The organism is Lysobacter panacisoli (genome assembly GCF_009765165.1).
GTDB lineage: Bacteria > Pseudomonadota > Gammaproteobacteria > Xanthomonadales > Xanthomonadaceae > Lysobacter_J > Lysobacter_J panacisoli.
Map to the genome: position 1 here is coordinate 3402494 of NZ_VLNU01000001.1, position 56969 is coordinate 3459462.

General features: G+C 67.3%; 52 protein-coding genes and 2 tRNA genes (2 of these 54 running past the window's edge). 31 read left to right on the forward strand and 23 right to left on the reverse strand.

What is annotated here, in order from left to right; translation table 11 throughout:
* The 7 genes from FOF45_RS15935 to FOF45_RS18540 form a co-directional block, all read left to right on the forward strand.
* Nucleotides 1-462, forward strand: the 3' portion of a protein-coding gene (locus FOF45_RS15935) for an HvfC family RiPP maturation protein (protein ID WP_158986568.1). The gene continues 294 nt to the left of window position 1, outside the view; only the last 462 of its 756 coding nucleotides appear in the window; the start codon falls outside the window, past its left edge; the stop codon is at nucleotides 460-462.
* Between the two features lie 115 nt (nucleotides 463-577).
* Nucleotides 578-994, forward strand: coding sequence for an organic hydroperoxide resistance protein (locus FOF45_RS15940; protein WP_158986570.1), 417 nt, complete (start codon nucleotides 578-580; stop codon nucleotides 992-994).
* 10 nt (nucleotides 995-1004) lie between these two features.
* A complete protein-coding gene (locus FOF45_RS15945) occupies nucleotides 1005-1787 on the forward strand; it encodes an alpha/beta fold hydrolase (RefSeq protein WP_158986572.1) in 783 nt (260 codons plus the stop codon).
* A 3-nt stretch (nucleotides 1788-1790) separates the two neighbouring features.
* Nucleotides 1791-2312: a redoxin family protein gene (locus FOF45_RS15950; RefSeq protein ID WP_158986574.1), complete on the forward strand. Its 522-nt coding sequence runs from the start codon at nucleotides 1791-1793 to the stop codon at nucleotides 2310-2312.
* A 64-nt stretch (nucleotides 2313-2376) separates the two neighbouring features.
* Nucleotides 2377-3117 carry a response regulator gene (locus tag FOF45_RS15955; RefSeq protein WP_158986576.1) on the forward strand — a complete coding sequence of 247 codons (741 nt, stop codon included), beginning with the start codon at nucleotides 2377-2379 and terminating at the stop codon, nucleotides 3115-3117.
* Complete coding sequence (locus tag FOF45_RS15960; RefSeq protein WP_158986578.1) at nucleotides 3114-4451, forward strand: ATP-binding protein; 1338 nt, start codon at nucleotides 3114-3116, stop codon at nucleotides 4449-4451. Before FOF45_RS15955 ends, FOF45_RS15960 begins: the two co-directional genes overlap by 4 nt.
* Nucleotides 4452-4587: 136 nt before the next feature.
* Nucleotides 4588-7950: an ATP-binding protein gene (locus FOF45_RS18540; RefSeq protein ID WP_158986580.1), complete on the forward strand. Its 3363-nt coding sequence runs from the start codon at nucleotides 4588-4590 to the stop codon at nucleotides 7948-7950.
* Here FOF45_RS18540 and FOF45_RS15970 read toward each other — a convergent pair whose 3' ends face one another.
* Nucleotides 7951-8580: an HAD hydrolase-like protein gene (locus FOF45_RS15970; RefSeq protein ID WP_158986582.1), complete on the reverse strand. Its 630-nt coding sequence runs from the start codon at nucleotides 8578-8580 to the stop codon at nucleotides 7951-7953.
* Between the two features lie 36 nt (nucleotides 8581-8616).
* Nucleotides 8617-9258 (reverse strand): response regulator, encoded by a 642-nt coding sequence (locus FOF45_RS15975; RefSeq protein WP_233264165.1) that lies wholly within the window; start codon nucleotides 9256-9258, stop codon nucleotides 8617-8619.
* Between the two features lie 188 nt (nucleotides 9259-9446).
* On the opposite strand from FOF45_RS15975, the gene FOF45_RS15980 reads away from it, so the two are divergent.
* The 6 genes from FOF45_RS15980 (at nucleotide 9447) to cueR (ending at nucleotide 16224) form a co-directional block, all read left to right on the forward strand.
* Nucleotides 9447-9866 (forward strand): CopL family metal-binding regulatory protein, encoded by a 420-nt coding sequence (locus tag FOF45_RS15980; protein ID WP_158986586.1) that lies wholly within the window; start codon nucleotides 9447-9449, stop codon nucleotides 9864-9866.
* A 97-nt stretch (nucleotides 9867-9963) separates the two neighbouring features.
* A complete protein-coding gene (locus FOF45_RS15985) occupies nucleotides 9964-11721 on the forward strand; it encodes a copper resistance system multicopper oxidase (RefSeq protein ID WP_158986588.1) in 1758 nt (585 codons plus the stop codon).
* Nucleotides 11718-12647: a copper resistance protein B gene (locus tag FOF45_RS15990; protein ID WP_158986590.1), complete on the forward strand. Its 930-nt coding sequence runs from the start codon at nucleotides 11718-11720 to the stop codon at nucleotides 12645-12647. Before FOF45_RS15985 ends, FOF45_RS15990 begins: the two co-directional genes overlap by 4 nt.
* A gap of 11 nt (nucleotides 12648-12658) precedes the next feature.
* On the forward strand, nucleotides 12659-13210 hold the full coding sequence (locus FOF45_RS15995) for a DUF411 domain-containing protein (protein ID WP_233264166.1): 552 nt from the start codon (nucleotides 12659-12661) through the stop codon (nucleotides 13208-13210).
* 94 nt (nucleotides 13211-13304) lie between these two features.
* The gene (locus FOF45_RS16000; RefSeq protein WP_158986592.1) at nucleotides 13305-15719 is read left to right on the forward strand and encodes a heavy metal translocating P-type ATPase; all 2415 of its coding nucleotides are present in this window, start codon (nucleotides 13305-13307) and stop codon (nucleotides 15717-15719) included.
* A gap of 25 nt (nucleotides 15720-15744) precedes the next feature.
* Nucleotides 15745-16224, forward strand: a complete 480-nt coding sequence (cueR, locus tag FOF45_RS16005) for a Cu(I)-responsive transcriptional regulator (protein WP_158986594.1) — start codon at nucleotides 15745-15747, stop codon at nucleotides 16222-16224.
* Nucleotides 16225-16321: 97 nt separating this feature from the next.
* On the opposite strand, the gene FOF45_RS16010 is transcribed toward cueR, so the two are convergent.
* The 4 genes from FOF45_RS16010 to ppsR all read right to left on the reverse strand — a co-directional run bounded on the left by FOF45_RS16010 (nucleotide 16322) and on the right by ppsR (nucleotide 18028).
* Nucleotides 16322-16397: transfer RNA gene (locus FOF45_RS16010), tRNA-Glu, on the reverse strand.
* A gap of 44 nt (nucleotides 16398-16441) precedes the next feature.
* A tRNA-Ala gene (locus FOF45_RS16015) sits at nucleotides 16442-16517 on the reverse strand.
* 45 nt (nucleotides 16518-16562) lie between these two features.
* Nucleotides 16563-17075, reverse strand: a complete 513-nt coding sequence (locus FOF45_RS16020) for a DUF1249 domain-containing protein (protein WP_425481941.1) — start codon at nucleotides 17073-17075, stop codon at nucleotides 16563-16565.
* 131 nt (nucleotides 17076-17206) lie between these two features.
* Nucleotides 17207-18028, reverse strand: a complete 822-nt coding sequence (gene ppsR, locus FOF45_RS16025; protein WP_158986598.1) for a posphoenolpyruvate synthetase regulatory kinase/phosphorylase PpsR — start codon at nucleotides 18026-18028, stop codon at nucleotides 17207-17209.
* Nucleotides 18029-18160: 132 nt separating this feature from the next.
* Between ppsR and ppsA the strand changes: the two genes are divergently transcribed.
* Nucleotides 18161-20548, forward strand: a complete 2388-nt coding sequence (gene ppsA, locus FOF45_RS16030; RefSeq protein ID WP_158986600.1) for a phosphoenolpyruvate synthase — start codon at nucleotides 18161-18163, stop codon at nucleotides 20546-20548.
* 105 nt (nucleotides 20549-20653) lie between these two features.
* Nucleotides 20654-21631, forward strand: coding sequence for a mechanosensitive ion channel family protein (locus FOF45_RS16035; RefSeq protein WP_158986602.1), 978 nt, complete (start codon nucleotides 20654-20656; stop codon nucleotides 21629-21631).
* A 3-nt stretch (nucleotides 21632-21634) separates the two neighbouring features.
* On the opposite strand, the gene orn is transcribed toward FOF45_RS16035, so the two are convergent.
* Complete coding sequence (gene orn / locus FOF45_RS16040; protein ID WP_158986604.1) at nucleotides 21635-22207, reverse strand: oligoribonuclease; 573 nt, start codon at nucleotides 22205-22207, stop codon at nucleotides 21635-21637.
* A 67-nt stretch (nucleotides 22208-22274) separates the two neighbouring features.
* Here orn and FOF45_RS16045 point away from each other — a divergent pair, with 67 nt between their 5' ends.
* A complete protein-coding gene (locus FOF45_RS16045; protein WP_158986606.1) occupies nucleotides 22275-22760 on the forward strand; it encodes a DUF2721 domain-containing protein in 486 nt (161 codons plus the stop codon).
* A gap of 67 nt (nucleotides 22761-22827) precedes the next feature.
* On the opposite strand, the gene nosZ is transcribed toward FOF45_RS16045, so the two are convergent.
* Entirely contained in the window at nucleotides 22828-24765 is a 1938-nt protein-coding gene (gene nosZ, locus FOF45_RS16050; RefSeq protein ID WP_233264167.1) for a TAT-dependent nitrous-oxide reductase, read from the reverse strand.
* A gap of 293 nt (nucleotides 24766-25058) precedes the next feature.
* Between nosZ and FOF45_RS16055 the strand changes: the two genes are divergently transcribed.
* The 8 genes from FOF45_RS16055 to FOF45_RS16090 all read left to right on the forward strand — a co-directional run bounded on the left by FOF45_RS16055 (nucleotide 25059) and on the right by FOF45_RS16090 (nucleotide 32909).
* Nucleotides 25059-25397, forward strand: coding sequence for a c-type cytochrome (locus tag FOF45_RS16055; RefSeq protein ID WP_233264168.1), 339 nt, complete (start codon nucleotides 25059-25061; stop codon nucleotides 25395-25397).
* 61 nt (nucleotides 25398-25458) lie between these two features.
* Nucleotides 25459-27600: a NosR/NirI family protein gene (locus FOF45_RS16060; RefSeq protein ID WP_158986612.1), complete on the forward strand. Its 2142-nt coding sequence runs from the start codon at nucleotides 25459-25461 to the stop codon at nucleotides 27598-27600.
* Between the two features lie 26 nt (nucleotides 27601-27626).
* On the forward strand, nucleotides 27627-28889 hold the full coding sequence (locus FOF45_RS16065) for a nitrous oxide reductase family maturation protein NosD (protein ID WP_158986614.1): 1263 nt from the start codon (nucleotides 27627-27629) through the stop codon (nucleotides 28887-28889).
* Complete coding sequence (locus tag FOF45_RS16070; RefSeq protein WP_199244514.1) at nucleotides 28886-29812, forward strand: ABC transporter ATP-binding protein; 927 nt, start codon at nucleotides 28886-28888, stop codon at nucleotides 29810-29812. The genes FOF45_RS16065 and FOF45_RS16070 overlap by 4 nt, the downstream gene beginning before the upstream one ends.
* The gene (locus FOF45_RS16075) at nucleotides 29809-30663 is read left to right on the forward strand and encodes an ABC transporter permease (protein ID WP_158986616.1); all 855 of its coding nucleotides are present in this window, start codon (nucleotides 29809-29811) and stop codon (nucleotides 30661-30663) included. The genes FOF45_RS16070 and FOF45_RS16075 overlap by 4 nt, the downstream gene beginning before the upstream one ends.
* The gene (locus tag FOF45_RS16080; RefSeq protein ID WP_158986618.1) at nucleotides 30660-31193 is read left to right on the forward strand and encodes a nitrous oxide reductase accessory protein NosL; all 534 of its coding nucleotides are present in this window, start codon (nucleotides 30660-30662) and stop codon (nucleotides 31191-31193) included. Before FOF45_RS16075 ends, FOF45_RS16080 begins: the two co-directional genes overlap by 4 nt.
* Before the next feature lie 7 nt (nucleotides 31194-31200).
* Nucleotides 31201-31818 (forward strand): hypothetical protein, encoded by a 618-nt coding sequence (locus FOF45_RS16085; RefSeq protein ID WP_158986620.1) that lies wholly within the window; start codon nucleotides 31201-31203, stop codon nucleotides 31816-31818.
* The gene (locus FOF45_RS16090) at nucleotides 31815-32909 is read left to right on the forward strand and encodes an FAD:protein FMN transferase (protein ID WP_158986622.1); all 1095 of its coding nucleotides are present in this window, start codon (nucleotides 31815-31817) and stop codon (nucleotides 32907-32909) included. Before FOF45_RS16085 ends, FOF45_RS16090 begins: the two co-directional genes overlap by 4 nt.
* A gap of 6 nt (nucleotides 32910-32915) precedes the next feature.
* Here the strand turns inward: FOF45_RS16090 and tadA are convergent, their stop codons facing one another.
* Nucleotides 32916-33416: a tRNA adenosine(34) deaminase TadA gene (gene tadA, locus FOF45_RS16095; protein WP_158986624.1), complete on the reverse strand. Its 501-nt coding sequence runs from the start codon at nucleotides 33414-33416 to the stop codon at nucleotides 32916-32918.
* A 177-nt stretch (nucleotides 33417-33593) separates the two neighbouring features.
* Here tadA and acnD point away from each other — a divergent pair, with 177 nt between their 5' ends.
* The 3 genes from acnD (at nucleotide 33594) to prpF (ending at nucleotide 38045) form a co-directional block, all read left to right on the forward strand.
* Nucleotides 33594-36221 (forward strand): Fe/S-dependent 2-methylisocitrate dehydratase AcnD, encoded by a 2628-nt coding sequence (gene acnD / locus FOF45_RS16100; protein ID WP_199244515.1) that lies wholly within the window; start codon nucleotides 33594-33596, stop codon nucleotides 36219-36221.
* Between the two features lie 45 nt (nucleotides 36222-36266).
* The gene (locus FOF45_RS16105) at nucleotides 36267-36716 is read left to right on the forward strand and encodes an SRPBCC family protein (protein WP_158986628.1); all 450 of its coding nucleotides are present in this window, start codon (nucleotides 36267-36269) and stop codon (nucleotides 36714-36716) included.
* A 144-nt stretch (nucleotides 36717-36860) separates the two neighbouring features.
* A complete protein-coding gene (gene prpF, locus FOF45_RS16110; RefSeq protein ID WP_158986630.1) occupies nucleotides 36861-38045 on the forward strand; it encodes a 2-methylaconitate cis-trans isomerase PrpF in 1185 nt (394 codons plus the stop codon).
* A gap of 49 nt (nucleotides 38046-38094) precedes the next feature.
* On the opposite strand, the gene FOF45_RS16115 is transcribed toward prpF, so the two are convergent.
* The 4 genes from FOF45_RS16115 to folD all read right to left on the reverse strand — a co-directional run bounded on the left by FOF45_RS16115 (nucleotide 38095) and on the right by folD (nucleotide 42882).
* Nucleotides 38095-38604, reverse strand: a complete 510-nt coding sequence (locus FOF45_RS16115) for a hypothetical protein (RefSeq protein ID WP_158986632.1) — start codon at nucleotides 38602-38604, stop codon at nucleotides 38095-38097.
* Nucleotides 38605-38642: 38 nt separating this feature from the next.
* Complete coding sequence (gene guaA / locus FOF45_RS16120) at nucleotides 38643-40208, reverse strand: glutamine-hydrolyzing GMP synthase (RefSeq protein WP_158986634.1); 1566 nt, start codon at nucleotides 40206-40208, stop codon at nucleotides 38643-38645.
* A 72-nt stretch (nucleotides 40209-40280) separates the two neighbouring features.
* Nucleotides 40281-41738 (reverse strand): IMP dehydrogenase, encoded by a 1458-nt coding sequence (gene guaB / locus FOF45_RS16125; RefSeq protein WP_158986637.1) that lies wholly within the window; start codon nucleotides 41736-41738, stop codon nucleotides 40281-40283.
* Between the two features lie 238 nt (nucleotides 41739-41976).
* On the reverse strand, nucleotides 41977-42882 hold the full coding sequence (gene folD, locus FOF45_RS16130) for a bifunctional methylenetetrahydrofolate dehydrogenase/methenyltetrahydrofolate cyclohydrolase FolD (protein ID WP_158986639.1): 906 nt from the start codon (nucleotides 42880-42882) through the stop codon (nucleotides 41977-41979).
* A gap of 102 nt (nucleotides 42883-42984) precedes the next feature.
* Between folD and FOF45_RS16135 the strand changes: the two genes are divergently transcribed.
* Both FOF45_RS16135 and FOF45_RS16140 read left to right on the forward strand, forming a co-directional pair.
* Nucleotides 42985-43296, forward strand: coding sequence for a DUF1244 domain-containing protein (locus FOF45_RS16135; protein ID WP_158986641.1), 312 nt, complete (start codon nucleotides 42985-42987; stop codon nucleotides 43294-43296).
* Nucleotides 43297-43299: 3 nt separating this feature from the next.
* A complete protein-coding gene (locus tag FOF45_RS16140; RefSeq protein WP_158986643.1) occupies nucleotides 43300-44112 on the forward strand; it encodes an alpha/beta hydrolase in 813 nt (270 codons plus the stop codon).
* Between the two features lie 6 nt (nucleotides 44113-44118).
* Here the strand turns inward: FOF45_RS16140 and moeB are convergent, their stop codons facing one another.
* The 10 genes from moeB to ndk all read right to left on the reverse strand — a co-directional run bounded on the left by moeB (nucleotide 44119) and on the right by ndk (nucleotide 54072).
* Nucleotides 44119-45246, reverse strand: coding sequence for a molybdopterin-synthase adenylyltransferase MoeB (gene moeB, locus FOF45_RS16145; RefSeq protein WP_158986645.1), 1128 nt, complete (start codon nucleotides 45244-45246; stop codon nucleotides 44119-44121).
* A 28-nt stretch (nucleotides 45247-45274) separates the two neighbouring features.
* Entirely contained in the window at nucleotides 45275-46492 is a 1218-nt protein-coding gene (locus tag FOF45_RS16150) for a molybdopterin molybdotransferase MoeA (protein ID WP_158986647.1), read from the reverse strand.
* The gene (gene mobA, locus FOF45_RS16155) at nucleotides 46489-47076 is read right to left on the reverse strand and encodes a molybdenum cofactor guanylyltransferase (protein ID WP_233264169.1); all 588 of its coding nucleotides are present in this window, start codon (nucleotides 47074-47076) and stop codon (nucleotides 46489-46491) included. The genes FOF45_RS16150 and mobA overlap by 4 nt, the downstream gene beginning before the upstream one ends.
* 103 nt (nucleotides 47077-47179) lie before the next feature.
* A complete protein-coding gene (der, locus tag FOF45_RS16160) occupies nucleotides 47180-48580 on the reverse strand; it encodes a ribosome biogenesis GTPase Der (RefSeq protein WP_158986649.1) in 1401 nt (466 codons plus the stop codon).
* A gap of 193 nt (nucleotides 48581-48773) precedes the next feature.
* On the reverse strand, nucleotides 48774-49973 hold the full coding sequence (bamB, locus tag FOF45_RS16165) for an outer membrane protein assembly factor BamB (protein ID WP_158986651.1): 1200 nt from the start codon (nucleotides 49971-49973) through the stop codon (nucleotides 48774-48776).
* Nucleotides 49973-50602, reverse strand: a complete 630-nt coding sequence (locus FOF45_RS16170; protein WP_158986653.1) for a YfgM family protein — start codon at nucleotides 50600-50602, stop codon at nucleotides 49973-49975. The genes bamB and FOF45_RS16170 overlap by 1 nt, the downstream gene beginning before the upstream one ends.
* Nucleotides 50603-50705: 103 nt before the next feature.
* The gene (locus FOF45_RS16175; protein WP_425481942.1) at nucleotides 50706-51518 is read right to left on the reverse strand and encodes a helix-turn-helix domain-containing protein; all 813 of its coding nucleotides are present in this window, start codon (nucleotides 51516-51518) and stop codon (nucleotides 50706-50708) included.
* Nucleotides 51518-52354: a type IV pilus biogenesis/stability protein PilW gene (gene pilW, locus FOF45_RS16180; RefSeq protein WP_158986657.1), complete on the reverse strand. Its 837-nt coding sequence runs from the start codon at nucleotides 52352-52354 to the stop codon at nucleotides 51518-51520. Before pilW ends, FOF45_RS16175 begins: the two co-directional genes overlap by 1 nt.
* A 22-nt stretch (nucleotides 52355-52376) precedes the next feature.
* On the reverse strand, nucleotides 52377-53543 hold the full coding sequence (gene rlmN / locus FOF45_RS16185) for a dual-specificity RNA methyltransferase RlmN (protein ID WP_158987605.1): 1167 nt from the start codon (nucleotides 53541-53543) through the stop codon (nucleotides 52377-52379).
* Between the two features lie 103 nt (nucleotides 53544-53646).
* Nucleotides 53647-54072 carry a nucleoside-diphosphate kinase gene (ndk, locus tag FOF45_RS16190; protein ID WP_158986659.1) on the reverse strand — a complete coding sequence of 142 codons (426 nt, stop codon included), beginning with the start codon at nucleotides 54070-54072 and terminating at the stop codon, nucleotides 53647-53649.
* Nucleotides 54073-54292: 220 nt separating this feature from the next.
* Here ndk and FOF45_RS16195 point away from each other — a divergent pair, with 220 nt between their 5' ends.
* Nucleotides 54293-54913: a TetR/AcrR family transcriptional regulator gene (locus FOF45_RS16195; RefSeq protein ID WP_158986661.1), complete on the forward strand. Its 621-nt coding sequence runs from the start codon at nucleotides 54293-54295 to the stop codon at nucleotides 54911-54913.
* A 29-nt stretch (nucleotides 54914-54942) separates the two neighbouring features.
* Nucleotides 54943-56969, forward strand: the 5' portion of a protein-coding gene (locus tag FOF45_RS16200; RefSeq protein WP_158986663.1) for a 3-hydroxyacyl-CoA dehydrogenase/enoyl-CoA hydratase family protein. The gene runs 349 nt beyond the window's last position; the window shows 2027 of its 2376 coding nt (coding positions 1-2027); its start codon is at nucleotides 54943-54945; its stop codon lies off the right edge, out of view.

Genomic DNA, 56969 nt, shown 5'->3' on the forward strand with positions numbered 1-56969 from the left:
GATGGCGGGATCCCAGCGTGGCTGCCGGATCTCGCGCATTACGAGTGGATCGAGCAGGCGCTGTTCGTCAGCGATGAGCAGCCGTTGGAATTCGACCCGCACGGCGACCTTCTCGACGGCGTGCCGCTGCTCTCGCCGCTGGCGATGCCGCTGGCGTATCGCTGGCCGGTGACGGACATCGGCCCCGGCCATGCGCCGGCAACGCTGCCCGAATCGGCGACGACGCTGCTGGTGCACCGCGATGCGGCGCACCAGGTGCGGTTCGCGCGGATCGCTCCGCTGGCGTACGAACTGCTCGTTTCGCTGCGCACACACGCGCGGACCGGCCGCGAACACCTCACCGCGCTCGCCGCGGACATCGGCGCCGATGCGACCGAACTGCAGGCATACGGCATCGAACTGCTCGAGCAACTGCGCGCGCAGCGGATCGTGCTGGGCGCCGCAATCGTGCCGCCGGCGTGAGCGCCACTGTCTTATCCCTTCTGTGTCGTCGCCGGCCGTCGTGCCGGTAATCGCAGGCCCCGGCGCAGGCATTGCGCCACTCCCCCGCAACTCCCCCACTGGAAGAACAAACCCCATGTCCCTCGAAACCGTCATCTACACCGCCCATACCCACGTCACCGGAGGCCGCGAAGGCACCGGTCGCTCCAGCGACGGCGCCATCGACGTCAAGCTGAGCACGCCCGGTTCCAACAAGCCCGGCACCAACCCGGAGCAGCTGTTCGGCATCGGCTATTCGGCGTGCTTCATCGGCGCGATCCAGTTCGCCGCCGCTGACCGCAAGGTGCGCCTGCCGGAAGGCTTCTCGGTCGACGCCGACGTCGCGCTGGGCAAGATCGCCACCGGCGAGTACCAGCTGGCCGTGACCCTGAAGGTCAACCTGCCCGGCCTGGACGAGGCGCTGAAGCGCGAGCTCGTCGACGCCGCCCACCAGACCTGCCCGTACTCGCGCATGACGCGCGGCAACGTGGACGTGGCGTTCGCAATCGCGTGAGGACACCGGAATGATCCGCAACCTCCTCGCTCTCGCGCTGCTCGGCGCGGCCGGTTTCGCACCGGCCGCGCAGGCCTCGCGCGCGGATGCGCCGACCGTGGTGCTGGTGCACGGCGCGTTCGCCGACGCATCCAGCTGGAACAAGGTCGTCCCCGTGCTCGAACGCTGGGGCGTGCACGCGGTGACCGTCGACGCGCCGCTGACCTCACTCGCCGACGACGTCGCCGCCACGCGTCGCGCCATCGATGCGGCGCCGGGCAAGGTGGTGCTGGTCGGTCACTCCTGGGGCGGCACGGTCATCACCCAGGCCGGCGCCGACGACAAGGTCAGTGCGCTGGTCTACGTCGCGGCGTTCGCGCCGGATGTCGGCGAGAACACCGCAGACCAGGGCAAGGGCTTCCCTGCCCCGCCCGGCCTGGCGCAACTGCAGGAACGCGACCAGCGCCTGTGGCTGAGCGAAACCGGCGTGCGCGACGACTTCGCGCCCGACCTGTCCGCGAAGGCGATCGCGCAGGTGTTCGATGCGCAGCGTCCGATCCGTGCCAGCGCCTTCGCCGACACCGTCACCCAGGCGGCGTGGCACGGCAGGCCGAGCTGGTACCTCGTCTCGCGCGAGGACCGGATGATCGCGCCGCAGCTGCAGACCGCCACAGCGCGACGTATCGGCGCGGAAATCCAATCCGTCGGCGCCGGCCACGTGTCGCCCCTGTCCAGTCCGACACAGGTCGCATGGGCGATCCTCGAGGCCGCCGGCGTCAAGCAACACGAACCCGCTCCCCACGAAGGAGGCTGAACCATGTGGAAGTCGATACTCGTCGCGTTGTGCATGGGGCTGGCGACGGTCGCGTGCAGCGCCGACACGCGCGCCGGCAATACCGCGCCGGTGCCTGCACCGGAATTCACCGGCATCGGACGCTGGTTCAACGGGCCGCCGCAGACGTTGGCCGCGCTCAAGGGCAAGGTGGTGCTGGTGGAGTTCTGGACCTACGCCTGCATCAACTGCATCCACGTGCTGCCATACGTGAAGCAGTGGCATGAACGCTATGCCGACGACGGCCTGGTGGTGATCGGCGTGCACTCGCCGGAATACGACGAGGAGCACGATCCGGCCAACGTGCGCGCGGCGATCGCGCGCCACGGCATCCGCTATCCGGTCGCGCAGGACAACGCCTTCCGCACCTGGAACGCCTACGGCAACCGGTTCTGGCCCGCCTTGTACCTGATCGACCGCGAGGGCCGGATCGTCTACCGCCACTACGGCGAAGGCGATTACGAGGTCACCGAACAGCGCATCCGCCAGCTGCTGGCCGCACCCTGATCGCCGCCGCTTCGCGCGCCCGGTGGCACAATCGGCGGGCAGCACCGGCCTTGCCTGGAGACGCATGGAACACGTGGACCACATCCTGGTCGTCGACGACGACCGCGAGATCCGGCAGATGGTCGCCGACTACCTGCAGAAGAACGGCCTGCGCGCGAGCACGGCCGCCGACGGCCGCGAAATGCGGGCGATCCTCGACACGAATGCGGTGGACCTGGTCGTGCTCGACCTGATGATGCCCGGCGAGGACGGGCTGACCATCGCGCGCAACCTGCGTGCCGGCAAGCACCGTGCGGTGCCGGTGGTGATGCTGACCGCGCGCGACGACCAGACCGACCGCATCGTCGGCCTCGAAATGGGCGCCGACGACTACGTCACCAAGCCCTTCGCTCCGCGCGAGTTGCTGGCGCGGATCAAGGCGGTGATCCGCCGCACCCGCATGCTTCCACCGAACCTGCAGGTCAGCGAAGCGAGCCGCCACATCGCCTTCGGTCACTGGCGGCTCGACACGACGGCGCGCCACCTGCTCGATCCCGACGGCACCGTGGTCGCATTGAGCGGCGCGGAATTCCGCCTGCTGCGCGTGTTCCTCGACCATCCCAACCGCGTGCTCAACCGCGACCAGCTGCTCAGCCTGACCCAGGGTCGCGATGCGGAAGCGTTCGACCGCTCCATCGACCTGCTCGTGAGCCGGCTGCGCCAGCGCCTGCAGGACGATGCGCGCGAACAGAGCTACATCAAGACCGTGCGCAGCGAAGGCTACGTCTTCAGCATGTCGGTGACGCTGGTGGGCGAGGACGAATGAGCACGCATGCGCGCGGCCGTTCGCGCTGGCTGCCGGCGACCATCGCGTCCCGCCTGTACCTGATCCTGTTCAGCGGCCTGCTGATCGCGCACGGGCTGTCGTTCGGGATGCTCTTCTACGAGCGCTACGAAGCGGCGACCTCGATGCTGATGAGCAACCTCGAACAGGACGTGGTGGTCGCGGTGAACCTGCTCGACCGCCTGCCGCCTGAGGAACGCGCGCACTGGCTGCCGATGCTGCGCCGGCGCACGTTCCATTACCTGTTGGGCGAAGGACAGGACGGTCCCCCGCCCTCCACGCACACCGCGCGCGAGATGACCGCGATGATCGCGGACACGCTGGGCCCGCGTTATCCGATCCGCGCCACCATGCTCTCCACCGAACCGGAGCGCTTCCAGGTGCACCTGCGCCTGCGCGACGGCAGTCCGATGGTGGTGGAGGTGCAGCCGTCGATCATGCCGCTGGCGAAGTGGCTGCCGTATGTGCTGGCGATCCAGCTCGGTCTGCTGGTGCTGTGCACCTGGGGCGCCGTGCGGCTGGCGACGCGCCCGCTGCAGCGCCTCGCCGAGGCCGCCGACACGCTGAACCCGGCCGGCGACGGCGAACGCCTGCGCGAAGGCGGTCCCACCGAAGTCGCGCGCGCGGTCGGCGCATTCAACGCCATGCAGGACCGCATCGCCCAGTACATGCGGGAGCGCCTGCAGATCCTCGCGGCGATCTCACACGACCTGCAGACGCCGATCACGCGCATGCGCCTGCGCGCGGACGCAATGGACGAATCTCCCGAGCGCGACAAGATGATCGACGACCTCGGCCAGATGCAGCACCTGGTGCGCGAAGGCATCGCGTACGCACGCAGCGCGCACGGCGCCTCGGAGCCGGCGGCGCGGATCGACCTCAACGCCTTCCTGGAAAGCCTGGTCTACGACTACCTCGACACCGGGCAACAGGTGGCGTTGTCGGGTCGCGCGCGCGCGCCAGTGGTGACGCGCCCACACGCACTGCGGCGGATCGTCGCGAACCTGCTCGACAACGCGATCAAGTACGCCGGAGCGGCGGAGCTCGATGTCGCCGAGGACGCGTCCGGCGTGCAGGTGCGGATCGCCGATCGTGGGCCGGGCATTCCACAGGACGAACTGGCCAAGGTGCTGGAACCGTTCTACCGGCTGGAGAGTTCGCGCAACCGGGACACGGGCGGGACCGGTCTGGGACTGGCGATCGCACAGCAGCTCGTCGACTCTATCGGCGCCACGCTGACGCTGCGCAACCGCGACGGCGGCGGGCTGGAGGCGATCGTGCATCTGCCGGCCGGCGGCGCGGGCGTCGCGACCTAGCCCTTCACGATCGCCGGGAATCAGGCACGCTATAACGTCACCGCGCCCGCCGCCCCGGCGGATCGTACGAGGAACCTGTGCTCATCGATTCAGCATCCTGCGCCCCGCCCGCTTCCGCCATTCACGGGCGAACGGTATGAGCCAGCCTGCTGAACACGCTGCTGCCGGTGAACGCGCCGGCCACGACAGCGTCGTCTCCGAACGCGAGGCGCGCCTGCGCTACATCCTCGATGCAGGCCGCGTCGGCGCGTGGCAGCTCGACGTGGCCGGGCCGGACCTGCAGTGTTCGGCGACCTGCAAGGCGCATTTCGGGCGCGGCGCGGACGACGGATTCGGCTTCGAGGACTGGAAGGCGTCGATCCTCCCGGCCGACTGGCCGATGGTGAAGGAAACCTCGCAGCGTGCCATCGACGGTGCGACGGAGTTCGCCCTCGAATATCGCGTGCGTTGGCCCGACCGCACCTGGCACTGGATCGAGACGCGCGGCCGTATCGACAACGACGGCAACGGCCCGACGCGGCTGTCCGGGGTGACCCTGGACATCACCGGGCGCAAGCATGCCGAGCAACTCGCGCACGAGCAGTCGCGCCTGCTGGAGATGATCGCCACGGGCACGGCGCGTGACACGTGCCTGCAGGCGCTGGCCGAAGCGGCCACGCGTCTGGAACCGGGCGCGCGCGCCTGTGTGATCCAGGCCGAGCCGGGCGGAACGCGCATCGCCGACGTGCACACGGCCGGCCTGCCGCGCTCGTTCGCGGACACGCTGCGCGGCCTGCCGCTGGAGCACATCACTCCGTGCATGGACCTTGCCGCGGACGCGGCGTTGTCGCCCGTGCTGCGCGAGCTGTGCATCCGCAACAACATCCATTCGTTGCACTGCGCGCCGGTGAAGGGACACGACGGCCGCGCGACTGGCTTCTTCGTCCTGGCCCTGACCGATGCGCGTGAGGCCGACGCTTGGTTGCAGCGCATTTGCGACTTCGGCGGCAACGTCGCCCGCATCGCGATCGAGCGCGAACGCACCGAATCGGTGATGCGCGACAGCGAGGCCCAGCTTGCCGACGACCTGGCCAATACCAGCCTGCTGCAGGAAATCAGTGCGGAGATCGTCGCCGAGCCCGACGATCACCAGCTGTACCTGAAGATCCTCGACGCCGCCAGCATCCTCATGCATTCGCAGTTCGCGAGCATGCAGGCGCTGATCGGGCGCGACGGGCGCCACGAACTGCACCTGCTCGCCCATCGCGGCTTCAGCGCGCAGGCGGCCGAGCACTGGACTCGCGTACGCCTGGACAGCGACACCACCTGTGGCGTCGCACTACGCGAACAGCACCGCATCGTCATGTCGGACGTGATGGCCGACGTCGACGATCCGCTCGAACGCGAGATGTTCGCGCATTGCGGGATCCGTTCCGTGCAAAGCACGCCGTTGCGTACCCGCGGTGGACGTCTCATCGGCATGCTGTCCACGCACTGGTCCGCGGCTTACACACCGAGCCAGCGCGAACTGGACCTGATGGACGTGCTCGCGCGACTCGCGTCCGACCTTCTGGAACGTCGCCTTGCCGAAGCGGCGCTGCAGGAATCGCAGGCATTCGCCGACCGCCAGCACCGCCTGTACGAGGCCATCCTCACCCACACGCCCGACCTGGCCTACGTCTTCGACCTGCAACATCGTTTCATCTATGCCAACGACATGCTCCTGCGCATGTGGGGCCGGAGCTGGGACGAGGCCATCGGCAAAACCTGCCTGGAACTGGGCTACGAGCCCTGGCACGCGCAGATGCACGACCGCGAGATCGAGCAGGTGATCGCGACGAAGCGCCCCATACGCGGCGAAGTGCCGTTCAACGGGACGTTCGGCCGGCGCATGTACGACTACATCTTCGTTCCGGTGATCAATGCCGACGGCGAGGTCGAGGCCATCGCCGGCACCACGCGGGACGTGACCGAGCGCCGCGCGAACGAGGAAATCCTGCGCAACCACAGCGCGCAGGTCGAAGCGCTGCTCGACGCCGCGCCGCTGGGCATCTATCTCGTGGACGCGGATTTCCGCCTGCGCCAGGTCAATCCGATCGCGCGTCCCGCCATCGGCGACTGGGTGGGACGCGATTTCGGCGAAGCGCTGCGCGCGTTGTACGGCATCGCTGCCGGCAACGATCTGGCACGGACCATCCGCCACACACTGGATACCGGCGAGCCGTACGTCGCCCTCGAACAGCCCGAGCCTCCCAAGGAATCCGGCGGCAGCGACTACTACGACTGGCGCATCCACCGCATCGTGCTTCCGGACGGAAACCACGGCGTCGTCTGCTACTACCACAACGTCACCGCGCAGGTACTGGCACGTCGCGCCATCGAACTGAGCCGCGATACGCTGCGAGAGGAAGACGCGCGCAAGGATGAGTTCCTCACCACACTCGGCCACGAACTGCGCAATCCACTCGGCCCGCTCAGCAACTGCCTGCAGATACTTCGCCTGCGAGATACCGACGACGAGGAAGGCCGGCGCCTGCGCGGCATGATGGAGCGCCAGCTCGCGCAGCTGATCCGGCTCGTCGACGACCTGCTGGAGGTGTCGCGCATCACCAGCGGCAAGATCGAGCTGCGTCGCGTCCCGATCGACCTGCGCTCGGTGATCGCCACCGCGGTGGAGACCGCGCATCCGCTGATCGAACGCGCCGGCCATTTCCTGCACCTGTCGGTCGGACCGGAACCGCTGATGCTCAACGCCGATCCGGTGCGGTTGGCGCAGGTGTTTTCCAATCTGCTCAACAACGCTGCCAAGTACACGCCGGCCGGCGGACGCATCGACGTGGAAGCGACGCAGGAAGACGGTCAGGTGCGGATCTGCGTGCGCGACAACGGCATCGGCCTGCCCCCGGACATGCGCGAACGCGTATTCGAACGTTTCACCCAGAGCGAACACAGCCGACGGCATTCGCAGGGCGGCCTCGGCATCGGCCTCACCATCGTGCGCAGCCTGGTCGCCATGCACGGCGGCACGGTGGCCGCGCTCAGCGAAGGCATCGGTCGCGGCAGCGAGTTCGTGGTCTACCTGCCGCTGATGGCCGCGCCTTCGCTGCCCGAAGGCACGGCCAGGCCGGCACCGGCGGTGCATCCGGGACGCTCGGTCCTGGTGGTCGACGACAACAGCGAGAACGCGGACTCGCTGGCGGAATTCCTGCGCTGCCTCAACCACGACGTGCGCATCTGCTACGACGGCGCGAGCGCGGTGGCGGCGGTGCGCGAACGCGTCCCGGACGTGGTGCTGATCGACCTGGGCATGCCCGGCATGGACGGCTTCGAGGCCTGCCGGACCCTGCGCGCCCTGCCCGAGGGCACGCGCATCCGCATCATCGCGGTCACCGGCTGGGGCCAGGCATCGGATATCCAGCGCACCGCGCAGGCGGGCTTCGACGCGCACATGGTCAAGCCGGTCGATCCGGACGCGCTGCTCGTGCAACTGGATGCGTGCCCGCCGGCCGTGCGCCCCTGATCAGATCGCGCGGGCGACCCGCAGCAGTTCGGGAACATGGTCGAAGAACTCGTCCGGCGCGGCCGCGCGCAGGACGTCCGGGTGCGCATAGCCCCACCCCACGGCACCGAATGCGACACCGGCACGACGCGCGCCCTCGGCATCGCTGAGCTGGTCGCCGATGTAGATCGCATGCGCGGCCTGCGTGTGCGCCCGCCCGAGCATCCGCGCGATGCGCCGGTGCTTGCCGAGCATGTGTGCGCCGCCGTCGATGGATTCGATGAGGGCGGACAGTTCTTCGCCCAGCGTCCTGCGCACGTTGTCTTCGGAATTCGAGGTCAGGATCATCACCCGCACGCCGCAATCGCGCAGTTGCCGCAAGGTGCCGGCGACGCCTTCGAACAACGGCACGGGCGGTGCCTCGCGCATCATGCGGATGAAGTCCGCGACCACGATCGGCATCTTCCACGACGGGAAATCGACCCGGCGCATGATCTCGCGCGGACCGAGCCGGCGCATCTCGTCGATCCGTCCCTCTTCGATCGCCGCGAACCCGTGCCGGCGCGCGAGCGCCACCTGCGCTTCCACGAAGAACGGGAACGAGTCGGCCAGCGTGCCGTCGAAGTCGAAGATCGCGAGCGGATACTTCATGGCGACATCATGCACGATGCCGCCGGGAGCGCACGTTCAGAAGCCCAGGCCGTGCTCGCGCGCGTAGGAATAGAACTCCAGATCGCTCTTCACGCCGAGCTTGCGCATGGCCTCGACCTTCTGGCTGCTCACCGTCTTCACGCTGCGGTTGAGCTGTCGCGCGATCTCCGACACGGTATTGCCCGAGGCGAACAGACGCATCACTTCGGCTTCGCGACGCGACAGCGTGGTGGTCGCACCAGGCGCTTCGGTACGCGCGAGGTCGAACTGCCGCTTCACCGACACGCTGATGTACTGGCGCCCCACGGTGGCGGCCTGCACGGCCATCGGCAATTCCTTCACCGTGTCGGCCTTGCTCACCAGGCCGCGCACGTTGGGCAGGCGGGCGATGCTGTTGAGCGTGGCGGAATTACCCAGCTGGGTGAGCACGACGATGGGGCGTTCCGGCCAGCGCCGGCCGAGCAGCTGCAGCAGGCTCAGGCCATCGGCGGCCTGTTCGCCCGGCATGTTGAAGTCGGTGACGACCAGGTCGCATTCGGTGGAACCGAGGACCCGGATCAGCTCGTCCGGCGACGTCACTTCGGCGACGACGCGCAAGTCGGACGACTGTTCCAGCAACATGCGTACGCCGCTGGAGACTATCGGATGGTCGTCGGCGAGGACAATGCGGCAAGCCAAGTCAGATTCCCTGCTGATGCTTGAGAAGGAACGATCCCGGTTCCCGGTCCCGGTCAGGGCCGTGGGCATTTCGCTACGTGGAGTATAGCTCCCAGCCTTTTGCGCGGACTTCGTCGCACGATCGCCGATGTGAGGCCCTGTTCAGATTGCAACGCTGGGTTGGCAGCGGTTCGCGCTAGACTGTGGAAATGACGCTCCGCGCCATTGCGCTTCGACTGCTGCTGTGCCTGACCCTGATCCTCAACGGTTCGGGTTATGCGGTCGCGTCCACGCAGATGCATCTGTCGCATCTGGCAAGCACCGCGCAGCCGGCGCCGGTGGCGGTCATCAAAGCCCCGTGCCACGAAACGGCAATGGAGATCGCGGCAACCGCAGTCGATGACGGTGCGATGTCGGACGACTGCGCTGGCAAGGCGAACGTTTCGCACTCGCAGGACTGCTGCCAGTCCTCGCACTGCAATTGCGAGTGCCTGCAACATGTGTCCACCGCGACTGCCTTCATCGACATGGTCGCGAGCATCCCGGTCCGTGCCGAAGTGGCGCAGACACTGAACCACGATCACGTCCAGCCGCGCCTGCGCAGTCCGCTGCGGCCACCCATCGCCTGAGTACCCGCGGGCACCGTTCCGGTGCCGTCGAACCGCGCTTCGCCAGCCGCATCCCTGCGGCCGCATAGCGCATTGCGACCTTTGCACGGAGTACTGCATGACTTCCGAAACCTTCCGATTCGGCGCCGCGTCGTTGTCGCGCCGCCGTTTCGTCACCGGTCTTGCCGCGGGCGGCGTCGCCGCCGGCACGGGCCTGTGGCGTCCTCCCGCGCACGCCGCCGCGGCCACGCTTGCACCGCAGGTGTTGAGCGGCACCCAGTTCGACCTCGCCATCGATGCGTCGCCGGTGAACCTCACCGGTCGCACGCGTCCGGCGGTCACCGTCAACGGCTCCCTCCCCGCACCCCTGCTGCGCTGGCGCGAGGGCGACACCGTGACGTTGCGCGTGGCCAATCGCCTGCCGGTGCAGAGCTCGATCCACTGGCACGGGATCCTGCTGCCCGCGAACATGGACGGCGTGCCCGGCCTGAGTTTCGATGGCATCGGCCCGGGCGAGACCTTCGTCTACCGCTTCGACATCCGCCAGTCGGGCACGTACTGGTACCACAGCCATTCGCTGTTCCAGGAACAGGCCGGCCTGTACGGCGCGATCGTGGTCGATCCGCGAGAACCGGCGCCATTCCACTACGACCGCGAACACGTCGTGCTGCTCTCTGACTGGACCGACATGGAGCCGGCGGCACTGTTCCGGCGCATGAAGAAGATGGCGGAGTACGACAATTTCTATAAGCGCACGGTCGGCGATTTCGCCGACGACACGCGCCGCGAGGGATTCGCCGAAACCCTGCGCGACCGCGGCCAGTGGGGCCGGATGCGGATGACACCCACCGACATCTCCGACATCAACGCCCACACCTACACCTACCTGATGAACGGCGCAGCGCCGTCGGGCAACTGGACCGGCCTGTTCCGCAGCGGCGAGAAAGTGCTTCTGCGCTTCATCAACGGCTCGGCAATGACCTACTTCGACGTGCGCATTCCCGGCCTGAAGATGACCGTGGTCGCCGCCGACGGGCAATACATCCATCCGGTCACGGTGGACGAGTTCCGCATCGCGGTCGCGGAGACCTTCGACGTCATCGTCGAACCCTCCGGGCAGGACGCTTACAGCATCTTCGCGCAGGACATGGGCCGCACCGGTTACGCGCGCGGTACGCTCGCCTCGCGCCACGGGCTGGAAGCCCCGCTTCCCCCGCTCGATCCCCGTCCGATCCTGACCATGAGCGACATGGGCCACGGCGGCATGGATCACGGCAGCAAGGGCATGGAAGGCGGATGCGGCGCGAACATGGGTCACGGTGCGATGGCGCACGGCATGTCCGCGATGCAGTCCCATCCGGCGAGCGAGGACGGCAATCCGCTGGTCGACATGCAGGCGATGTCGCCTGCGCCGAAACTCGACGATCCCGGTATCGGCCTGCGTGATAACGGCCGCACGGTGCTGACCTACGCGGCGATGAAGAGCCTGTTCGACGATCCGGACGGACGTGAGCCGTCGCGCGACATCGAACTGCACCTGACCGGCCACATGGAGAAGTTCGCGTGGTCGTTCAACGGGCAGAAGTTCATGGACGCCGAACCGGTGCGGCTCAACTACGGCGAGCGCATGCGCATCGTGCTGGTCAACGACACGATGATGACGCACCCGATCCACCTGCACGGCATGTGGAGCGATGTCGAGGACGAGAACGGCGGGTTCCAGCTGCGCAAGCACACCGTCGACATGCCGCCAGGCACGAAGCGCAGCTATCGCGTGCGTGCCGACGCGCTCGGCCGCTGGGCGTTCCACTGCCACCTGCTCTACCACATGGAAGCCGGAATGATGCGCGAAGTCCGCGTGGAGGAACGCGCATGAACCTGTGCCGCATCCACCTCCCCGCGCTCGCGCTGGGCATGGCCGTGGCAAGTGGCGCCCATGCGCAGGATCATTCGGCGCACGCGCAGCACGCGCCCCCGCACGCGCACACGCCGGCTGCGCGGAAACCGGCAGAGCCTGTCGATCATTCGAAGATGGACCATTCAACAATGGACCACTCGAAGATGGGCCACGCGATGCAGGCGCCCAGCCAGCCGGTGCAGCCGATACCGCCGGTCACCGATGCTGATCGCGCCGCCGCGTTTCCGACGTTGCAAGAGCACATGGCTCACGCGCCGGAACTCAACCACTACCTGCTCTTCAACCGACTGGAAGTCGCCGACGCCGATCACGGCACCGGACAAGCCTGGGAAGCGCAGGGCTGGATCGGCAGCGACATCAATCGCCTCTGGCTGCGCAGCGAGGGCGAACGCGAGGACAGCCGCACGGAGTCGGCCGACCTGGAAGTGCTGTACGGACGCAGTGTCTCGCCGTGGTGGGACGTCGTCGCCGGCGTGAAGCACGACTTCAAACCCGGCGCATCGCAAACCTGGGGCGCGTTCGGCGTGCAGGGACTGGCGCCGTACAAGTTCGAAGTGTCCGCGACGGCGTACGTCGGCGAGTCCGGCCGTTTCGCCGCGAACGTCGAGGCGGAATACGAACTGCTGCTCACCAATCGCCTGATCCTGCAGCCGCTGCTCGAGCTGGACTTCAACGGAAAGGACGATCCGCGTCGCGGCGTCGGCTCGGGGCTTTCGACCGCGGAAGCCGGCTTGAGGCTCCGCTACGAGTTCACCCGGCAGTTCGCGCCGTACATCGGTGTGGTGCACGAGCGCGCGTTCGGCGAGACCGCCGACCTGCGTCGCGACGAAGGCGAGGACGCGCAGGACACGCGCTTCGTCGCCGGCCTTCGATTCTGGTTCTGAGGAGAACGAACATGAAACGTTTCCATCGACTCTGGCTGTTGGCGCCCGCGATCGCGATCGCGGCCTGCGCGCAGCCCTCCGGCGCCGGCGCCACCGGCGCTGCCTCCCGCGCGACGGCGACTCCCGCGCCCGTCGCAGCGACGTCCGATGCCCCTGCCAAGGCGCCGACTGCCGCGACGCTGCCTCGCATGCTCGTCCACCACACGCCGGGCTGCGGTTGTTGCGAGGTCTGGATCGCACACGCACGCGGCGCCGGTTTCGCGGTCGAGGTGCGTGAAGCCGAGGACATCCACGCCGTGAAGGAACACCTCGGTGTGCCTTACGGCAAAGGCTCGTGCCACACCGTCGAAGTCGGCGGCTATTTCGTCGAAGGACACGTCCCGCTGGAGGACGTGAAGCGATTGCTCGCACTGCGGCCCAAGGCGAAGGGTCTCGCCGTCCCCGGCATGCCGGCGGGCTCACCCGGCATGGAAATGCCCGACGGCCGCGTTCAGCCCTATGTCGTCGAGCTGGTCGGACTCGACGGCACGACGTCCGTGTTCGCGCGCCACGGGGAGGGTTGACGGAAAGATCGACTCCCGATCGATGGGCGCAGCTTGACCTTCCCATCATGGGAAGCCGGAAGCTCCGCCCATCGTTCCCTTCCCCTGGATCCCGATGAACGCTGACGCCCTGCCCCTCTCCCCCGCGAACACGCTGCGTTTCAGCGTCTCCGGCATGACCTGCGCCTCGTGCGCGGGGCGGGTCGAACGCGGCCTCCGCGCCGTCCCGGGCGTGCGCGAGGCGAGCGTCAACCTCGCCACTGAAACCGCCGAGGTCGCCACCGACGGCACCGTCACCCTCGACGCGGTGGCGCAGGCCGTGCGTGGCAGCGGCTACGACATCGCCACGCGTGAGGTCGACCTGTCCGTCACCGGCATGACTTGCGCCTCGTGCGTGGCGCGCATCGAGAAGGCGCTGCGCAACGTGCCGGGCGTGCTGGAGGCTAGCGTGAACCTGGCGACGGAACGCGCGCACGTCCGTGTCGGCGATCGCGTCGAGGACGCAGCGCTGATCGCCGCCGTGCGCGGCGCCGGCTATGAGGCGCAGATCCCGGCGGAACAAGCGGCGGCGGCCCTCGACCCGCACGCCGCGCACGCGCGCGATGGCGGCCATCGCGAAAGCCGCCACCTGCTGTGGGCCGTGCTGTTGTCCACGCCGCTGGTGCTGCCGATGCTCGGTCTGATGTTCGGCAAGCACTGGATGCTGCCGGGATGGCTTCAGTTCGCGCTCGCCACGCCCGTGCAGTTCTGGCTTGGTGCGCGTTTCTACAAGGCCGGCTGGGGCGCATTGAAGGCGCGAACCGGCAACATGGACCTGCTGGTCGCGCTGGGCACGAGCGCCGGCTACGGACTGAGTGTCTACCACCTGCTCGCAGGCGGGCACCACGGCGTAGCGCCGCTGTACTTCGAAGCCTCGGCCGTCGTGATCACCCTGATCCTGCTCGGCAAGTGGCTCGAAGCGCGCGCCAAGCGCCAGACCACCGCGGCGATCCGCGCATTGCAGGCGCTGCGCCCAGCTACCGCGCGCGTGCGCCGTAACGGCATCGAGAACGAACTGCCGATCGCGCAGGTGCGCGTGGGCGACGTCGTGGTCGTGCTGCCAGGCGAACGCATCCCGGTCGATGGCCGCATCGCCAACGGACGCACGCATGCCGACGAATCGCTGATCACCGGCGAATCCCTGCCGGTCGCCAAGGGCGAAGGCGATCGCGTCACCGGCGGCGCGGTCAACGGCGAAGGCCGCATCGAAGTCGAGACCCTCGCCATCGGCACGGAAACCGCGCTGTCCCGCATCATCCGGCTGGTCGAGGATGCGCAGGCGAAGAAGGCGCCGATCCAGCGCGTGGTCGATCGGGTCAGCGCGGTATTCGTGCCGGTCGTGCTGGTGATCGCATTGATCACCGTGATCGGCTGGGGCCTGACCACCGGCGACTGGAACCAGGCCGTGCTCAACGCCGTCGCGGTGCTGGTGATCGCCTGCCCATGCGCGCTCGGACTGGCCACACCAACCGCGATCATGGCGGGCACCGGCGTAGCCGCGCGTGCCGGAATCCTGATCAAGGACGCCGAAGCGCTGGAAGTCGCGCATCGCGTGAGCGTCGTGGCATTCGACAAGACCGGCACCCTGACCGAAGGACGCCCGACGCTGGCCGAGGCCATCGCGGTCGATGGCGATACCGCCGCGTTGCTGGAGCAGGCCGCTGCATTGCAGCGCGGCAGCGAACATCCGCTCGCGAAGGCGGTACTGCAGGCAGTCGCGAACGACGCGCCCGTTGCCACTGCCAGCGACATCCAGGCCATCGCGGGACGTGGTCTGCGTGGCGTGCTCGATGGTCGTGAAATCCTGCTCGGCAGCCGCCGCATGATGCTCGACGCGGGCATCGATCTGTCGCCGCTGGCTGCGCGCGCCGAGGCACTGGAGGCGAACGGACATACCGTCTCGTGGCTGGCCGATGCGGCCAACCGCACGTTGAACGGACTGCTCGCCTTCCGCGACCAGCCGCGCGCCGGCGCGTCGGATGCCATCGCGCAGCTGCATCGCCTGGGCGTGCATACGGTGATGATCTCCGGCGACAACGCGGGCGCGGCCGGTGCCGTCGCTGCGGCACTCGGCATCGACGAAGTCCACGCCAACGTGCTGCCCGGCGACAAGGCCGACGCGATCGCGCGGCTGCGTACGCGTGGCGCGGTCGCGATGGTCGGCGACGGCATCAACGACGCCCCTGCCCTCGCCGCCGCCGACGTCGGCATCGCGATGGGCAGCGGCACCGACGTGGCGATGCATGCGGCGGGCATCACCCTGATGCGACCGGATCCGGCACTCGTCGCCGCCGCGCTGGATGTCTCACGCCGCACCACGCGCAAGATCCACCAGAACCTCTTCTGGGCCTTCATCTACAACATCGTCGGCATTCCGCTGGCGGCGTTCGGCTTGCTCGACCCGGTGATCGCCGGCGCTGCGATGGCCTTCTCTTCCGTCAGCGTGGTGTCGAACACGCTGCTGCTGCGCCGCTGGCGCATTCCCGCCTGACATGCCTTACGCAAGGAGCCACCTGATGACTCGCCCATCGCGTCCCGAACTGGCCGAAGCCCTCGAACAGGGACTGCACAACATCGGCGACGCCGCGCAGCGCAGTGGTGTCAGCGCGAAGATGATCCGGCACTACGAAGGCATCGGCCTGATCCCTCCCGCCGGGCGCACCTTCGCCGGCTACCGCATCTACACCGATGCCGACGTGCACCGCCTGCAGTTCGTCCGCCGCGCGCGCACGCTGGGATTCTCGATCAAGCAGATCGAAGCGCTGCTGGGACTGTGGGACGACCGCTCGCGCGCGAGCGCGGAGGTGAAGAAGCTCGCGCAATCGCACGTGGACGAGCTGGCGGTGAAGATCGCCGAGATGCAGGCGATGCAGCGCACGCTCCAGGAACTGGCGCGACGCTGCCACGGCGACGAGCGCCCGGATTGCCCGATTCTCGACGACCTGGCGACGCACGCGACCTGTCCGGACGATGCTTCGTCCGCCGCAAATCGGTGAGGCGACGCCGCGAGCGCCTCACAATCGCCTCGAAAGCCGAAAATCGCCCAAAACGGAACAGGGCCCCGTTTCCGGAGCCCTGCGTCGTTTCACTATTTGGCGTCCCCACGGGGATTCGAACCCCGGTCGCTACCGTGAAAGGGTAATGTCCTAGGCCTCTAGACGATGGGGACAAAACTGGTTTTGAAACGTTCCAACGATCACTTCGGTGAAGAAGTGGTGGAGCCAGCCGGGATCGAACCGGCGACCTCCTGCATGCCATGCAGGCGCTCTCCCAGCTGAGCTATGGCCCCACGTGCTGGAAAGACGAAAATTCTAGCGGGCGTTCAGCGATGTCGTCAAGCGTTCGCTGCCAGATTTTTTTCGTCGGTGCCGCCGGAAATGGTCCCGGCGTCAACGGCGCGCAATGTTGCCACACCATGTCCCCGCTCCGCTAGATACTCGAGCCACTTTCCGAGAAACGTGTTCATGCGCGTGCGGTGGTCGACGATCTCCGCCGGCGGCGGATACATCCCGATCGTGTCCTGCCAGCGCCTGCCGACGTAACAGTTCGTGACTTCGAGCTGGCGGGCGTCGTGGTACAGGCGCAGGAACGCCGACGGGTCCTGTTCGCCCGTCACCGGGTCGCGCAGGGCGTACGTCATGCGCAGCTCGGTCGTGTACGGGTGGCGCTCGATCACGTCCAGCTGCACGTCCAGGCCGTCGCCGACGCTGGATACGTAGGTGCCCACCACCAGCCCCTGCGACGGGAAAAGGCGGGTGAAACGGACGTGGTTCTCCGCGTACAGCCCCATCAGCCAGCCGAAGCGGCTGAGCCGGGGAATGCGTGCGCGACGGGTGGCGAGTGACATGGACATGAGCATCGATATGGAGACGATGCTACACGGCACAACCTCTGCGCGGCAGCGTTGACGAGCGCCGCCGGTAGGCCTACGGTAAGCATTCCTCGCGCACGTTTTTCCGGGCCTTCCGCGCCCGTCGATCAGAACATCTCGCGATGGATCCCCAGCGTCGTCAGCACCTTGCTCGAGATCTCCTCGATCGAGGTATGCGTCGTGCTCAACGTCGTGATGCGTTCGGCGCGGAACATCGCTTCGGCGGCGGCGACTTCGCGCTTGCAGGTGTCGAACTGCGCGTAGCGTGAATTCGGACGGCGCTCCTGGCGGATCTGCTGCAGGCGCACTGGATCGATGGTCAGGCCGAACAGCTTGTTCCGGTACGGACGCAGGCGCGGCGGCAGGCGATCGTGCTCCAGGTCTTCCTCGGTCAGCGGATAGTTCGCCGCGCGCACACCGTAGTGCAGCGCCAGGTACACGCAGGTCGGCGTCTTGCCGGCACGCGACACCGCGACCAGGATCAGGTCCGCGTCGTTGTAGTCCACGCTCTGGCCGTCATCGTGGGTCAGCGCGAAGTTCATCGCGTTGATGCGGCGATGGTAGGTCTCGAAATCGACCATGCCGTGGGCCAGGCCGATGCGACGCTCGCGGGTCTGTTCCAGCTCGCGCTCCAGCGGCTCGATGAAGGGCGCGAATACGTCCAGCATCAGCGCTCCGCTCTCGGCCAGGGCGGCGCTCACGTCGGCGTCCATGCACGAATTGATCACGACCGGACGCACACCGTGGGCCTCGGCGGCCACGCGGATCTTCTCGGCGACCTCGTGGGCGCGTTCGACGCTGTCGACGAACGGGATCCGGTCGGTGACGAAGGTGGTTTCGGTGAACTGCGTGAGCAGGCTGTGGCCGATGGTCTCGGCGGTGATACCGGTACCATCGGAGACATAGAACACGGGTCGCACGCCTGCCATCGCACTTCTCCTGAATTGGCCGTTCACGATACGAAAAACCTCGCCGAATCAAGCTTGTATGGCTTCGACGCAGCGGCGATCATATCCGGATCGCCGCGCCCGCCGCGCCGCCCCGTCCTGGAGACCGCCCGCTTGAACGAGAACATCCTCTGGCTGCACGCGCTGCGCCTTACCGATCTGGCCCGTGTCGGCGGCAAGAATTCCTCGCTCGGCGAGATGATCGGCAACCTCGCGAACCTGGGCGTTTCCGTCCCCGGCGGCTACGCGACCACGGCCGAGGCCTTCAAGTCCTTCATCGACCACAACAACCTGCACCAGCGCATCTACGACAAGCTGGCCACGCTGGACGTCGAGGACGTGCCGGCGCTGACCGCGGCCGGCAGCGAGATCCGCGGCTGGGTTATCGACGCCCCGCTCCAGGCCGACCTGGATGCCGACATCCGCAAGGCATACAAGCAGCTGTGCGACGAGAACGGTGGCGGCGATGTCGCCGTCGCGGTGCGCTCCTCCGCCACCGCCGAGGATCTGCCGGACGCGTCCTTCGCCGGCCAGCAGGAAACCTTCCTCAACGTGACCGGCGCCGACGATGTCGTGCACAAGGTCAAGGAAGTGTTTGCTTCGCTTTACAACGACCGCGCCATCGCCTATCGCGTGCACCACGGCTTCAAGCACGAGGACGTGTTCCTTTCGGCCGGCGTGCAGCTGATGGTGCGTTCCAACGTCGGCTCCTCCGGCGTGCTGTTCACGCTCGATACCGAGTCCGGTTTCCGCGACGTGGTGTTCATCACCTCCAGCTACGGCCTGGGCGAGATGGTCGTGCAGGGCGCGGTGAACCCGGACGAGTTCTACGTCTACAAGCCCACCCTGCTGCAGGGCAAGCAGGCGATCCTGCGCCGCGGCATCGGCGCCAAGCAGCAGCGCATGGTGTATTCGGACAAGCCCGGCGAGCGCGTGCGCATCGAAGAGACGCCCGCCGAGCTGCGCGCGACGTTCTCCATCAGCGACGAAGACGTGCAGGAACTGGCCAAGCAGGCGCTGGTCATCGAGAAGCACTACGGCCGTCCGATGGACATCGAGTGGGCGAAGGACGGTGTCAGCGGCAAGCTGTTCATCGTGCAGGCCCGCCCGGAGACGGTGAAGTCGCGAGCCAAGGCCACGCAGATCGAGCGCTACCAGCTCACCAAGCGCGGCGAAGTGGTCTGCGAAGGCCGCGCCATCGGCCAGAAGATCGGCACCGGCGTGGCGCGCGTGGTGCGCTCGCTGGCCGACATGAGCCGCGTGCAGCCCGGCGACGTGCTCGTCGCCGACATGACCGACCCCGACTGGGAGCCGGTGATGAAGCGCTCCGCCGCGATCGTCACCAACCGCGGCGGCCGCACCTGCCACGCCGCGATCATCGCGCGCGAGCTCGGCGTTCCGGCCGTGGTCGGCACGGGCAATGCGCTCGACACGATCCAGGACGGCCAGGAAGTCACCATCAGCTGCGCCGAGGGCGACACCGGCTACATATACAAGGGCGCCCTGCCCTTCGAGCGCCACACGGCCGACCTCGACAAGATGCCGGAAGCGCCGCTCAAGGTGATGATGAACGTCGCCAACCCTGAGCGCGCTTTCGATTTCGCCATGCTGCCCAACGCCGGTGTCGGCCTGGCGCGCCTGGAGATGATCATCGCCAGCCATATCGGCGTGCATCCCAAGGCGCTGCTCGAGTACAACCAGCAGGACGCCGCGACCAAGAAGAAGATCGACGAGAAGATCGCCGGTTATGCCAGCCCGGTCGACTTCTACGTGGATCGCCTCGCCGAAGGCATCGCGACGATCACCGCGTCGTTCGCGCCGCATCCGGTGATCGTGCGCCTGTCGGACTTCAAGTCCAACGAGTACGCCAATCTCATCGGCGGTTCGCGCTACGAGCCGCATGAAGAGAACCCGATGATCGGCTTCCGTGGCGCCAGCCGCTACGTCGATCCGAGCTTCACCGACGCCTTCGCGCTGGAATGCCGCGCGGTGCTCAAGGTGCGCGAGCAGATGGGCCTGACCAACTGCTGGGTGATGATCCCGTTCGTGCGCACGCTGGAAGAAGGTCGCAAGGTGGTCGAAGTCCTGCGCGACAACGGACTGGAACAGGGCAAGGGTGGACTGAAGATCATCATGATGTGCGAAGTGCCGTCCAACGCGCTGCTGGCGGACGAATTCCTCGACATCTTCGACGGCTTCTCGATCGGGTCCAACGACCTGACCCAGCTCACCCTCGGCCTGGACCGCGACTCGGGCATCGTCGCCAAGTTGTTCGACGAGCGGAATCCGGCGGTCAAGAAGCTGCTGTCGATGGCCATCTCCGCCGCGCGCGCGAAGGGCAAGTACGTCGGCATCTGCGGCCAGGGCCCCAGCGACCATCCGGACCTCGCCGAGTGGCTGATGGAACAGGGCATCGAGTCGGTATCGCTCAATCCCGACACCGTCGTCGACACCTGGCTGCGCCTTGCGAAGGCCAAAGCCAAGGCCAACGCCAAGGCCTGATCACATCCGGTCAAGCTTGTCCGCGGTAACATCATCGACGCCCCGCTCATGCGGGGCGTCATGTTTTGAGAGCCCGCACCACCGATGCACAGCAAGGAGATCGTCTTGTCCCAGGATTCGAGCGCGCAGGCCCTGCTGCAGGATTCGCTGCCCAACCTGACCAAGGAGCTGGCGCCGCCCGCGCACTTGAGCACGATGTCGGCCGAGCAGTTCTGGGCGTGGGCCGGCGACGTCGGCATCAAGATCGGCGGCGCCCTGCTCGTCTTCTACATCGGCATGCACCTGGCCAAGTGGGCCGTCCGTGCGACAGGGCGCGCGCTCACGCGCGCGCACGTGGAACCGACCTCGCTGCAGTTCATCAGCCGCGTGTTGTACATCGTGCTGCTGATCGTGCTGATGCTGGCTATCCTGCAGATGTTCTTCGGTGTCGCGCCGACCTCGTTCATCGCGATCCTCGGCGCTGCCGGTCTCGCCATCGGCCTTGCGTTGAAGGATTCGCTATCCAACGTCGCGTCCGGCGTCATGCTGGTGACGCTCAAGCCGTTCCGCGTCGGCGACGTGGTGCAGATCGGCGGCAGCAGCGGCACCGTCGAAGCGGTCAGCATCTTTCAGACGCGGCTGCGCGGCGCGGACAACCAGACCATCGTCCTGCCCAACAACCTGATCACCACCGCGCCGATCATCAATCTCACGCCCGACACGCGCCGCCGCATCGAGCTGGTCATCGGCATCGGTTACGAGGACGACATCGACGTCGCACGCCAGGCGATCATGTCGATCATGAAGGCCGACAAGCGCATCTTCGAGCAGCCGGCGCCCGACGTGGTGGTGTACGAACTGGCCGACGTCGCCGTGCGCCTGGGCGTGCGCTGCCACGTCAGCAACGCCGACCACTTCGCGACCAAGTGCGATCTCAACGAGCGGATCAAGAAGGCGTTCGACGCCGCCGGTATCAGCATCCAGGCGGCGCAGCGCGACATCCGCGCGCAGCGGCGCATCCTCGATGCGGCGGGCATCGCCACGCTGCCGGCACCGCAGCCGTCGGAATCCAACCCGGACCAGCGCGCCCCCGGGCCGACCTGAGCCTCAGCCCTCGGGCAGACCGCCGAGGCGGCCCATCGCCGCGCGGTAGTGGCGCAGCTCGGCGATGGAGTCGCGCACATCGCTCAGCGCGGTGTGGCGTGATTCCTTGCTGACCCCGGCGAGCACGCCCGGCGCCCAGCGGCGCGCGAGCTCCTTGATCGTGCTGACGTCGAGGTTGCGGTAGTGGAAGTGCTTCTCCAGCCGCGGCATCAGGCGGTGCAGGAAACGGCGGTCCTGGCAGATCGAATTGCCGCACATCGGCGACTTTCCGGCCGGCACCCATTGGCCGAGGAAATCCAGCGTCTTCGCCTCGGCTTCCGCCAGGCTGACTTCGCTGTCGATCACGCGCTGCCACAGGCCCGAGCGGCCGTGCTGGTTGCGGTTCCACTCATCCATCGCTTCCAGTCGCGAAAGCGGATGCGCGATCGCCAGCTCCGGCCCTTCGGCCAGCACGTTGAGTTCCTTGTCGGTCACCAGGGTCGCGATCTCGAGGATCGAATCGCGGTCCGTGTCCAGGCCGGTCATCTCCAGATCGATCCAGATCAGGTGCTCGTCGTTGGTCGTGACTGCTGGCATGCGCTCGCGCTGGTGTGAGGTCCGGGGCATCATACAGCCAGCCCGCCCGAGCCCCGATCACGCCTCCATGCCCTCGCCCGTCGCGATCGACCCTTCGCACTACGCCGTCGTCTCGGCCATGATCACGCCGGCGTTCTTCCTCACCGCCGCCAGCTCGCTGCTGATCTCGTCGAACAACCGGCTGGCACGCGTCGTGGACCGCATGCGTTCGGAAATCGACGTTCTGCGCGCCACCGAACAGGGACCCGCGCGCGTCGCGCTTGAGTCGCGCATCGCCATCCACCGCCGCCGCTCCTACCTGGTGCTCGCCGCGGTGCGCATGCTGTATGGATCGATCACCGCCTTCGTCGGCACCAGCATCGGCATCGCGGTCGATGCGTTCTTCGGCTACAGGCTCGACCTGCTGCCGACCGGGCTGGCGGTCATCGGTGTGATCCTGATGCTCGCGTCGTCGCTGTGCCTGGGACGCGAGGCCACGCTGGGACTGCGCATGCTCGATCGCGAGCTCGACGAGCAGTTGGCCAAGGACCGGGTCGACCTGCGCAACGACTGAGCCCCTGCGGACAGGGGCTCTCCTTCCTTCCGAAGGGAGGCCCGAGCGGGCCTCCCGCCACGCGGAATCAACCGGTGACGATCATCCGCGAACGCATTTCCAGGTGGAGTGCGTGGCAGAAGTGCGTGCAGTAGCACCAGTACACGCCCGGCTTGTCCGCCACGAACGTCACCGACTTCGTCTCCTGCGGATTGACGATGAAGTTGATGTTGTAGTGCGGGATGCCAAAGCCGTGGGTCAGGTCCTCGACCTTGTCCAGGTTGGTCAGCGTCAGCGTGACGATGTCGCCCTTGCGCACGGTGAACTCGCGCATCGAGAACGCGGGCGCCTGCGACGTCATGCGGATGTGCACGCGGTTGCCGTTGCGCTCGATCCCTGCTTCCTTGTCGCTCTTGGTCGCGTTGGGGAACTCGTCGATGTTGTAGACCTGGCGCGTCTTGATCACGTCGGCCCTGACGATGATCGCGTCGTGCGGTTCCGGGTAGGCCGTGTGGTCATGCAGCAACACCATCTTGTCGCCCGAGATGTCGATCAGCTGCTCGGTCTCGACGTGAAGCGGGCCGACCGGCAGGAACCGGTCCTTCGAGAACTTGTTGCCGGAGTTGAAATACTTGCCGTCCGGGTTCTTCGTCTCGCCCATCGAGGTGTAGCCGTGGCCCGGCTGGTAGTGCACGTCGACCGAATCGAGCACGACCTTGGCCTTGTTGTCGCCCTTGAACTGCGCGATCGCCGCGTCGATGTTCCACTTGACGATCTTGCTGTCGAGGAACAGCGTCGTGTACGCATTGCCGCGACCGTCGAAACCGGTGTGCAGCGGACCCAGGCCGAGGTTCGGCTCGGCGATCACCGCCTCGCGCGGATTGCCCAGTTGGCCGGCGAACCACTTCTCCACCTGCGACAGATCGATCACCGAACAGGTCGGCGACAGCTTGCCCGAACACACGAAGTACTTGCCGTCGGGGCTGGCGTTGACACCGTGCGGGTTCTTCGGAATCGGCACGTAGCAGGTCAGCGCGGTGGCGGGATCGGCGTTGGCGGCCTTGCGACCGTCGACGACCGGCACCTTCGAATCGCCGATGGTGAACGTCCTGCCCGCCGCGATCGCGGCTTCGATGCGCGCCACGTCGAAGAACACGCAGGCGTCGTGCTCGGCGGACATCATGTCTTCGTAGTGGGCGCCGCCTTCGACGTTGTACTGGTTCGACGCCGCGTACTTGCCGTCGTACGAAGTCGCGACGAGGTCCATGTTGCCGTCGACCTGGCACTGCCAGCGTACCTGCATCGTCTCGGCGTCGAGACAGGTGAACAGACAGCCGTACTTCTCCGGCGAATCCATGTCGCGCCCGTCGTTGGGCAGCGGCAGGGCGAACTCGGCGCCCGCGAACACACGCGTCGTGCGGTTGATGTCGCGCTTGACCGGATCGCGCTTGTCCGGGAACAGGCCGTGCTGGCCCTGCACGTTCGGGATGTCGGTGATGCGGTCGCACTCGAACGTATCGCCACGGATGCGCGCCACGCGGCTGTGCAGCTTGTCGTTGACCCAGAAGTACTTGCCGTCGTAGGTACCGTCCTCGTACGAGCCGTGGACGTGGTGGGTATCGCCGGTCCAGTAGCGAAGCTCACCACTCGGCTTGGTGCCGATGATCGCCTTGGATTCGTTGGTGATGCCCCAACCGACCATCGGATCGATGTTGAACACCGGAATACGCTTGATGGTACGGCCGGACGGCACGCCATAGATGCGCATCTCGCCGGAGTGTCCGCCGGACGACAGCAGGTAGTAATCGTCGAGCTTGCCCGGAGTCACTTCGACCGCCTTGCCGGCGGATGCGGCGGCGGCGCCGGTCGCACTGCCTGCTCCGCCCTTCCCTCCAGGCTCCTTTGGCGCGCATGCCGTCAGCAGGCCGAAGCCCGCCGTGGCCACGCCCGCAAGTGCGGTCGTTTCCAGGAACTTGCGACGTCCCTGGTTGTTCGTGCGATCTGCATTCCCCGTTTCGCTACTCACAGTCGTCCTCCACATGAGGTCCATTGATGGCGCACGCATCATCCGCCGGCGCCATCGGACGCAGCATTGATCCAAGTCAATGTCGAGGTATCGGTTCGACGGATAACGTGCGCAGCAAGCGCCGACCATCGGCGAACCTTCCCATACGTAGAGGATTCACACCGATGTTCGCCAACTGGTCGCTTCGTGGTTGCAGCGTGCTCCTGGCCTTCGCCCTTGCCGGTTGTGGCGGGAACTCCGAACCATCGGTTGCAGCCGATGCATCCGCGCCTGCTGCCGCGACAGTGCCTCCGGTGGCCAGTGCGCCGGTCGTCGAAAGCGCGACGCAAGCCGAAGCACCGGCCGCGGCTGCCGTCACCGAAGCATCCGTCGCCGCGACGGGCGGCGGCGACCAGACCTACCAGAAGACCTGCGCGATGTGCCACGGCACGCCCGCGATGGGCGCGCCGGTAGTGGGCAACAAGGACGACTGGAGCGCGCGCATCGCCCAGGGCAAGGACACGCTCTACAAGCATGCGATCGAAGGCTTCAGCGGCGCGAAGGGCATGATGCCGGCGCGCGGCGGCAATCCTTCGCTCGACGATGCCACGGTCAAGGCCGCAGTCGACCACATGGTCGCGAGCTCGCAGTAACGCGTACGCGCGACGCGCTTCCATCAGGGAGCGCGTCGCCTTCGAAGTGGAGCTTCCCTCGATGAGCCGCACTTCCCTGCTGGCGCTGCTGGCTTCGCTCGTGCTGTGCTTCGCGTCCGGTCTGGTGCGCGCAGCATCGTACGAAAGCGAACTGCCGCCGGCGCTGTTCTCCGATCCCGACATGTGCCGTCACACGGCCTGCGACAGCGTGCTGCCGCAGGCCATGCGCTTCTCGTTGCGAGAAGGCAATCCCGCGTTCGTGAAGGGACTGCGCGATGTCGATGGTCGCGAGGAAGTCGTCGGCTACGTGTTCCTCACCACCGACGTCACGCCGGAAATCGTCGGCTATTCGGGAAAGCCGATCGTCACGCTGGTGGGCATGGACGCGCAGGGCCGCATCAACGGGGCCCGCATCCTCAAGCACAGTGAGCCGATTCTGCTCGCGGGCATCCCCGAATCGGAACTGTCGCGCTACATCGCCCAGTACAACGGCACGCCACCGGGCGCGCGCTACGAACTCGGCAAGGCCGAAGGCGACCACATCGCGATGGCGGCCGTCAGCGGCGCAACGGTGACGGTTATCGCCGAGAACCAGGCCATCAGCCGTGGCAGCTACGCCGTCGCGCGCCAGGTCGGTCTGGTGGACGCGGTGCAACGACCGCAGGCACGACTCGTCGCCGATGCGACGCCGCGCAACTGGGCGCAGCTCGTCGACGAAGGCAGCGTGCAACGATTGACCGTACGCGCCGAAGATGTCGGCGCACCGCCGTCGGAACAACCGTTCATCGACCTGTGGTTCGGCTACCTCAACGCGCCGTCAATCGGCACCAGCATCCTCGGTGATTCCGGGTACCGCCGCCTCATGTCCGGCCTTGCGCCCGGCGAACACGCGATCTTCGTCGTCGGCGACGGGAGCAGCTCGTTCAAGGGTTCGGCCTTCGTGCGCGGCGGCATCTACGATCGCATCCAGGTGTCGCAGGACGTCGAGGTCCATAGCTTCCGCGACACCGACTACCTCACCCTGCACGGCATCCGAGCCGAGGGTGCGCCGGAGTACCGCGAATCGGGCATCTTCGTCCTGCGCGACCCGTCGTTCTCCGCCGCGTATCCGTGGAAGCTGACCTTCCTGTCGAACCGCAGCGAAGTCGGACACCAGACCGAATACGCCAACTTCGACGCCGAGTACTGGTTGCCGTCACGCCATCTGCAAGGCGGTCGGCCGGTCGTGCAGAAGCCCATGCCGACGTGGGTGCAGGCGTGGAAGAACAAGCGCTGGGAAATCGCGGGGTTCGTCACCCTGCTCGCGTTCACCGCCGCCTTCTACGCGACGCACCGTCGCTGGGCCGCCCGCTCGCGCCGCACCGACAAGCGCTGGATCCTGTGGCCGCACATCACGGTGTGGCTGGTCGCGGTCGTGTTCGTCGGGTTCTCGCAACTCGCACAGCCGTCGGTCGTGCAGTTGCTCACCCTGCTCCACTCGGTTCGCGACGGCTGGCGCTGGGATCTGTTCCTGAGCGATCCGCTGATCTTCCTGTTCTGGATCTTCATCGCGATCACCATCGTGCTGTGGGGACGCGGCGTGTTCTGCGGATGGCTGTGTCCGTACGGCTCGCTCTCAGAACTGCTGTACAAGTTCGCCGGCCGCATCGGTCTGAAGAAGTGGCAGTTCAAGCTGCCATCGCGCTGGCACCACCGGCTGCGCTGGACCAAGTACGTGGTGCTGGCGGTGCTTGTCGCCGCGTCGCTGCACTCTATGGCACTGGCCGAACGCCTGGCCGAAGTAGAACCGTTCAAGACCACGTTCCTCGTCCATGTGTGGACGCGAAGCTGGCCGTTCGTCGTGTTCTGGACTTTGCTGATGGTCGCGTCGATGTTCATGGAGCGTCCGTTCTGCAAGTACCTGTGTCCGCTCGGTGCGGGTCTTGCCATTCCCTCGCGCTTCCGCCTGTTTGGGCTGTGGCGCAAGGCCGAGTGCAGCACCTGCAAGGCCTGCGCCGCTGGCTGCGGTTCGCAGGCCATCGATGAGCGCGGCCGCATCGACCCGAGCGAATGCATGCAGTGTCTGGATTGCATGGTCCTGTACTACGACGACCACGCCTGCCCTCCGCTTGCCAGCGAGCGCAAGCGACGCACCAAGGCCGGCCAGCCGCTCACGCCGGTCGGACGCGATGGCCACTTCATTCCGTTGAGGCTGACCGAGTGAATACGGTGAATGCGCGGACCGTTGCGATGCTGGCCGGACTTCTCGGCGCGTTGGCCTGCGCGAAACCGGAAGCCGCCACTCTGCAGGTGCGTGCCGGCGAACGCATCGGCGATGCCATCGAGCGCGCCAGCGCCGGCGACGTTATCGAGATCGAACGCGGCCGCTACGTCGAGAACCTGCGCATCGACAAGCCGCTGACGCTGCTGGGCGCCGAGGGCGTCAGCGTCAGCGGCGACGGTCATGGCGACGTGATCCGCGTCGCCTCGCCCGACGTGCGCATCGAGAAGCTGATCGTGCGCGACGGCGGCGGCGACCTCGGCCAGCAGAACGCGGGCATCTACCTGCAACCCGGATCGCACCGCGCGATCGTGCGCGAATGCGTGTTCGCGAACGTGCTGTTCGGCCTGTGGATCGAAAAGGCCGATGACGTGCTGATCGAGCGAAACCTGGTGACCGGCATGCGCCACCGGCTCTCGTCGCAGCGCGGCAACGGCATCCAGCTCTACAACAGCCAGCGCGCCCGCATCCTGCACAACCAGATCAGCTTCACCCGCGACGGCATCTACGTCGACGTGTCCCACGACGCGCGATTCATCGGCAACGAGATCCACCATGTGCGATACGGATCGCACTACATGAACTCCTACCGCAATGTCTGGCAGGGCAACGACAGCCACGACAACCTCGGCGGACTGGCGCTGATGGAAGTGCGCGACATCCAGGTGATCGGGAACCGCACATGGAACAATGCCGATCACGGGATCATGCTGCGCACGCTCCAGGATTCGACCATCGCCGACAACATCAGCGTCGGCAACGCGCGCGGCCTGTTCGTCTACGACGCCGAGTACAACGTCCTGCGCGGCAACCTCGTCGCCGGCAATCGCGTCGGCATGCATCTGTGGGCGGGCTCGTACCACAACGAGGTGGACGGCAACGACTTCATCCACAACGGCGAACAGGTGCGCTATGTCGCCTCGCGCGATGTGCAGTGGGGCCGTGGCGGCGGCAATTTCTGGAGCAACTACCTCGGCTGGGACCAGGACGGCGATGCCCGTGGGGATGTTCCGTTCGAGGCCAGCGACGCGGTCGACCGCATGGTCACCCGTTATCCCTTCGTCAAGCTTCTGGACAACAGTCCCGTGATGCAGACCCTGAAAATGATCGCGCGCCAGTTCCCGGTGATGCGCGTGGCAACCATCGTCGACGAGAAGCCGGCGATGCGCCCGCACCACGCGGACTGGGCGCAGTGGCTCGAACGCGGCAAGCCGCGCGGAGAATCGCCGTGAGCGTGGCGATGATCGAGATCGACGGCGCGAGCATGCACTACGGTGCCGTGCACGCCGTCGACGACGTCAGCCTGCGCGTCGAAGCCGGCCAGATCTTCGGCCTCACCGGCCACAACGGTGCCGGCAAGAGCACGCTGTTCAAGATGATGCTCGGCATCCTGCGCCCCACCCTCGGCACGATCCGCATCCGCGGCGAGCGGATCGAGCGCGGAAGTCCGCTGTCGGTGCGACGCGGGATCGGCTACCTGCCCGAGAACCTCGCGCTGTACGACAACCTCAGCGGTCTGGAGACGCTGCGCTTCTTCGCGCGCATCAAGTCCGCGGACGCGCGCGCCTGCGAAGGCCTGCTCGAACGCGTGGGCCTGGTCGACGCAGCGCACCGCAAGGTCCGTGAGTACTCCAAGGGGATGCGTCAGCGGCTGGGTTTCGCCCAGGCGCTGATCGGCCGGCCTTCGCTGCTGTTGCTCGACGAACCCACCAACGGCCTCGACCCGGTCGCCACCCGCACGTTCTACGAAGCGCTGGACGATTTGCGCGACGACGGCGTCAGCGTGGTGATCAGCTCGCACCTGCTGTCGGAGATCGAACCGCGCGTCGATTCGCTGGCGATCATGGCGAACGGACGGCTGCTCGCGCACGGATCCGTCGCCGAGCTGGGGCGCACGGCTGAACTGCCGGCGCGCGTGCGCGTGGAGCTGCGCCCAGACGCGATCGAACGCATCGATCGTGCGGTATCCGACGCGGGCTTCGGCCCGACGATCGTCGACGGCCATCGCCTGAGCTTCGAAGCGCCCATGACACGAAAGGTCCCGCTGATCGCGTTGCTGGCTTCGCTCGGCGATGCGATCTCCGGGTTCGAAGTCACCGATCCGACGCTGGAGGATGTCTTCCTGCGTCTGTCCCACCGTGGAGCGGATGCATGAAGCACGATGCGCACATCGCCCCGTCGGTTGCCAACCACTCGGCGCTGCGTCCCTTCCTCGCCGTCGCCGGCAAGGAATTCCGCGATCGCCTGCGCAACCGGTGGGTACTCGCCGTGGCGCTGGTGTTGGCGGTCTTCGCGCTGCTGATCGCGTACTTCGGTGGCGCTCAGAGCGGTGAGGTGGGTTTCCGCGGCATCGGCGTCACCGTGGCAAGCCTGACCAGCCTGGCGATCTACCTCGTGCCGCTGATCGCGCTTCTGCTTGGCTTCGACGCGATCGTCGGCGAGCGCGAGCGCGGCACGCTCGACCTGTTGTTGTCGATGCCGATATCGCGACAGGGACTATTGCTGGGCAAGTACTGCGGGCTCGGCGCGGCGCTGGGCCTGTCCACGCTCGCCGGTCTCGGGGCCGCGCTGCTGCCGCTGGCCGGACGCCTCGACGCCGACGGCCTGTTGCTCTACCTCACCTTCGTCGGCAGCACGCTGCTGCTCGGCCTCGCCTTCCTCAGCATCGCCGTACTGGTGTCCGTCGTTTCGCGCGAACGCGCCCGCGCATCGGGCGCGGCGATCGCGATCTGGTTCTTCTTCGTTCTGGTGTTCGACCTCGCGCTGCTGGGTGTGCTCGTCGCCTCCGCCGGACGCAACGCATCGACGTGGGCGCCGTACGCGCTGCTGCTCAATCCGGCGGACGTGTTCCGCGTACTCAACGTGTTCGGGATGGAGTCGATGCGCAGCGCTTTCGGCATGGAAACGCTGCTGTCGGACCACTGGAACAACCCCGTCCTGCTGTGCGTGGTGATGCTGTCGTGGATCGTCGCACCGCTGGGCATCGCCCTTTGGAGGTTCCGATGACATTGCGTTCGAATGGGCGCGCGCGATTGCGCCGCCTTGTCGCGCTGGCCCTGCCCGCGCTCCTGCTGTCCGCCTGTGGCGAGCGCACGTCGGTGACAACCGCGCCGATCGAGCCGCGCGCAGGCGAGATCTGCGAACTCGACGGCATGACGCTGGCGGATTTCCCCGGCCCGAAGGGGCAGATCCGTTACGCCGACGGCAAGACCTCGTACTTCTGCGACACGGTGGAACTGTTGTCGGTCGTGCTGATGCCCGAACAGGTGCGCAAGGTCGACGGCGCCTATACCCAGGACATGGCGCGCGCCAACTGGGAGACACCGGCAGGACATTGGATCCGCGTCGAGGACGCCTTCTACGTCGAAGGCTCGCGTCGCGTCGGCAGCATGGGACCGACCCTGGCCAGCTTCGCCCTGCGCGCCGATGCCGAGGTGTTCGCGCGCAAGTTCGGCGGCAAGGTGCTGCCGTTCTCGGAAATCACGCCCAACCAGGTACGGCTCGACGGCGGCACGACCCACGACCAGGGAATGTGAGACGACGATGGAACCTTTCTTCGTAGGCATGGCACCGGAAAAGGCGCTGGAACTGGCCGCGGCGTCGCGTCGCGCCTTCGACCTGCGCGAACAGCGCAAAGAGCTGCTGGAGCAGAGCGGATTCGGCGACGCCGACGCCCTCCTGGATGCGGTTCGCGCCGGCGAGGTCGATCCGGACACGGGATACGACACATGGCTCGGCATGGCCCTGCTGCTGGAACAACATGACGCATTGCGCGCCTGGATCGAGTGGCGCTGCCGCGACACCGGCCAATCGCCCGAGCCCTGCAGCGCGCCGTTGGCGGATCTGCTGGAAACGCTGCCGGAGTCGTTGGCGTCGAACATCACCGTGCATCCGGACGCGGTGTCGTTCTCGGACGACAGGATCGCCGCCATCGCACGTGTGGTTTCGCCGACACAGTGGGCGCTGCAGTGGAGCGTCGATGGGCGCACATGGCGTCTGGATACCGCGCCGCGCGAGGGCGACGAGATCGCCACACGCGCCCGCCTGCGTCGGCCCGACGCGTCCATCGACGCCGATCCGTGGGACTTCGACGGCGTAGACGCGCGCGAATACGTCCTGCCCCGCTTTCTCGCCCGACTGGCCGACACGCCCGAGCCATGAAGAGCCAGCGTCGCCCGATCGGCAGGCTCCGCCTCGGACGATTGGCAGTGGTCGTGGCACTCGTCGCGATCGTGGCGACGGCGCTGGTGCGGTTGCGGCCGGTCGCGCAGGTCGAGGCGGAATACCTCGTCTTCGGTTCGCGTGCGCGCATCGTCGTGCAGACGCGCGATCGCGAAAGCGCCGAAACGGCCTTGTCCGCGATCGGCCGCAAGCTCGCGGACGACCATCGCCGCTGGCACGCCTGGGAACCCAGCGAACTCACCCGCCTCAACGAGGCGCTCGCGCGCGGCCAATCACGCGAAGTCGATGCCGACATGGCGGAAATGATCCGCCATGCGCAGCGCGGCTACGACCTCACCGATGGCCTGTTCAACGCTGCCGCCGGGAAACTGATCGGCGCATGGGGATTCCACACTGGCGATTACCCCGTGCGCACCGCCGCGCCGGCCGCGCCGCGCATCGAGCAGCTGGTCGCGCAAGCGCCCGCGATGATCGACGTGGATGTCCACGGCACCACGATCAGCAGCCGCAATCCGGCGGTTTCGCTGGACCTCAATGGCCTCTCCGAAGGCTACGCCTCGCTGCAGGCGCAGCGCGTACTGGCGGAGCACGGCCTGCATGATGCGCTGGTCTACGTCGGCGGCTTCGTGCTCGCGCTCGGACACGACCGCGGCGCGGACTGGGAAGTCGGCGTTCGCGGTCCGAAGGAACTGCTGGGCACCGTGCGACTGCGCGACGGCGAGGCCCTGTCCTCGTCCGGGGATTACCTGCGACGACGGACCGACGGCGGCGGCCACATCGTCGATCCGCGCGAAGGGCGACCACAGCGTCGCAGCGCGGCGACCACCGTGCTCGCCGACGATCCGGTGCTGGCCGACATGGCCGCGACCGCGCTGATGGTGGCCGGCGAACCGGGCTTCGATCGCCTGCTGGCACGTATGCGCCTGGGCTGCGCCCTGCTGGTCACCTCGGACGGGCGGCTCCACCTCACACGCGGGATGGAAGCACGATTGCGCGACATTCCCGTGGGATTGCCGCGCACCGTGCATGCAGGCGCGGGCATGGACTGCAGCGTCGCAACGCGACGCTGACCGTCGTCAGGACGTCTTGCCGCGCTTGCGGCGGAAATACGTGGTCAGGCGCAGGCCGGCTTCCTCACCGAGGACGCCGCCGGTGATCTGCACGCGATGGTTGTGGCGTGGGTCGGCGAGCAGGTCGAACACGCTGCCCGCGGCGCCGGTCTTCGGATCGGTCGCCCCGTACACGACGCGCGCGACCCGTGCATGCACCATCGCCATCGCGCACATGGCGCAGGGCTCCAGCGTCACGTAGAGCGTGCTGCCCAGCAGGCGATGGTTGTTCAGGCGCTGGCCGGCCTGGCGCATGGCGACGATCTCCGCGTGCGCGGTGGGATCGTGTTCGGTGATGTTGCGGTTCCAGCCCTCGCCCAGCACCTCGCCGTCGGCCGACACCAGCACCGCGCCGACCGGGATCTCGTCGTCCTCGCGCTCGGCGCGTTCCGCCAGCGCCAGCGCGTGGCGCATCCAGCGCACGTCGTCGTCCGGGAAGGCCTGCGCGCTCGTCGTTTCCTGAACCATCGCGACAGGATGCCCGACGCGCCGTCCTCATTCCATCGTCGAACGCGTCCCGCCGCATCCGGTCAGCCAACCGACTCGCCGGAAGTGGCAAAATTGGCGTTCCCCGCGTCTGCGCGGCCAGCCAGCCACCGACGGCCTCGCGCCACGGCCGCCCGCCACTCCAGGTTTCGATCGCCGATGAACACCCAATACCGCAAGCCGCTTCCCGGTACCTCGCTGGACTACTTCGACGCGCGCGAGGCGGTCGATGCGATCCAACCCGGCGCCTGGGATGCCCTGCCCTATACCTCGCGCGTGCTCGCCGAGAACCTGGTGCGGCGCTGCGACCCGGCGACGCTGACCGATTCGCTGAGGCAGCTCATCGAACGCCGTCGCGACCTGGACTTCCCGTGGTTCCCGGCGCGCGTGGTGTGCCACGACATCCTCGGCCAGACCGCGCTGGTGGACCTGGCCGGCCTGCGCGACGCCATCGCCGACCAGGGCGGCGATCCCGCCAAGGTCAATCCGGTGGTGCCCGTGCAGTTGATCGTCGATCACTCGCTGGCGGTGGAATGCGGCGGCTACGATCCGGACGCGTTCGCCAAGAACCGCGCGATCGAGGATCGCCGCAACGAGGACCGGTTCCACTTCATCGACTGGACCAAGCTGGCGTTCGAGAACGTCGACGTGATCCCGCCGGGCAACGGGATCATGCATCAGATCAACCTGGAGAAGATGTCGCCGGTGATCCAGACGCAACGCGACGATAACGGCAGGGGCGTCGCCTTCCCCGACACCTGCGTGGGCACCGACAGCCACACGCCGCACGTCGATGCGCTGGGCGTGATCGCCATCGGCGTCGGCGGTCTGGAGGCGGAGAACGTGATGCTTGGCCGCGCCTCGTGGATGCGCCTGCCGGACATCATCGGCGTCGAGCTCACCGGCAAGCGCCAGGACGGCATCACCGCCACCGACATCGTGCTGGCGCTGACCGAATTCCTGCGCAAGGAGAAGGTCGTCGGCGCGTACCTGGAATTCCGTGGCGAAGGCGCCGCCAGCCTCACCCTTGGCGACCGCGCGACGATCTCCAACATGGCGCCCGAGTACGGCGCGACCGCGGCGATGTTCTTCATCGACGGCCAGACCCTGGACTACCTGCGCCTCACCGGCCGCGAGGACGCGCAGGTGAAGCTGGTCGAGACCTACGCGAAGACCGCCGGCCTGTGGGCCGACAACCTGCAAAATGCGCAGTACGAACGCACGCTCACGTTCGACCTGTCCAGTGTCGTGCGCAACATGGCCGGCCCGTCGAACCCGCACAAGCGACTGCCGACCTCCGACCTCGCCGAACGCGGCATCGCGGTCAACCTCGACCAGGCGCTGGCGCAGGAAGCCGAAGGCCTGATGCCGGACGGCGCGGTGATCATCGCCGCCATCACCAGCTGCACCAACACCAGCAATCCGCGCAACGTCATCGCCGCCGCGCTGCTGGCGCGCAACGCCAACGCACGCGGGCTGACCCGCAAGCCGTGGGTGAAGTCCTCGCTCGCGCCGGGCTCGAAGGCCGTGCAGCTGTACCTGGAAGAAGCGAAGCTGCTGCCGGATCTGGAGAAACTCGGCTTCGGCATCGTCGCCTTCGCCTGCACCACCTGCAATGGCATGTCGGGCGCGCTGGATCCGGCGATCCAGCAGGAGATCATCGACCGCGACCTGTACGCCACCGCCGTGCTGTCGGGCAACCGCAACTTCGACGGCCGCATCCATCCCTACGCGAAGCAGGCGTTCCTCGCCTCGCCGCCGCTGGTGGTGGCCTACGCGATCGCCGGTACCGTGCGTTTCGACATCGAACGCGATGTGCTCGGCATCGATGGCGACGGCAAGCCGGTCCACCTCAAGGACATCTGGCCGAGCGACGCGGAGATCGACGCGATCGTCGCGCAGAGCGTGAAGCCCGAGCAGTTCCGCAAGGTCTACGGACCGATGTTCAACGTGCGCGTGGAACACGGCGAGAGGGTCAGCCCGCTTTACGACTGGCGCGCGCAGAGCACCTACATCCGCCGCCCGCCCTACTGGGAAGGCGCGCTGGCCGGCGAACGCACGCTGCGCGGGCTGCGTCCGCTGGCGGTGCTGGGCGACAACATCACGACCGACCACCTGTCGCCGTCCAACGCGATCCTCGCCAGCAGCGCCGCCGGCGAATACCTGGCGAAGATGGGCCTGCCGGAAGAGGACTTCAATTCGTACGCGACGCACCGCGGCGACCACCTCACCGCGCAACGCGCCACCTTCGCCAACCCGACGCTGCTCAACGAGATGGCGGTGGTCGACGGCCAGGTGAAGAAGGGGTCGCTGGCGCGCATCGAACCGGACGGCCAGGTCGTGCGCATGTGGGAAGCCATCGAGACCTACATGGAGCGCAAGCAGCCGCTGATCATCATCGCCGGCGCCGACTACGGACAGGGTTCCTCGCGCGACTGGGCCGCCAAGGGCGTGCGCCTGGCTGGCGTGGAGGCGATCGTGGCCGAGGGCTTCGAGCGGATCCATCGCACCAACCTGATCGGTATGGGCGTGCTGCCGCTGGAGTTCAAGCCGGGCACCAATCGCCTGACGCTGGGCATCGACGGCACCGAGACCTTCGACGTCACCGGCGAGCGCAAGCCGCGCGCGGACCTGACGCTGGTCATCCATCGCAAGAACGGCGAGCGGGTCGAAGTACCCGTGACCTGCCGCCTCGACAGCGACGAGGAAGTGTCGATCTACGAAGCCGGCGGCGTGCTGCAGCGCTTCGCACAGGATTTCCTGGAGTCGTCCAAGGCGGCGGCCTGACACCGGTCAGGCCACCGCTCCATCACAGCAAGGAGGAGTAACGACATGCCCGGCACCGTCACCCTGCATCGCGTCATCCGCGCTCCGGCCGAGCGCATCTACCGCGCGTTCCTCGACCCCGACGCGATGGTGAAGTGGCTCCCGCCGCACGGCTTCACCGGCAAGGTGCACTCGATGGACGCGCGCGTGGGCGGCGGCTATCGCATGTCGTTCACCAACTTCGGCACCGGTGGCAGCCATTCCTTCGGCGGCACGTACCTGGAACTCGTGCCTGGCGAGAAGCTCCGCTACAACGACCAGTTCGACAATCCCGACCTGCCCGGCCAGATGGAAGTGACCGTGACGCTGAAGCGCGGCATGGTCAGCACGGAACTGCACGTCGTCCAGCAGGGCATTCCCGATTCGATCCCCGTCGAGTTCTGCTACCTCGGTTGGCAAGAGTCGCTGGAGATGCTGGCCAAGCTGGTCGAGCCTGAGATTCCGGACGGCGCTTGATACAAAAGCCGTCATTCCCGCGAAGGCGGGAATCCAACGCGCCGCGACGTCACGACCGACGGCAAGCCTGAGGCGTCGGACGGCTGGATCCCCGCCTTCGCGGGGATGACATCTTCAAACCGCGAACACAGAAGCGAACACGCCATGAGCCACGCACCGCAGATCCGCATTCCCGCCACCTACATGCGCGGTGGCACCAGCAAGGGCGTGTTCTTCCGTCTGGAGGATCTGCCCGAGCGTGCGCGCGTCCCCGGTCCGGCGCGCGACGCGCTGCTGATGCGCGTGATCGGCTCGCCCGATCCCTACGGCAAGCACACCGACGGCATGGGCGGGGCGACGTCGAGCACTAGCAAGTGCGTGATCATCGGCAAGTCGTCCGTGCCCGACCACGACGTCGACTACCTCTACGGCCAGGTGTCCATCGACAAGGCCTTCGTCGACTGGAGCGGCAACTGCGGCAACCTGAGCACGGCAGTCGGCCCGCTCGCCATCGCCGCCGGGATCATCGATCCGGCCCGCATTCCGCAGGACGGCATCTGCACGGTGCGCATCTGGCAGGCGAACATCGGCAAGACCATCGTCGCGCACGTGCCGATCACCGGCGGACAGGTTCAGGAAACCGGCGACTTCGAACTCGACGGCGTGACCTTCCCGGCGGCGGAGATCCAGCTGGAGTTCCTCAACCCGTCCGACGACGGCGAAGGCGGCTCGATGTTCCCGACCGGCAACCTCGTGGACGATCTCGAGGTTCCGGGCGTGGGCACGTTCAAGGCGACGATGATCACCGCGGGCATCCCGACCATCTTCCTCGATGCCGCCGAGCTGGGTTACACCGGCACCGAGCTGCAGGGCGCGATCAACGACGACCCGAAGGCGCTCGCGCGGTTCGAAGCGATCCGCGCGCACGGTGCGTTGCGCATGGGCCTGATCGAGAACCTCGACCAGATTGCCACGCGCCAGCACTCGCCCAAGGTCGCCTTCGTCGCGCCGGCGCAGGATTACGTGTCCTCCAGCGGCAAGCGCATCGCCGCCGGCGAGATCGACCTGCACGCGCGCGCCCTGTCGATGGGCAAGCTGCACCACGCGATGATGGGTACTGCCGCAGTCGCCATCGGCACCGCCGCTTCGATTCCCGGCACGCTGGTGAACCGTGCCGCTGGCGGCGGCGAACGCGAAGCCGTGCGCTTCGGCCATCCGTCCGGAACGCTGCGTGTCGGCGCTCAGGCACGGATGGACGATGGCCAGTGGACCGTGACCAAGGCGATCATGAGCCGCAGCGCCCGCGTGCTAATGGAAGGCTGGGTGCGGGTACCTGGCGATTCGTTCTGACTTCCCGCTCATAAGTTACGCGATAATTATCGCGTAACTTGTTGATTATTCACTTCCCTGCGGGAATGTAGAGCCAGGATTTGGATTCGGACGCTTCATGCAGGATGCGTCCGTTACGGCGGACCAGGCGGTCCACGTAGTGGCTGCGGCTGAGCATCCTCCCACCCAGGCGCACGACGCCGATCGCTTCGACGTGGGCGACCTTGCGGTCCTCCGACAGCGATACCTCGACGATGCGGTTCTCCATCGAAAGGCCCATGCGCCCGTTGGTCAGCGCGCTGAGGCGCTTGAAGTCGCGGAAGGCTTCGCGCATGACATCGCAGGATTCCTGCTTGTCGTACGTCTCGCGCTGCGTGCCGCCCAGCGAGAACGTGATGCTGTCGTGGCGGAAATCGTCGGACAGCCGATCGCACAGGTAGTCGGCGTCGAACCGCGCCATTGCGCTCGACTCGACGTAGTACTGCTCCTCGATGGATTTCTCGGTCATGAGCCGGCCGGCGTGCAGGAACCACACGCCGCCCATCAGGCTCACCACCAGCAACAAGATCGCCTTCCCCATTGGCTCCCCCAGCCGTCAGCGCGATGGATCGCGCGGTGTCACTCCCACTCGATGGTCGCCGGCGGCTTTCCGCTGATGTCGTAGACCACTCGAGAAACGCCGCGCAACTCATTGATGATACGGTTGGAAACGCGACCAAGGAAGTCGTACGGCAGGTGCGCCCAGTGGGCCGTCATGAAATCGATGGTCTCCACCGCGCGCAGCGCGATGACCCACTCGTAGGCGCGGGCGTCGCCGACCACGCCCACCGACTTCACCGGCAGGAACACGGCGAAGGCCTGGCTGACGCGATCGTAGAGATCGGCCTTGCGCAGCTCTTCGATGAAGATGTGGTCCGCGCGCGCCAGCAGCTCGGCGTACTCGCGCTTGACCTCGCCGAGGATGCGCACGCCCAGGCCCGGGCCCGGGAACGGATGGCGGTAGACCATCGCCTGCGGCAGGCCGAGTTCGACGCCGAGACGTCGTACTTCGTCCTTGAACAGCTCGCGCAGCGGCTCGACCAGCCCGAGCTTCATGTTCTCCGGCAGGCCGCCGACGTTGTGATGGCTCTTGATGACGTGCGCCTTGCCGGTCTTGCTGCCGGCCGATTCGATCACGTCGGGGTAGATCGTGCCCTGCGCCAGCCAGCGGGCGTTGCTCAGCTTGGCCGACTCCTCGTCGAAGATCTCGACGAACAGGTTGCCGATGATCTTGCGCTTGGCCTCGGGATCGCTGACGCCCTGAAGCGCCTTGTAATAGCGGTCGGCGGCATTGACGCGCACGACCTTCACGCCCATGTGCTCGGCGAACATCGCCATCACCTGGTCGCCTTCGTTCCAGCGCAGCAGGCCGGTGTCGACGAACACGCAGGTGAGCTGGGTGCCGATGGCCTTGTGCAGCAGCGCGGCGACAACCGACGAATCCACGCCGCCGGACAGGCCCAGAATCACTTCATCGTTGCCGACCTTCTCGCGCACGCGAGCGATCTGGTCCTCGACGATGTTGGCGGCGGTCCACAACGTGCGGCAGCCGCAGATCTCGGCGACGAAACGGCGCAGCAGGGTCTGGCCCTGCTTGGTGTGGGTCACTTCCGGATGGAACTGCACGCCGTACCAGCGCTTCTCTTCCAGCGCCATCGCCGCGACCGGGATGCGGTCGGTGACGGCGGTGACGGTCCAGCCCGGCGGCGCCTTGGCGACGTGGTCGCCGTGGCTCATCCACACATCGATGCGCGGCTCGCCGTCGTGGTCGGACAGCCCGCCCAGCAGCGCGTCGCGCGCGACCAGCTCGACTTCGGCGTGGCCGAACTCGCGCGCGTCGGCGGCTTCGGTCGCGCCGCCCAGCTGCGCGGCGAGGGTCTGCATGCCGTAGCAGATGCCCAGGATCGGCAGGCCCGAATCGAACACTTCCTGCGGCGCCTTCGGCGCGCCCTGCTCCGTCGTCGATTCCGGACCGCCCGACAGGATGATGCCCTTCGCACCGAACGCGGCGATCTCGGCCGGATCGTGGTCCCAGGCCCAGATCTCGCAGTAGACGCCGATCTCGCGGATGCGGCGGGCGATCAGCTGCGTGTACTGCGCGCCGAAGTCGAGGATGAGGATCTTGTCGCTGTGGATGTTGGTCATGGGGCCGTGGACTTCCGTAAGCACTCGCTCAAAACAAGAAAGGGAAACTCGCGTCTCCCTTCCTGCAAACAATCAACTCGCCCGATAGTTCGGCGGTTCCTTGGTGATCTGCACGTCGTGCACGTGGCTTTCGCGCGCGCCGGCGTTGGTGATGCGCACGAAGCTGGGCTTCTTGCGCATGTCCTCGATCGTCGCGCAGCCGACGTAACCCATCGTCGCGCGCAGGCCGCCAGCGAGCTGGTGGACCACGCCGCGCAGCGGACCACGGTACGGGACGCGGCCTTCGATGCCTTCGGGAACGAGCTTGTCGGCGTCGGAGGCGTCCTGGAAATAACGGTCCTTGGAGCCCAGCTCCATCGCGCCCAGCGAGCCCATGCCGCGATAGCTCTTGTAGCTGCGGCCCTGGAACAGCTCGACTTCGCCCGGGGCTTCCTCGGTGCCGGCGAACAGGCCGCCGATCATCACGCTCGACGCGCCTGCGACGATCGCCTTGCCGATGTCGCCCGAGTAACGGATACCGCCGTCGGCAATCAGCGGGATGCGGTCCTGCAGCGCCTCGGCCACCATCGACACCGCGGTGATCTGCGGCACGCCGACGCCGGCGACGATGCGGGTGGTGCAGATCGAACCGGGGCCGACGCCGACCTTCACCGCGTCCGCGCCGTAGTCCATCAGGGCCAGCGCGGCGTCGCCGGTGACGATGTTGCCGCCGATGACCTGCAGCTGCGGGAAGTTCTTCTTGACCCACTTCACGCGATCGAGCACGCCCTGCGAATGGCCGTGCGCGGTGTCGACCACCACCACGTCCACGCCCGCAGCGGCGAGCGCTTCCACGCGCGCCTCGGTGTCGCCGCCGACGCCGACCGCCGCGCCGACCAGCAGGCGTTCGCTGGTGTCGTAGGCGGCGTTGGGGTTGTCGGACTTCTTCTGGATGTCCTTCACGGTGATCAGGCCGCGCAGCTCGAAGCCGTCGTTGACCACCAGCACCTTCTCGATGCGGTTCTTGTGCAGCAGGTCCAGCACTTCCTCGTCGGTCGCGCCTTCGCGCACCGTCACCAGGCGATCCTTCTTGGTCATGATGTGGCGGACCGGATCGTCGAGCTTCTTCTCGAAGCGCATGTCGCGGCTGGTGACGATGCCGACCAGCTGGCCGCCTTCCACCACCGGCACGCCGGAGATGTTGCGCGCACGGGTGAGCTTGAGCACCTCGCCGATGGTCGTGTCGGGGCCGACGGTGAACGGCTCCTTGATCACGCCGGCCTCGAACTTCTTGACCGAGGCGATCTGCGCGGCCTGGGCTTCCAGGCTCATGTTCTTGTGGACGATGCTGATGCCGCCCAGCTGGGCCATCGCGATCGCCAGACGCGATTCGCTGACGGTGTCCATCGCCGCCGACAGGATCGGCAGACGGATGGTCAGGTCGCGGGTAAAGCGCGTTGCGAGCGAGACGTCCTTGGGCAGGACCGTCGAATGGGCCGGGACGAGCGAAACGTCGTCGAAGGTAAGTGCTTCAGCCTGGATGCGCAGCATGAGCGGGGGCCGGGAGGATGAAGCGCGTTATTGTAACGCGTTCGGGCATTGAGGCGCTCGTCGCAGGGACAGGACGCGACGTTCCAGATGCAGGCGACTGACTTTTCCCTTCTCCCCTTGCGGGAGAAGGTGGCGCGAAGCGCCGGATGAGGGGTCGAGACGCGCGATGCGTGGCGTACCTCCCCCTGGCCGCCTTCGACGGCCTGTCCCTCTCCCGCAAGGGGAGAGGGAGTCCGGCTCAGCGCACCTGCGTCCAGCCGCGCCCCGAATCCGCCGCCTCGGCGGCTTCCAGCGTGTTCTGCATGAGCGTGGCCACGGTCATCGGCCCCACCCCGCCCGGCACGGGCGTGATCCAGCTCGCGCGTTCAGCCGCGGCCGCGAAACCGACGTCGCCGACGAGGCGGCCGTCGTCGAGGCGGTTGATGCCCACGTCGATCACCACCGCGCCCGGCTTCACCCACTCGCCCAGGATCAGGCCGGGGCGGCCGACCGCGACGACAAGAATGTCGGCGTTGCGCACCGAGCTTTCCAGCACCTGCTGCGGGGTGAACTTGTGGCAGCTGGTGACAGTGCAGCCGGCGATCAGCAGTTCCAGCGCCATCGGCCGCCCGACGTGGTTGGACACGCCGACGATCGTGGCGCTCTGCCCGCGTACCGGACGGTCCGTGTAGGCCAGCAGCGTGGTGATGCCGCGCGGCGTGCACGGGCGCAGGCCGAACTGGCGCAGTGCCAGATGGCCGACGTTCTCCGGATGGAAACCGTCCACGTCCTTGCGCGGGTCGATGCGGTGGATCAGTTCGGTCGCGTCGCGGCGGTCCGGCAGCGGCAGCTGCACGAGGATGCCGTGGACGTCCGGATCGGCGTTGAGCCGGTCGATCAGCGCCAGCAGTTCGTCATTGCCCGTGTCGGCCGGCAGGTCGTAGTCGATGGCGCGGATGCCCACCTTTTCCGCGGCACGACGTTTGTTGCGGACATAGACGCTGGAAGCGGGATCGTTGCCGACCAGCACGACGGCCAGGCCCGGTCGCGAGTTGCCCGCGGCGACGCGTGCATCGACCCGGCTCTTGAGGTTGTCGAGCAGGTCTTCGGCAATACGCTTGCCGTCGAGGATGCGTGCGGGAGCCGGGTTCGTGGAGGCGGTCATGCCGGGCACTGGGTTACAGTCGAGCTGCGCATTATCGCCCAAGGAATCGCCGAACTCGCCGGTTCCGCACGAATCCATCGCCCGCCCCCGCGGGAGGCCGACATGACCGACTCCGATTTCGAAACCACCCAGATCGAGGCCGCCGCCTTCCGGCGCCTGCTCCAGCACCTGATGTCCGAGCGCACCGACGTGCAGAACATCGACCTGATGATCCATGCCGGCTTCTGCCGAAATTGCCTGTCGGACTGGTACCGCGAGGCCGCCGAGCAGCGCGGCATCACCATGACCAAGGACGAGGCGCGCGAAGCCGTCTACGGCATGCCGTTCTCACAATGGAAGGCGCAACATCAGCGCGAGGCGACGCCGGAACAGCTCGCCGCATTCGAGGCCGCACAACGTCGCCATTCGAGGTAGCCGATGCGCAAGCAACTGCTGGGTTGGGCTTCGCTGCCATTGCTCGGATACGCCGGCATCTGCGCGTGGCTGTTCACCAAGCAGCGCGACCTGATCTATCTGCCGCAAGGCACACGCGTGGACGCGACGCAGACCGATTTCGCCCTGGTCCGCGAGAACGTCAACCTGCACGGCTGGGTGCTCAACCCGCAGGCAGCGCAGCCCGTGATCTATTTCGGCGGCAATGCCGAAAGCGTCCAGAACCGGCGCGAACAACTCGGCCGGCTGTTGCCCGATCGTGCCGTCTACCTGGTGTCGTACCGGGGTTACGGCGCCAGCGGTGGCGCACCGAGCGAGGCGGCGCTGTTCGGCGATGCACTGGCGATCTACGACGAAGTGCGCTCGCGCCATCCGGGCCAGCCCATCGTGGTGCTCGGCTCCAGCCTGGGCAGCGGTGTGGCCAGCTATGTGGCGTCGCAGCGGCCGGTGTCGCGGCTGGTGCTGGTCGCACCGTTCGACAGCCTCGTGGCCGTCGCGCAGGCGCATTACCCGGTGATCCCGGTGCGCTGGTTGGTGAAGGACCGCTTCGATTCCATCGAACGTCTGCGCGGTTATCAGGGCGAGGTAATGGTGGTGCGCGCCGGTCGCGACCAGGTCGTGCCGCCTGCCAACACCGGCCGTCTCATCGCCGCGCTCGGCAAGCCGCCGCGCGTGATCGACCTCGCCGACGCCGACCATTCCAGCATCGGCAGCGATCCGCGCTTCGAGCAGGCGCTGGCGGAATTCCTCGGGCCAGCGCCCACCACCCGGCGCGATCCGCTCGGCTCGGTGCGCTGAACGCCGTCAGGCGGCGCAGAAGCGCACGTAGTCGATATAGCCGGGGAACGCGCGCCCGGCCGCGCACACCGGGCAGTCCGGATCGGCGGGCAAGCGCGTTTCGCGGAAGCGCATTCCCATCGCGTCGAAATGCAGCAACCGGCCGGTGAGCGGTTCGCCCGTGCCGAGGATCAGCTTGATCGCCTCGGTCGCCTGCAGCAGGCCGATCACGCCGGGCAGCACGCCGAGCACGCCGGCTTCGGCGCAGTTCGGCGCGGCTTCCGGCGGCGGCGGTTCGGGGAACAGACAGCGGTAGCACGGCGCGTGGCCGCGATGGCGTCCAGCGTCGAACACGCTCACCTGCCCTTCGAAGCGATGCACGGCGCCGTACACGAGCGGCTTGCCGAGCTTCACGCAGGCGTCGTTGAGCAGATAACGCACCGGGAAGTTGTCGGCACCGTCGATGACCACGTCGGCGCCTTCGATCAGCCGTTCCACGTTGTCCGCGGTGATGCGCTCGGCGAAGGTTTCGATGCGCACCGTCGGATTGAGTGCCGACAGCGCGATGCGCGCCGAATCGACCTTGGGCACACCGATGCGGTCTTCGGTATGGAGGATCTGCCGCTGCAGGTTGCTGCGGTCGACCACGTCGTCATCCGCGAGCACCAGCGTGCCGATACCCGCAGCCGCGAGGTAGAACGCCGCCGGCGAACCAAGCCCGCCCGCGCCGACCATCGCGATGCGCGCGGACTGCAACCTGCGCTGCCCGGCTTCGCCGACTTCCGGCAAACGCAGGTGGCGCGAGTAGCGGTCGTAGAAATCGAAGTCGCCTTCCGGCGTCGTCACCGGCAGGCCTTCGGCGATCCAGCGCGTGGTGCCGCCCTCGACCGAGGCGACGCGCCGGTATCCGGCCGCGAGGAGCGCCTGCGCGGCGTCCAGCGAGCGTCGGCCCGACTGGCAGATCAGCAGCACCGCGGCGTCTCGGTCGGGCAAGGCAACGGCCGGATCGGCTTCCAGTTCGGCCTTGGCGACGCCAATGGCGCCTTCGGCGAGGCCGGTGGCGCGTTCGTGCGCTTCGCGCACGTCGACCATCACCGCGCCGTCGCGCTGGCGTCGCAGGGCTTCGGCGGGATCGATGCGTTCGATGATGTCCATGCCGGGATTATCGCGCCATGCGCGCGCTTCAGGCATAACGCAGCACGTCGACGACGGTGCCGGCGGCGAGACGCTGCGGTCCATCCGGGATCACGATCAGCGCGTTGGAGTCGCTGACCGCGCGCAGGCGGTGCGAACCGACCGCGGGATTCGGATCGGCGCGAAGCACGCCGTGTTCGTCGCAGAACACCTGGGCGCGGATGAATTCGCGGCGTGCGTGCGATTTCTCCAGCGGCGAGACCAGCTGCGCGCGTTCGACCGGACGCGCCGCGTCGTGACCCTGCAGGCCGTCGATCAGCGGCCGGCCGAGGCCGAGGAACGTCGCGAACACCGACACCGGATTGCCGGGCAGCGCCAGCACGCGGGCCTGGTCGAGGCTGCCGAACAGCACCGGCATGCCCGGCTTCATCCGCACCTTCCAGAAATGGATCTTGCCGAAGCGGCCGATCACGTCCGGGATGTGGTCCTTCTCGCCTGCCGACACCGCGCCACAGGTGACGATGAGGTCGAACGCGCAGCCCGCATCGCGCAGCGCGATCTCGACCTGGCGCGGATCGTCCGGCAGACGCGGCCACGCGGTCGGCTCCAGCCCTTCGGCGCGCAGCAGGCCCATCAGCAATTCGCGGTTGCTGTCGTAGATCTGCCCGGGCGCCAGCGCCATGCCGGGTTCGACCAGTTCGTCGCCGCTGCTGAACACCGCGACCGTCGGCCGTCGCGCGACACGCAATGAGGACAGGCCCAGCGACGCCGCGAGCGAGACGCGTGCGGGCGTGAGCCGCGTGCCGGCATGCAACACCACATCCCCCACCGCCACGTCCTCGCCGGAATAACGCACGTTGGCGCCAGCATTCGGAGCAGCCAGCACGATGACGGTATCGCCCTCGACGCGTGTGTTTTCCTTGATGACCACCGTGTCCGCACCGGCCGGCATCGGCGCACCGGTCGTGATGCGTACGCATTCGCCCTCGCCCACCTGCAAGGCGGCGTCGGGTCCAGCGAACTGTTCGCCAGTCAGGCGCAGGCGCGTCTCGCCGTCGCGCAGATCGGCATGGCGCAGTGCGAAGCCGTCCATCGCGCTGTTGTCGAAGGGCGGCAATGCGAGCGGCGCGACCACGTCGGTCGCGAGCACGCGCCCGTGCGTGCGCGACAGCGGCAGCGTCTCGTGTTCCAGACGGTGCGCGGCCGCGACCTCGCGCACGATTGCTACGGCTTCGTCGAAGGTGATGCCGGTCGGGAATTCGTTCATTCGTTCGTCTTGATGCCCGCGGCAGCGAGATCGTCCGGGGTGTTGAGGTTGCCGAAGCGTACGCCTTCGAGCCGCACGGCGTGCATGCGCAGCCCATCCTGCAAGCCACGCACGGCCGGCCGGTTGGCGGCGATCGCATCCGCGGCCGCGACACGCAGGCCGTCCACGCGCCACAGCGCGACGAGCGGCTGCACGCCGTCGTCGTCGATCGCGAACGCGCCGTTGTCGCCGGCGGCGGCGAACAGGCTGGGCAGCAGGCAGTCGTTCACGCCGACCAGGTCGACCGGGATCGTCAGCAGCCACGTCGTGGCGCACGTCGCGGCCAGCGCGTCGAGTCCGGAGAGCGGGCCAATGTCCTCGCTCACGCGATCGGCGACGACGGCGAGGCCGGCATCGCGATAACGCTCGTGATGGCGATTGGCGCTGACCAGCGTCGTGGCGGTTTCGCTGGCGAAGCGACGCTGCCAGCGCAGCACCTGGGCGACGCCGTCGCGCTCGAGCCAGGCCTTGTCGAGCCCGCCCAGCCGCGTGGCGCGGCCACCGGCGAGGATGCCGAGGGTGACGTCGGACGCGGTCGGGTTCACGCGGATGTCCGGGAATCGCGCATGCGTCGATGATGGCGCAAGTCGCGCCCGGACGTCATCGATGCACGCAAGGCACTCGCGGCGATGCGAGTGCGCCCGCGACTCACTTGCCGCGCTTGACGTGCCGGATCATGCGCCGCTTCTTCGCGACCTGACGCTCGGACAGCACGTTCTTCTTGCCTTCGTACGGATTCGTGCCTTCCTTGAACACGAAACGCACCGGCGTGCCGACCAGCTTGAAGCGCTTGCGGAAGAAGTTCTCGAGGTAGCGCTTGTAGGTGTCGGACAGCGTGCGCAGGCGCGTGCCGTGGACGACGAACGTCGGCGGATTGCTGTTGGCCGGATGCGCGTAGCGCAGCTTGGCGACGTGTCCGCGCACGGTCGGCGGCGGGTTGCTCTCGTACGCCACTTCCAACGCCTTGTTGACGTCGCTGGTGCTGAATTCGTGCGTGGCCGAGGCGTGCGCGCGGTGGATCGCGCGGAACAGTTCGCGCAGGCCCGAGCCGTGCTTGGCGCTGATCCGCACCGCTTCGGCCCAGTCGACGAAACCGAGCTTGCGCGCGAGCAGCGCTTCGGCCTGCTGGCGCTGGTAGTCGGTCAGTCCGTCCCACTTGTTCACCGCGACCACCAGCGCACGACCTGCGTCGAGCGCATAGCCGAGCACGGTCGCGTCCTGGTCGGTGATGCCTTCGCTGGCGTCGAGCATGATCACCGCGACCTGGCACTGCTCGATCGCCTGCAGCGTCTTGACGATGGAGAACTTCTCCACCGCTTCGTCCACGCGCGACTTGCGGCGCAGGCCGGCGGTATCGATCAGACGGTAGAGACGGCCGTCGCGCTCCATGTCGATGGACACCGAATCGCGCGTCGTACCCGGCACTTCGGAGGCGATCATGCGCTCCTCGCCGAGCAGGCGGTTCACCAGCGTCGACTTGCCCACGTTCGGGCGGCCGATGAAGGCGACGCGGATGCGCGCGGGGTCGGCATCGAGCTCGGTGCCGGCACCCTCTTCCGGCACGCGTGCGAGGGTGCGGTCGATCAGTTCATCGATGTTGTGGCGGTGCGCGGAGGACACCCCGATGACGTCGCTGAAGCCGTAGCGGGCGAAATCGTTCAGCGCGGCCTGGAGGTCGAGGCCGTCGGTCTTGTTGACCACCAGCATGGTCGGACGCGCGGTCTTGCGCAGCCACGCCAGGATTTCGTCGTCCAACGCCGAGGCGCCTTCGCGGCCATCGACCACGAACAGCACCAGGTCCGCTTCTTCCGCGGCGGCACGCGCCTGGCGCGCGGTCGCACCGGACAGGCCCTCTTCTTCGCCCGCGATGCCGCCGGTGTCGACGACCGCGAAGGCACGCTTGCCCTCGGGACGGGCCACGCCGTAGTTGCGATCGCGCGTGACGCCGGGCTGGTCGTGGACCAGGGCGTCGCGACTGCGCGTCAGCGCGTTGAACAGCGTGGACTTTCCGACGTTGGGACGGCCAACGAGGGCGACTAGCGGAAGCATGGCAGGGACCGGGACGGAATGAGGGGTCGGTTCGGGTTCGAGTCGGGCGACGCTGGTCGCGGCCGGCGTGCGACCAACCCGGTCCGATCCGGAGGGGAATCGGGGTACGGCATGATGACGGGCCGGGCGTGAAAAGGGAAACGGCCCGGGCTCTCGCCCGGACCGTTTCGTCCTCGCTGGTGTCGCTGGACGGTTACTGCAGGCGGAACGCGGTCAGCTCGCCGTTCACGTTCTGCACGATGGCGATGCCGTCGGCGACGACCGGCGCCGCCTTCACTGCCTTGCCGCCGACGCGCTCGCGCGCGGCGAACTCGCCGTTTTCCAGCTTGATCCAGTGCACGTAGCCGTCGAAATCGCCGACGACCGCGTAGTCGCCCTGCACGGCCGCGCCGCTCACGTTGCGACGGGCCAGGCCGTCCTGCTGCCACATGGCGCTGCCGCCGGCCTTGTCCAGACCGAAGACGATGCCGGTGGGATCGGTCACGACCAGACGCTCGGTGCCCAGGCCGATGCGGCCCGCACCGCCGTGGTCGCTCGACCACATCGGACGACCGCTCGGGGCATCGATGGCCATCGTCTGCTTCTTGAAACTGGAGGCGTACAGCGTGGTGCCGTCCAGCACCGGGGTGCCGTCGACGTCGGCCATGCGGTCCAGCTCGGTGCGGCCTTCCGGCTGCGCGATCGACTGTTCCCACAGCGGACGGCCGTCGGTGGCCGACAACGCCGAGACGGTACCGTCGTCGCTGCCGATGAACACGTAGCCCGGGCCCAGCACCGGTGCGTCGTTGCCACGCACGGAAAGCATCGGCACGTCCTGCACCCAGAACCAGCGACGCTCGCCGGTGGCTGCGTCGAGCGCGGTCAGGCGGCCGTCGTTGGAGCGCACGAAGACGAGGCTGAGGCCGATCACCGGAGCGGCGATGACTTCATTCGGCACGTGCGCCTTCCACTTCTCCGCGCCGGTGGCGGCGTCGATGGCGATTACCTCACCATTGAGTCCACCGACAACGACCAGGCCATCGCCCACACCCGGACCGCCGGACAGCAGCACGTCGGCCTTCTTGTCGGGACGGTATTCCCAGACCTGCTTGCCGGTCTGGAGGTCGAACGCATGGACGCCGCCTTCGATCGCCGCGGCATAGACGCGACCGTCGGCCACGACCGGCCCCTGGCGCACGCCGATGCGGCCTTCGCCCTTGCCGGCGTTGGCCGACCACATCTTGGCCACGGTGACCGTGGGCGTGATCTTGGTCAGTTCGACCGGCTCATTCGGCTTGCCGTCGTCCTTCTTGCCGTCTCCGCCGAACCAGCCCTTGATGGTCGTGCAACCCGCGAGCGAGGCCGCGCACAGCAGGACGATGGAGGAACGCAGCAGCATCGAGCGGTGCTTCATCAGGACTTGGCCTCGGGCTTGGCGGGCGTACCGCCGACTTCAGTGAGCTTGAGTTCGACCACGCGCCGTTGCGGCGAGGCCACGTCGAGCTTGGACAGCGCCTGCGCGTACGAAGTTCGCGCCTGCTCCAGCTGGCCCAGCGCGAACTGCGCGTCGCCGCGGACTTCGATCGCCGACGCCGACGTCGCACTGGCGACGAGCTTCAGCGCGGCGTCGGCCTGCTTGGCTTCGATCAGCAGGCGAGCGAGTCGCTGGTTGACGATGTCGGTGATCGCCGGATCGTCGCTGCGGATGCCGCGCAACGTCGCCATCGCGGCGTCGTGCTGCTGGGCATCGACCTGCGCGTGGGCCAGTTCGAGCGAGGCCAGGGCGCGGTACGGACCTTCGCCCAACGCCTTGACCTTGGCCTCGGCGGCCTTGTCCTTGGCTTCGATGGCGTCGAGTGCGGCCTGGTACTGCGATGCCTGCTCCATCTGCTGCTGGGTGCCGCGGTGTTCCCACCACTTCCAGCCGCCGATGGCCGCCAGGCCCAGCGCGATGCCGCCAATCAGGCCAGCGCCGTTATTGCGCAGCCACTGCAGGACGCGTTCGCTTTGTTCGTGTTCGTCGAGAAGATCGTCTAACGCCATTCGAAGGCTGCCATGCTCTGTCGACCCGCCATGCGGCGGGAATCCAATGAGGAACACCGGCCCGCGATGCAGGCCGGTGCGAAGGGATCACCTGCAGCGCGGCTCAGTCCGAGACCGGCGCGAGGGAACCGTCAGAGGATAGCGTAAAGCGCGCCACATTCGCTCGGCTGAACGGCGTCAGATCGACCGTCCTGCCGGCCTGGCGGACCTCCACGGCAGAGGAGTTGCCGAGCACCACGCGCGAGATTTCGCTGGCCGAGTAGCTGCGCTGCTGGCCGGCGCCGAGTTCGCCGCTTTCGAGGATACGACCGTCGGCGCCACGCACTTCCACCCAGCTGTTGCCGGTGAAGTTGAGCGACAGCGCGGCGGTGTTGGCCTGCGTGGGCAGGGTCGCCATCGAGGCCACCAGCGGCGTGCGGTGCTGCACGGCCGCCGCGGCCGTCGAGGCGGTGGTGGTTGCCGGCGCACTGGCTGCTGGCACGGCGGCAACGTCGAGAGTCTCGACGTCGCTCGGCTTGCTCAGCTGCTGCTTGGACGCCATCCAGATCGGCACGGCGATCGCCGCGGTCAGGACAATGTAGATGGCGCGACGCGTCGCCTGTTCGAACACGCGGCGCACACGCGGGGTATGGGCATGGCTGACCAGTACCGACGGTGCCACCGGCGTGTTGGCCGAGCCGAGCTGGTCTTCCAGGTTCACGCCGAGCAGGCGCGCGTAGCTGCGCATCTGGCCGCGCACGAAGACGGGCGCACCCAGCTGGCTCGGATCTTCCGTCTCGAGCTGGCGGATGACCCGCACCGGGATTTTCAGGCTGACGGCGACGTCTTCCTGCGACAGCCCCGCCTTCTCGCGGGCCTGCTTCAGGCGCACGCCGCAGCTGGCGCCCATTTCAGGCGCGAATTCGTTCGAGTACATCATCGCGTTCCGTCATCCCCCATGCCGGAGCCTCGCGTCTGCGGGAACTCCGCCCTCATTCGCTGAACGTATCTTGCGGCGGCTGCCGTGTCGCCGAGTTTTTCTTCGATTTGTGACGCAAGCTGCAACGCGGCCGCGTCCGCTGGGGCAGCCGCCAGGCGGCGCTCCGAGAAGGCACGGGCCTCGAAGGCATTCCCGCGCTTGAATTCCAGGGCCGCCAGCCCTCCCAGGGCCTGGGCGTTGTTCGGGTCGAGTTCGACCGCCTTGCGCAGGTCGCGCTGGGCGCGAACGTCCTGGCCGGCACGCGCCGCGCAGGCACCGGCGTTGGACAACGCCATTGCTGGCGTCCCGTAACCGGGCGCGGCCACGGCCCGGTCGAACCATTCCAGTGACTCGGCCGCGCGGCCCTGCCCGCACAGCCAGGCGCCGTAGTTGTTCATCAGCGCGCCGTTGCCCGGTTCGAGCTCGGCGGCCCTGAGGTAATGCTGGCCGGCTTCGGCCGGGGCGCCACGACGTGCGGCGGTGGCGGCGAGGACGGTGTGCGCGTCGGCCATCTTCGGATCGAGGCGCAGCGCCTTCTTCGCTTCGCTTTCCGCGCTGGCGAAGTCGCCGCCCATCATCCGCACCTGCGCAAGCTGGATGTGCTTGCTGGCTTCGGCAGCGTTGCGATTGTGCCCCTTCCCGCTGACGTCGACCTCAGGCGAGGTGCGCTCGTAATCCTGCCGGCTGAAATCCTGGCGGATGAACGTCATCTTGCTGCACGCACCCACCGTCAGCACCGCGACCAGCAGAACGGTCGTGGCGGCGAAGCTCGACGGTCGGCGCTGGACGTTCATGGCTGGCGGGCGGCTCCGTGCATCACGCGGCTTCGTCGCCCAGGCCCTGCGATTGCAGGTGTTTGCGGAATTCCGCCTGGCGGCGCGTGCGATCCATGACCTGCCCTTTCAACTGGCCGCAGGCGGCGTCGATATCGTCGCCGCGAGTACGCCGCACCGGCGCGATCAGGCCGGTGTCGTTGAGCAGTTTCTGGAACGCACGGATCGCCGTTTCCTCGGGGCGCTCGAAGCGCGTGCCCGGGAACGGGTTGAACGGGATCAGGTTGACCTTCGCCGCGTCCTTCATCTGCACGGCGTTGTCGAACTGGCGCATGAGGCGCGCAAGCTGGCGCGCGTGCTGCGGCTGGTCGTTGACACCCTTCATCAGGGTGTACTCGAACGTCACCGAGGTGCCGCGCTTGCGCAGTGCATAGCGCACGCAGGCGTCCATCAGTTGTTCGATCGGATACTTCTTGTTGAGCGGCACCAGTTCGCTGCGCAGCTCATCGTTGGGTGCGTGCAGCGAGACGGCGAGCGAGACGTCGCTCTCCAGCGCGAGGCGGTCGATCATCGGCACCATGCCGGCGGTCGAGAGCGTGACGCGCTTGTTGGCCAGGCCGTAGCCCAGGTCGTCGCGCATGATGCTCATGGCGCGCACGACGTTGTCGAAATTCGCCAGCGGTTCGCCCATGCCCATCATCACCACGTTGGTGAGGCGGCGCTGTTGGTGCGGAACGTTGCCGAGATGACGAGCCGCCACCCATACCTGGCCGATGATCTCGGCGGTCGACAGATTGCGGTTGAAGCCCTGCGTCGCGGTCGAGCAGAACTGGCAGTTGAGCGCGCAGCCGACCTGCGAGGACACGCACAGCGTGCCGCGTCCCTTGTCGGGGATGTACACGGTTTCGATGGCGTTCTTCGGGTCCATGCCGAGCAGCCACTTGTGCGTGCCGTCGGTGGAAGCCTTGTCGAACACGACCTGCGGCACGCGCACTTCGGCGTGCTGCTCGAGCTTGGCGCGCAGTGCCTTGCCCAGGTCGGTCATGTCCGCGAAGTCGGTGACGTAGCGGTGGTGGATCCACTTCATCACCTGGTGCGCGCGGAACTTCTTCTCGCCGAGCGTTTCCTCGAAGAAACGCTCGAGCGAGGCGCGATCGAGGTCGAAGAGGTTCATCTTCGCTTCGACCGCGCGCTTGCCGGCCGTGTCCATGTCCGCGCGCACGAGCGCTTCCGGCGCCTGCGCATTGCCTGCGTCGGCGAGCTGGAGTTCGATGCGTTCGCGTTGCGTGGTCATGGCCGTAGTCGCGTCACGCTCAGCGGGCGTAGACGTCCGTGGCCGGGAAGAAGTACGCGATTTCGATCGCGGCGTTCTCCAGGCTGTCGGAACCGTGCACGGCGTTGGCGTCGATGCTGTCGGCGAAGTCGGCGCGGATCGTGCCCGGCGCGGCGTCCTTCGGATTGGTGGCGCCCATCAGTTCACGGTTCTTCAGAACCGCGCCCTCGCCTTCGAGCGCCTGGATCATCACCGGGCCCGAAATCATGAACTCGACCAGCGCGCTGAAGAACGGGCGCTCGCGGTGCACGGCGTAGAAACCTTCGGCTTCCTGCTTCGACAGGTGCTTCATCTTCGAAGCGACGACCTTCAGGCCGGCCTTCTCGAAACGGGTGTAGATCTCACCGATGACGTTCTTGGCGACGGCGTCGGGCTTGATGATGGACAGGGTGCGCTCCAGCGCCATGGATTCTCTCCGGGTAGGCGGGCAGCCGAACCTTTGGTTCGCGCCCGAGGATAACAGAAAAACCCGCGTCGGGACGCGGGTTTAGCCAACAAGGCTCCGGTAATTCTAACGGATCGGCGACGGCTTTTGCACAGTCTGGCCCGAAGATTTCGTTGACGGTTCAGGCCCGCGGGCATAGCATCAAACAAGCGTTTGATTCAGCCCGCCCGACCCAGGAATCATGGCCATTACCGCCCACTTCTCCACCAAGGACCGCATCCTCGGCGCCGCCGAGGAACTGTTCGCCCAATTCGGCTTCACCGGCACGTCCCTGCGCCAGGTCACCAGCCGCGCCGACGTCAACATCGCGGCCGTCAATTACCACTTCGGCAGCAAGGAGAACCTCGTCAACGAGGTCTTCCGCCGCCGCATGGACGAGATGAGCGCGCAGCGCCTGGGCGCCCTGCGCACCGCGCTGGAACAGCACCCGGGCGAGCTGGAGCCTGTCCTGGCTGCATTCGTGCAGCCCGCGCTGGCGATGGCCCAGGACCGCCACGGCGGCGGCGCCTTCGTCCGCGTGGTCGCCCGCGCCTACGCCGAGAAGAACGATCGCCTGCGCAAGTTCCTGTCCGACCACTACGGCCACGTGCTGCGCGAGTTCGCCAAGGCCATTGCCGGCTGCATGCCGGGCCTGACCAAGGAAGAGCTGTACTGGCGCCTGGACTTCCTGGCCGGCGCGCTGACCTACGCAATGGCCGATTTCGGCCTGATCAAGCGACCCGCTGGTGTCACCGAGGCGGCGCATCGTGAGCGTGCGGCACGCGAACTGATTCGCTTCGCCGCCGCCGGATTCAAAAGTTGATTTCTTGCTAAAACAAGGATTTGCATAACATGCCTAAGAAACTGCTTGCACGGCGCGTCGCCGTGCTCGGCGCCGGCGTGATGGGCGCGCAGATCGCCGCCCACCTGACCAACGCCGGTGTCGATACCGTGCTGTTCGACCTTCCGGCCAAGGAAGGCGACCCGAACGGCGTGGTCGCCAAGGCCATCGCCAACCTGGGCAAGCTCAGCCCCGCTCCGCTGGCGAGCAAGTCGCTGGCCGAGCGCATCACCGCGGCCAATTACGAGACGGGCCTGGAGCAGCTGCGCGACTGCGACCTGATCATCGAGGCCATCGCCGAGCGGATGGACTGGAAGCAGGACCTGTACAAGAAGATCGCGCCGTTCGTCGCCGAGCACGCGATCCTCGCCAGCAATACCTCCGGCCTGGGCATCAACAAGCTCGCCGAAGTGCTGCCCGAGCAACTGCGCCACCGCTTCTGCGGCGTGCACTTCTTCAACCCGCCGCGCTACATGCACCTGGCCGAGCTGATCCCGGCCAAGACCACCGATGCAGATGTGCTGTCGGCGCTGGAAACCTTCCTCACCACCGCGCTGGGCAAGGGCGTGGTGATCGCCAAGGACACGCCGAACTTCATCGGTAACCGCATCGGCGTGTTCTCGATGCTGGCCGGCATGCACCACACCGAGCAGCTCGGCCTGGGCTTCGACACCGTCGACGCGCTGACCGGCCCGGCGATCGGCCGTCCGAAGTCGGCGACGTACCGCACGGCGGACGTCGTGGGCCTGGACACGATGGCGCACGTCATCAAGACGATGGCCGACACGCTGCCGGACGATCCGTGGCACGCATACTTCAAGGCACCCAAGTGGCTCGCGGCGCTGATCGAGAAGGGCGCGCTGGGCCAGAAGACCGGCGCCGGCGTGTACACCAAGCGCGGCAAGGACATCCTGGTGCTGGACCTGAAGGCGCAGGACTACCGCGCTTCGGCCGGTGAACCCGATGCCGACATCGCCGCGATTCTCAAGGAAAAGGACCCGGCGAAGAAGTTCGCCGCGCTGCGCGCCAGCTCGAATCCGCAGGCGCAGTTCCTGTGGGCGATCTTCCGCGACACGTTCCACTACAGCGCGTTCCATCTGGAATCCATCGCCGACACCGCGCGCGACATCGACTTCGCGATGCGCTGGGGTTACGGCTGGTCGCTGGGCCCGTTCGAAAGCTGGCAGGCCGCCGGCTGGAAGCAGGTCGCCGAGTGGATCGCGGAGGACATCGTCGCCGGCAAGGCGATGAGCAGCGCGCCGCTGCCGGACTGGGTATTCGACGGTCGCGACGGCGTGCACACCGCCGACGGCAGCTACAGCCCCGCGCGCAAGGCGCAGGTGGCGCGTTCGTCCAACCCGGTCTATGCGCGCCAGCGCTTCCCGGATCCGCTGCTCGGCGAGAAGTTCTCGCAGGGCCGTACGGTCTATGAGAACGACGGCATCCGCATGTGGGCCGACGAGGGCGACGACATCGCCGTGGTCAGCTTCAAGACCAAGATGCACACGGTCAACGACCATGTCCTCAACGGTCTGCAGGAAGCCATCGCCATCGCCGAGCGCGACTTCGCCGGCCTGGTGATCTGGCAGCCGAAGGAGCCGTTCTCGGCCGGTGCCGACCTCGCCGGTGCGCTGGGCCTGCTGCAGGCCGGCGACGTGAAGGGCTTCGAGGCGATGGTCGCGAACTTCCAGGCGACCAGCCAGCGCATCAAGTACGCGCTGGTGCCGGTGGTCGCAGCTGTTCGCGGTCTCGCCCTCGGCGGCGGTTGCGAGTTCCAGATGCACTCGGCGAAGACCGTGTTCGCGCTGGAAAGCTACATCGGTCTGGTCGAAGCCGGCGTGGGCCTGCTGCCGGCTGGCGGCGGCCTGAAGGAATTCGCCGTGCGCGCGTCCGAAGCGGCCGGTCCGGGCGGCGACGTGTTCGCGCAGCTCAAGACCGCGTTCGAATCCGTCGCGATGGGCAAGGTGTCCACCTCGGCACTCGAGGCGAAAGAACTCAAGCTCGCCCGCGACACCGACAGCGTCGTCTTCAACGCCTT

Excerpts from the sequence above, each read along its gene's own strand:
- FOF45_RS15940 (WP_158986570.1), top strand. The coding sequence starts at position 578 with ATGTCCCTCGAAACCGTCATCTACACCGCCCATACCCACGTCACCGGA.
- FOF45_RS15945 (WP_158986572.1), top strand. The coding sequence starts at position 1,005 with ATGATCCGCAACCTCCTCGCTCTCGCGCTGCTCGGCGCGGCCGGTTTC.
- FOF45_RS15950 (WP_158986574.1), top strand. The coding sequence starts at position 1,791 with ATGTGGAAGTCGATACTCGTCGCGTTGTGCATGGGGCTGGCGACGGTC.
- FOF45_RS15955 (WP_158986576.1), top strand. The coding sequence starts at position 2,377 with ATGGAACACGTGGACCACATCCTGGTCGTCGACGACGACCGCGAGATC.
- FOF45_RS15960 (WP_158986578.1), top strand. The coding sequence starts at position 3,114 with ATGAGCACGCATGCGCGCGGCCGTTCGCGCTGGCTGCCGGCGACCATC.
- FOF45_RS18540 (WP_158986580.1), top strand. The coding sequence starts at position 4,588 with ATGAGCCAGCCTGCTGAACACGCTGCTGCCGGTGAACGCGCCGGCCAC.
- FOF45_RS15970 (WP_158986582.1), bottom strand. The coding sequence starts at position 8,580 with ATGAAGTATCCGCTCGCGATCTTCGACTTCGACGGCACGCTGGCCGAC.
- FOF45_RS15980 (WP_158986586.1), top strand. The coding sequence starts at position 9,447 with ATGACGCTCCGCGCCATTGCGCTTCGACTGCTGCTGTGCCTGACCCTG.
- FOF45_RS15985 (WP_158986588.1), top strand. The coding sequence starts at position 9,964 with ATGACTTCCGAAACCTTCCGATTCGGCGCCGCGTCGTTGTCGCGCCGC.
- FOF45_RS15990 (WP_158986590.1), top strand. The coding sequence starts at position 11,718 with ATGAACCTGTGCCGCATCCACCTCCCCGCGCTCGCGCTGGGCATGGCC.
- FOF45_RS15995 (WP_233264166.1), top strand. The coding sequence starts at position 12,659 with ATGAAACGTTTCCATCGACTCTGGCTGTTGGCGCCCGCGATCGCGATC.
- FOF45_RS16000 (WP_158986592.1), top strand. The coding sequence starts at position 13,305 with ATGAACGCTGACGCCCTGCCCCTCTCCCCCGCGAACACGCTGCGTTTC.
- cueR (WP_158986594.1), top strand. The coding sequence starts at position 15,745 with ATGACTCGCCCATCGCGTCCCGAACTGGCCGAAGCCCTCGAACAGGGA.
- FOF45_RS16020 (WP_425481941.1), bottom strand. The coding sequence starts at position 17,075 with ATGTCACTCGCCACCCGTCGCGCACGCATTCCCCGGCTCAGCCGCTTC.
- ppsR (WP_158986598.1), bottom strand. The coding sequence starts at position 18,028 with ATGGCAGGCGTGCGACCCGTGTTCTATGTCTCCGATGGTACCGGTATC.
- orn (WP_158986604.1), bottom strand. The coding sequence starts at position 22,207 with ATGCCAGCAGTCACGACCAACGACGAGCACCTGATCTGGATCGATCTG.
- FOF45_RS16045 (WP_158986606.1), top strand. The coding sequence starts at position 22,275 with ATGCCCTCGCCCGTCGCGATCGACCCTTCGCACTACGCCGTCGTCTCG.
- FOF45_RS16060 (WP_158986612.1), top strand. The coding sequence starts at position 25,459 with ATGAGCCGCACTTCCCTGCTGGCGCTGCTGGCTTCGCTCGTGCTGTGC.
- FOF45_RS16065 (WP_158986614.1), top strand. The coding sequence starts at position 27,627 with ATGCTGGCCGGACTTCTCGGCGCGTTGGCCTGCGCGAAACCGGAAGCC.
- FOF45_RS16075 (WP_158986616.1), top strand. The coding sequence starts at position 29,809 with ATGAAGCACGATGCGCACATCGCCCCGTCGGTTGCCAACCACTCGGCG.
- FOF45_RS16080 (WP_158986618.1), top strand. The coding sequence starts at position 30,660 with ATGACATTGCGTTCGAATGGGCGCGCGCGATTGCGCCGCCTTGTCGCG.
- FOF45_RS16085 (WP_158986620.1), top strand. The coding sequence starts at position 31,201 with ATGGAACCTTTCTTCGTAGGCATGGCACCGGAAAAGGCGCTGGAACTG.
- FOF45_RS16090 (WP_158986622.1), top strand. The coding sequence starts at position 31,815 with ATGAAGAGCCAGCGTCGCCCGATCGGCAGGCTCCGCCTCGGACGATTG.
- tadA (WP_158986624.1), bottom strand. The coding sequence starts at position 33,416 with ATGGTTCAGGAAACGACGAGCGCGCAGGCCTTCCCGGACGACGACGTG.
- acnD (WP_199244515.1), top strand. The coding sequence starts at position 33,594 with ATGAACACCCAATACCGCAAGCCGCTTCCCGGTACCTCGCTGGACTAC.
- FOF45_RS16105 (WP_158986628.1), top strand. The coding sequence starts at position 36,267 with ATGCCCGGCACCGTCACCCTGCATCGCGTCATCCGCGCTCCGGCCGAG.
- prpF (WP_158986630.1), top strand. The coding sequence starts at position 36,861 with ATGAGCCACGCACCGCAGATCCGCATTCCCGCCACCTACATGCGCGGT.
- FOF45_RS16115 (WP_158986632.1), bottom strand. The coding sequence starts at position 38,604 with ATGGGGAAGGCGATCTTGTTGCTGGTGGTGAGCCTGATGGGCGGCGTG.
- guaA (WP_158986634.1), bottom strand. The coding sequence starts at position 40,208 with ATGACCAACATCCACAGCGACAAGATCCTCATCCTCGACTTCGGCGCG.
- guaB (WP_158986637.1), bottom strand. The coding sequence starts at position 41,738 with ATGCTGCGCATCCAGGCTGAAGCACTTACCTTCGACGACGTTTCGCTC.
- folD (WP_158986639.1), bottom strand. The coding sequence starts at position 42,882 with ATGACCGCCTCCACGAACCCGGCTCCCGCACGCATCCTCGACGGCAAG.
- FOF45_RS16135 (WP_158986641.1), top strand. The coding sequence starts at position 42,985 with ATGACCGACTCCGATTTCGAAACCACCCAGATCGAGGCCGCCGCCTTC.
- FOF45_RS16140 (WP_158986643.1), top strand. The coding sequence starts at position 43,300 with ATGCGCAAGCAACTGCTGGGTTGGGCTTCGCTGCCATTGCTCGGATAC.
- moeB (WP_158986645.1), bottom strand. The coding sequence starts at position 45,246 with ATGGACATCATCGAACGCATCGATCCCGCCGAAGCCCTGCGACGCCAG.
- FOF45_RS16150 (WP_158986647.1), bottom strand. The coding sequence starts at position 46,492 with ATGAACGAATTCCCGACCGGCATCACCTTCGACGAAGCCGTAGCAATC.
- der (WP_158986649.1), bottom strand. The coding sequence starts at position 48,580 with ATGCTTCCGCTAGTCGCCCTCGTTGGCCGTCCCAACGTCGGAAAGTCC.
- bamB (WP_158986651.1), bottom strand. The coding sequence starts at position 49,973 with ATGAAGCACCGCTCGATGCTGCTGCGTTCCTCCATCGTCCTGCTGTGC.
- FOF45_RS16170 (WP_158986653.1), bottom strand. The coding sequence starts at position 50,602 with ATGGCGTTAGACGATCTTCTCGACGAACACGAACAAAGCGAACGCGTC.
- FOF45_RS16175 (WP_425481942.1), bottom strand. The coding sequence starts at position 51,518 with ATGTACTCGAACGAATTCGCGCCTGAAATGGGCGCCAGCTGCGGCGTG.
- pilW (WP_158986657.1), bottom strand. The coding sequence starts at position 52,354 with ATGAACGTCCAGCGCCGACCGTCGAGCTTCGCCGCCACGACCGTTCTG.
- rlmN (WP_158987605.1), bottom strand. The coding sequence starts at position 53,543 with ATGGACACGGCCGGCAAGCGCGCGGTCGAAGCGAAGATGAACCTCTTC.
- ndk (WP_158986659.1), bottom strand. The coding sequence starts at position 54,072 with ATGGCGCTGGAGCGCACCCTGTCCATCATCAAGCCCGACGCCGTCGCC.
- FOF45_RS16195 (WP_158986661.1), top strand. The coding sequence starts at position 54,293 with ATGGCCATTACCGCCCACTTCTCCACCAAGGACCGCATCCTCGGCGCC.